Raw genomic sequence first — 55794 nt, 5'->3', positions numbered from 1 at the left:
AGACGCCAATGTCCACGGTCAGAAGTCGCCCCCGGGGTAGACGCCATCGGGAAGGGTGAAACATGGGGACCATGAATCGATGACGATGGTTCCCTGCTCGCCCTCGCCAAAGATGTACCCTTCGGCGGTCGTTCGCGAGAGCAGTTGCACCCGGTACTTTTGGGTGATATTCACCCAGCTTTCGACGTCAAAAGCATCTTCGGTGCGGAAGTGCTCTTCCAGATGCTTGGTGACTTCCGTGGCATCCGTTCCTGGAGCCAAGACGACGGTGCTGATCCCGGTCCACAAGTGCTGCTCTGCATTGCAACGGAAGAGCCCGCCTTTGGGATTCTGTACGATCTCCACCACGTCCTGCGGCGGAATCAGGCCAGCGATCTCCAGTTCCTTTGCTTGCGCATAGGCTTTCGCTTGTTCCCACGTCAGTGGAGTCACGTTCTCCTCCGGGACTCTTTGCTCGCTGAACGAGCATCCCGTGACGCTCAGGATCACGGCGATGGTAGTGACGAAGACACACGTCGCTTTTCTCATCTGGCCACCAGATCTCTCATCGCATCCAGCGCCTTCCTGTTTGCCGCGTCGTCGGAGGCGATGAGCAGGTGGTTCTCGCTGAGGACATCCCAAGGAAGATAAGCCGAGGGGTACTGACCGGGCGTGACCGGGGGGTTGAGTACCTCGTCGTCGGGGCCTGTGTAGTAGTCGCCGTGCTCGAAGGCGGGGTGCGAGCGAGGGTTGTTGCCACCCCAGACGACGCCGAGATTTTGGGCGACCTGCAGCGCGTCGTAATAGGAGAGGTCGGTGTACGTCGTGTCGGGGGCTGGCGCCCATTCGGAAGGCATGCCAGCGCCGGACAGAGAGATGACCTTGTCGTACTCGGCGCCGGCGACTTCGGAACTGGTGACGTTCGCCAGTCCCCAGCTGTATCCGAAGGCATCCTGCTCGGCTGCGGCGAAGAGAGGGTCGACGCGCATGCCGGTTTCGAAGCGAGCGAGCTGGCGGCCGGCCTCGATCGCTCGGTCGTGATCGTTGGCTTCGCCGATCCGCAGCAGGTCCGCACCACCGGCCTCGGGATTCTCCCCCGGGAACAAGCCGTCCTTGTAGACGAACGTGAGGGTTCCCGGAACCGCGCGCCCCATCCTGCTGGCGATCTTTTGCACCTCGCCGCCGTAGAAATCGCCGAGGCTGGTGAAGGTGCCGGGCACGTACGTGATCACCCGAGCTCGGCCTGCGCCTGCCTGATCCACTCAGCGGCGTTGAGCTGGTTCGCCCGCACCCGCACGCTTGCGGGGATGCCGTCGAGCCCGCCGAGGATCTCGGGGTGTACGCCGAGCAGTTCCTCGTGCAGCTCCGGATGCGTCGACCACAGAGCGAGCACCTCGGCGGGAGTATCCGCCGACAGGAGGTGATCGATCAACGCGCTCGACTCCCGCGTCATCCCCGGGGTTTCCTCGCCGTGCACCAGTGCCCGCACGGCGGTGTCGTACGCCTCATCCCATGCGGCGAAGTGGAACTCGTATCTCCGCCACAGATCGTCCAAGTCCTCCTCTGCTCGTTTGCGGGCCGCGATCGCCTCTGCGGCAGCATCCTCCGCCTCCTGCAGAGCGACACGGTCGTCGCCGCGCGAGGCTGCGAGCGCCGCCCGGCCTTCCACGTCGGCCGCGCTGTTCAACTGCGTCCACAACGTGTGAGCCGCCTCGATCTCCTCGACCAGAGCGTTCGCCTTCGTCGCGTGCTCGTCGTGTGCCTTGGCATAGGTCGCGAGCACCGACGACAAGCTCTGTGCGAGGGCGACGTGACCCCCGGCGCGCGACAGCACGCTCATGGCATCCGTGCGTACCGCTGTGATCGCACTGCCCATTCCGGGAAGACCCGTCGCTCGCGCTGAGGCGCCGCGGAGGACGCCGAGATCCTCGGCCACCAGATCGAACTGGTCCACCCACCGCGACATCGTGCCCACATCGCCCGCGATCCGCTCCAAGGGGAATCCTCGATTCGGCGAGCTCAGCGTCACGGGGTCCCCGTTCCCGCGAGCTCATCGTCCAACGCGGAATACGCCGAGGCGATGGCTGACACCGAGTCGGCGATGGCCGACGCCGACGTCCATCCGTCGATCGCAGCGTCCTTCAGCTTTCCGATGCCGCGATCCATGCATGACATGAGGTGATATCGCCCCAGGGGAGCCGCTACGCCGGGGTCGCCGCCCACGAGGTTCGCAGCATCGAAGTGCAGTGAGGTGAATGCGGTCGTGAAGTCGCGGTCGGCTTGTTGCAGATCCTCGTAGAACAGCGCGACATCGCTCATGGTCAGCCCCCAGAATGCAGTCCAGCCAAGGTCCGGAAGTCACGTGTGATGACAGATAGACCTCATATGTGGGCATCAGCATAGAAGCGACCTTCGGGCCCGTGAGGCCCGAGGCGGGAGCGAGTTCCGGAATTCTGCTCTATCGCGCCGGTGAGCGAGCCAGGAGTGCCGACACTGAGCCGATCACCGCGTTCGATGCTCGCGGGCGGTTCGGTCCCGTGAACGCGCGCTCAATCGCGCGCTGTCTGCAGCAGTGTCCACACTTCGGCGCGAGCGGGAAACGATGACAGGTCGACGCCCAGCACCGCGCCGGCCTGCGCGATGCGCGACCGCAGCGTATGCCGGTGCACTCCGAGAGCGGCGGCGGCCGGTTCCGCACGCGCATCGTGCTCCAGCCACGTGCGCAGTGACAGCTCCAGCGCGCCGCCGGTCGCGGCGTCATGATCCCGCAGCGGCGCGAGGCGCGACTCCGCCACGAGCCGGGCCTCGTCGGTTGCGAGAGCGCCGAGGATGCTCGTGCCGACGGCATCCGCATAGCGCAGCACCCCCTGGCCGGTCTGGCGTCGCAGTGCGGCCAGGGCCTGGGCGTGGGCGCGCGAGAAGGCGGCGTACGACTCGGGTGCCGAGGCGCCGATCCGGATGCCGAAACGGAGGGCCGCCTCATCGATGAGCGCTTCGTCGCCGGACGAGACGCACATGACGAGGCCATCGGCGGACTCCGCCACGAAGGACGCGACGCCGTCGTCGGCGCGTCGCCGCTCCCACCAGTCGGCGAGGGGTCCGGCCGGTGCGTCAGCCGCGATCGCGACCACCACAGGCGCCGGTGGGATGGCGCCGAGCACGCGCCGTGCCAGAGCCGGGTCATCGGTCTGCAGCGACGCGAGCAGCTGCGTGTGGAGGCGCCGCCGACTCCGCGTCAGCTGCTCGCTCTGCTCCAGCGCGAGGCCTGCCATCGCGATCACCGACGTGACCACGCTGCGAGCCTCAGGGTCGAGCGCGTCGATCGCGAGCGCGATGACACCTCGCAGATGACCGCCCCGTCCGACCGTGAACAGCATGAACGACGCGTCGTCGATGGTGAGCGACTGGCCTGCCTCGAGGCCGCGGGTGAGAACCTCGGTCACGTGCTCGGCGAGGCTCTCGAGGGTCGGGCGGGCGACGGCATCCGCGGGGTGTGAGATCTGCGGCGCCCCGGTCGCGTCGAACATGCCGGCCCACGTGCCGAACCTGCGCGCGAGTTCGGCGATGGTCGCGTCGAGCCCGCGTGGCCGGAGCGCGGCGAGGGCGAGCGCACGCTGCGCGTCGAGGGCCCAGGAGCGGCGCGCGTAGGCCTGCGCGGCGATCGCCTCGGCGTGCGCGCGTGCCACGGCGATGAACGGCGTGCGGTACGGCACGACGAAGAGAGGCATGCCGCGGGCCGCGCACGCCTCGGCGAGCTCCTCCGGGATGCCGGTGCGGTGCACCTCGGTGCCGAAACCGAGTCCCAGCACGCCACGAGCTGCAAGCCGCCCGACGTACGCGTCGTACCCCTCGATGCCGTCGACGTCGTCGAACTGGGTGCCGGTGGTGAGCAGTGCGAGGTCTTCGGAGAGGAAGGGAGTCGGATCGGCCAGGTCGGAGCTGTGCACCCAGCGCAGCGCCCGGTCGAGCGCGCCCTCCGGCAGGGCGTCGTCGGGGGAGACGAGCGCGAGGCCGAGGTCGTTGCGCGCCAGGAGCGACCGCAGCGTGGGGTGCTCGGCGGGTGACACGGCTCCTCCTCTGGGATCAACGGCGGACGGGTGGGATGCGTCTTCGGCGCCTTATACGCACTGTCGATTCGTCCTGCAAGTTTATACATCTCGGCGAGTGCACCGGCATCCGTCGCGGTCGTACGCTCGCGGACATGGCACTCCTCGACACCGCAGCTGTTGCAGTCCCCCTCGGCGGTCCCGACCTCCCGCAGGAGCGTCGCCTCGTCACCGAACTTCCCGGCCCTCGATCGGCCGAGATCCTCGCCCGCAAGGCGGATGCCGTCGCCGCCGGCGTCGGACACACCGTTCCTGTCGCCGCGGTCGCCGCGGGCGGAGGAGTCGTCGTCGACGCCGACGGCAACTCGCTCATCGACCTCGGCAGCGGCATCGCCGTCACCACGGTCGGCAACGCGCATCCCAAGGTCGCCGCCGCCGTCGCCGCGCAGGCCGCGCAGTTCACGCACACCTGCTTCATGATCTCGCCCTACGAGTCGTACGTGGGCGTCGCCGAGGCGCTCAACCGCATCACGCCCGGCGACTTCGCCAAGAAGAGCGCGCTGTTCAACTCCGGCGCCGAGGCGGTCGAGAACGCGATCAAGATCGCCCGCAAGCACACCGGCCGCCAGGCCGTCGTGGCCTTCGACCACGGCTACCACGGCCGCACGAACCTGACCATGGCGCTGACCGCCAAGTCGATGCCCTACAAGAGCGGCTTCGGACCGTTCGCCCCCGAGGTGTACCGCGCCACCGCGTCGTACCCCTTCCGCGACGGGCTCAGCGGCGCGGAGGCTGCGGCCCGCGCGATCCTCCAGCTCGAGAAGCAGATCGGCGCCGACAACCTCGCCGCCGTCATCATCGAGCCGATCCAGGGCGAGGGCGGCTTCATCGTCCCCGCCGACGGCTTCCTCCCCGCGATCGTCGACTGGTGCCGTGACAACGGCGTCGTCTTCATCGCCGACGAGGTGCAGACCGGATTCGCCCGCACCGGTGCGATGTTCGCCAGCGAGATCTTCGGCATCGAGCCCGACCTCATCACCACGGCGAAGGGCATCGCCGGCGGCCTGCCGCTCGCCGCGGTCACCGGCCGCGCCGAGATCATGGATGCGTCGCACACGGGTGGCCTCGGCGGCACCTACGGCGGCAACCCCATCGCGTGCGCCGCCGCTCTCGCGACGATCGACGTGTTCGAGAACGACGGCATGCTCGACCGTGCGCGGGAGATCGGCGAGATCCTGCTCGGCCGGCTCACCGCGATGCAGCAGGACGACCCGCGCATCGGTGACGTCCGAGGCCACGGCGCGATGGTCGCCGCCGAGTTCGTCGACCCGGAGACCAAGGCCCCCGACGCCGCGCTCACCGCGGCCGTCGCAAAGGCCTGCATCGCGCAGGGCGTCATCGTGCTCACCTGCGGAACCTACGGCAACGTCATCCGCTTCCTCCCGCCGCTGTCGATCAGCGACGACCTGCTGAACGAGGGCCTCGACATCGTGTCGGCCGCCCTCGCCGCGGCCTGAGCCGCCGCGGCGCACAGACGTCCGGCCGCGACTCGTATCGGGGGATTTCGAGTCGCGGCCGGCACACCATCCCGACGAAGGAGTTGCACATTGGCTGAGATCACCCGTGACGTGCTGATCATCGGAGCGGGGGCCGCCGGCCTCACCGCCGCCAACGACCTGCGCAAGGCCGGCCTCTCTGTGGCCGTGCTCGAGGCGCGTGACCGCGTCGGCGGCCGCCTCTGGACCGACATCATCGACGGCGCCATGCTCGAGCTCGGCGGACAGTGGGTGTCGCCCGACCAGGACGCGCTCAAGGAGACGATCGAGGAACTCGGTCTCGAGACGTACAGCCGCTATCGCGAGGGCGACAACGTGTACATCGGACCCGACGGCCAGGTGCACCGCTTCACGGGCGAGATGTTCCCCGTGGCCCCCGAGACCGAGAAGGTCATCGCCGAGGTCACGGAGCTGCTCGACCGCATGGTCGCCGAGATCGACCCCGACCGTCCGTGGGAGCATCCGAACGCCGCGGAGTGGGACTCGATCACCTGGGACGCATGGCTGCGACAGCAGACCGATGACGACGAGGCGGTGCGCAACCTCGCCTTCGCCACCGGCTCCGCCATGCTCACCAAGCCGACGCACGCCTTCTCGCTGCTCCAGTCGCTGCTCATGGCGGCATCCGCGGGCTCGTACTCGAACCTCGTCGACGCCGACTTCATCCTCGACAAGCGGGTCGTCGGCGGCCTGCAGCAGGTGCCGCTGCGGCTGGCGGAGCGCCTGGGCGACGACGTCTTCCTCAACCAGCCCGTTCGCACGCTCGAGTGGGGCGAGACCGGCGTCACCGCCACCACCGACGGGATGACCGTGAGGGCGCGCTACGCGGTGCTCGCGCACGCACCCGTGCTGTACAACCGCATCAGCTTCGTGCCGGCGCTGCCCCGCCGGCAGCACCAGCTGCACCAGCACCTCTCGATGGGCTTCGTCATCAAGGTGCACGCGGTCTACGACCGTCCGTTCTGGCGCGAGCAGGGCCTCAGCGGCACCGCGTTCAGCCCCTACGAGCTGTCGCACGAGGCGTACGACAACACCAACCACGGCGACGAGCGCGGCACGCTCGTCGGTTTCGTGAGCGATCGCAACGCGGATGACCTGTTCGCGCTGTCGGATGAGGAGCGCAAGGAGCGCATCCTCGAGTCGCTCTCGCACTACTACGGCCCGGAGGCGAAGAACCCGATCGTCTACTACGAGAGCGACTGGGGCAGCGAGGAGTGGACGAGGGGCGCGTACGCCGCGAGCTTCGACATGGGCGGCCTGCACCGCTACGGCGCCGATCTGCGCACGCCCGTCGGGCCCATCCACTTCGCTTCGAGCGACATGGCCGGCGCCGGCTACCAGCACGTCGACGGCGCCATCCGCATGGGGCATCTCGTCGCGTCGAACATCGTCGCCGCGAGCAGGGACGCCGGCTGATGAGCGGGGCGATCGTCGTCGGGTACACCGCGACGGATGCCGGCGCTGACGCCGCCGCCCTCGGAGCGCGGCTCGGACGCAGCCTGGATGCGACCGTCCACCTCGTCATGGTGCTCCCCTCCGAGGGGACGCGCAGCGCGATCGTGCCGCCGGAGCGCGCCTATGAGGACCACCTGCGCGCCCAGGCGCGGCAGTGGCTCTCGGATGCCGTCGCCGCCCTGCCGCCCGCGCTCACGCGCTCGGCGCACGTGCGTTTCGCGGAGTCCTTCGCGGAGGGTCTGATCGCCGCGGGGGAGGAGTTCGGGGCACGCGTCATCGTCGTCGGCACCGCGGGCGGCGGACTCTTCGGCAGGCATCGCCTCGGCAGTGTGGCCACCGAGCTGCTGCACTCGTCGACGATCCCGGTCGCGCTGGCGCCGGCGGGACTCGCCCGCGAAGACGACCACGTCGTGCCGCGCGTCACCGTGGCCGTCGGCACGCGCCCCGGAGCGGAGACCCTGCTCGACGAGGCCGCGTCGTTCGCCGCCGACTCGTCGACCGATCTGCGCCTGGTGTCGCTCGTCCCGTTCGACGTGCCGCCGGGGCTCGACACCGGGGCTATCCGCCTCGCCACCGGCTCGCATGCGCACGATGTGCTCGCGCGCGCCGTCGAGGTGCTGCCCGACGGGCTCGGAGCCGTCGTCGAGGAGGCGCCGGGCGAGACCGTCGAAGACGCCGTCGCGAACCTCACCTGGCTGCCCGGCGAGGTCGTGCTGGTCGGCTCGTCGCGGCTCGCCCAGCCCCGGCGCCTGTTCCTCGGCTCGACCGCGGCGAAGATGCTGCACGAGCTGCCCGTTCCCATGATCGTCGTCCCGCGCACTCGCGCCGAAGCCGGAGCCCGATGATGAGCACCACCGATTCCGCCGTCACCACCGGCGTCTCCCAGAAGGGCCTCAGCGCCGGTGCCGTCGGCGTGATCGGGGCCGTGGTGATCGGCATCTCGACGATCGCACCCGCCTATACACTCACGGCATCCCTCGGCCCGACCGTCGCCGAGGTCGGCACCCAGGTGCCGGCCATCATCCTGGTCGGCTTCATCCCGATGCTGCTCACGGCCTTCGGATACCGTGAGCTCAACCGCGAGATCCCCGACTCCGGCACCTCGTTCACATGGGGTGTGCGCGCCTTCGGGCCGTGGATCGGCTGGATGACCGGCTGGGGCCTCATCGCCGCCACCGTCATCGTGCTGTCGAACCTCGCAGGCATCGCCGTGGAGTTCCTGTTCCTGCTCATCTCGCAGGTCACGGGCAACCCCGACATCGCCGATCTCGCGTTCAACCCGTTCATCAACGTGGCTGTGTGCCTGCTGTTCATGCTCGGGGCCACGCTCGTGTCGTACCGCGACATGCAGACCACGCAGAAGTTCCAGTACATCCTCGTGGGCTTCCAGGTGCTCGTGCTCGTCGTGTTCGCCGTCGCGGCGATCGTCAAGGCCGTGCAGGGCGACGCGCCGGACCCGACGGCGTTCTCGTGGTCGTGGTTCAACCCGTTCGAGGTGTCGTCGTTCAGTGCCTTCGCCGCCGGCCTCTCGCTGTCGATCTTCATCTTCTGGGGCTGGGACGTCGTGCTCACAATGAACGAGGAGACGAAGGACCCCGCGAAGACGCCGGGCCGTGCGGCCATGGTCACGGTGGTCGTCGTCGTCAGCCTCTACCTGCTGCTCTCGATCGGACTCATCATGTTCGCCGGAGTCGGCACCGGGGCCCTGGGTCTCGCGAACGAGGACATCTCGGCCAACGTCTTCTTCGCGCTGTCCGACCCCGTGCTCGGACCTCTCGCGTTCCTCGTGTCGCTCGCGGTGCTGTCGAGCTCGGCCGCCTCGCTGCAGTCGACAGCGGTCGGCCCCGCCCGCACGCTCCTCGCCATGGGGTACTACGGCGCGCTGCCGAAGAAGTTCGCGCAGGTGAGCCCGCGGTTCTTCACGCCCGGATACGCCACGATCGTGTCGGCCGTCGTCGCCTCGGTGTTCTACGCCGTCATGCGGCTGGTCAGCGAGAACGTGCTCACCGACACGATCCTGTCGCTGGGCATGATGATCTGCTTCTACTACGGACTCACCGCCTTTGCGTGCGTGTGGTACTTCCGCAAGCAGTGGTTCGACTCGGCGCGGAGCTTCTTCTTCACGTTCCTGTTCCCGCTGATCGGCGGCGGCATCCTCGCCGTGCTCTTCGTGACGACGCTCGTCGACTCGATGGACCCGGCCTACGGCAGCGGTTCGAGCATCGGCGGCATCGGCCTCGTGTTCGTGCTCGGCGTCACCATCATCGGCGTCGGCGTCGTGATCATGATCTGGCAGGCCATCCGTCGCCCGGCCTTCTTCCGCGGCGAGACGCTCGCGATGGACGCACCGCCGAGCATCCGTCGTCGTCGCTGACCCCGACACATCCCCCAGAGAAAAGAGAACCCCATGAGCACCCAGACCGAGCAGGCGCTGCTCGACAGCGTCCCCACAGGACTCTTCATCGGCGGCGAATGGATCGACGGCGAGACCGGAGCCACGTTCGACGTGCACGACCCGTCGACCAACGCCGTCATCCGAACGATCGCCGACGCGACGCCGGCCGACGGCATCCGTGCGCTCGACGCGGCCGTCGCGGCCCAGGAATCGTGGGCGGCCACCGCGCCGCGCACGCGCAGCGACATCCTGCGCCGCGCGTTCGACCTCGTGCAGGAGCACAAGGAGGACCTGGCGCTGCTGATGACCCTCGAGATGGGCAAGCCGCTCGCCGAGGCGCGCGGCGAGGTGGTGTACGGCGGAGAGTTCCTGCGCTGGTTCAGCGAGGAGGCGGTGCGCATCAACGGCCGCTACGGGCTGAACCCCGAGGGCACCGGCCACATGGTCGTGTCGCAGCGTCCGGTCGGCCCCTCGTTCTTCGTGACCCCGTGGAACTTCCCGTTCGCGATGGCCACCCGCAAGATCGCCCCCGCGCTCGCCGCGGGCTGCACGGTCGTCATCAAGCCGCCGGCACTGACTCCGCTCACCACGATCTTCTTCGCCACGCTGCTCGAGAAGGCCGGCCTTCCCGCCGGCGTCGTCAACGTCGTGCAGACCTCGCGCTCCGGCGCCCTGTCGGGCCCGATCATCGCCGACCCGCGTCTGCGCAAGCTCTCGTTCACCGGCTCCACCGAGGTCGGGCGCAAGCTCATCGCGCAGGCGGCCGAGGGCGTGCTCCGGGTGTCGATGGAGCTCGGCGGGAACGCGCCGTTCGTCGTCTTCGAGGATGCCGACCTCGACAAGGCCGTGGAGGGCGCGCTCGCCGCGAAGTTCCGCAACATCGGCCAGGCCTGCACCGCCGCCAACCGCTTCATCGTGCACAAGGACGTCGCCGACGAGTTCGGCCGTCGCGTCACCGAGCGCGTCCAGGCGATGAAGATCGGCCGCGGCACCGAGGAGGGCGTGACCATCGGCCCGCTCATCGACGCGGACGCGGTCGCCAAGGCCGAAGAGCTCGTCGGTGACGCCGTCGAGCGCGGTGCGAAGCTGCTCGCCGGCGGGAAGGCGCTCGAGGGCACAGGCACCTTCTACGAGCCGACGGTCCTCACCGATGTGGTGCCCGGCTCCGCGATCCTCCGCGAGGAGATCTTCGGCCCTGTTCTCGCGATCGCGACGTTCGAGACCGAGGACGAGGCCGTGCGTCTCGCCAACGACACCGAGTACGGCCTGGTCTCGTACGTGTTCACCGAGAACCTGCAGCGCGGCCAGCGGATGATCGATCGGCTCGAGACGGGCATGATGGGACTCAACGTGGGCGTGGTGTCGAACGCCGCGGCTCCCTTCGGCGGCGTCAAGCAGTCGGGCGTCGGCCGCGAGGGCGGGTTCGAGGGCATCCACGAGTATCTGTCCACCAAGTACACGCTGATCCCGGTCGCCTGACCGGCAGCCCGAGAGGACGACACGCATGACCGATTACGCCGTCATCAACCCCGCCACCGGCGAGACGCTGGCGACCTACGACACCTTCACGGATGCGCAGATCGACGATGCCGTCGCGAGGGCGCACGCCGCGGCATCCGTGTGGGGTCGCACCCCGGTGGCCGAGCGCGCCGCCGTGATCCGCCGCATCGCCGAGGGGCACCGCGCCCGTCGCGACGAGTTCGCGGAGATCATCGTGCGCGAGATGGGCAAGCCGCTCGCGGCCGCCGCCGGTGAGGTCGACTTCGCCGCCGACATCATCGAGTTCTATGCCGACAACATCGACGCGATCACTGCCGACCAGCCGCTCGACATCGCCGGCGACGGCACCGCGGTGATCCGTCGGGCCCCGCTGGGCGCACTGTTCGGCATCATGCCGTGGAACTTCCCGGCGTACCAGGTCGCTCGCTTCGCGGCCCCCAACCTCGCGGTCGGCAACACGATCATCCTCAAGCACGCTCCGCAGTGTCCCGAGTCGGCGGCTCTGCTGGAGGAGATCTATCGCGACGCGGGGCTCCCCGACGGCGGGTACGTGAACGTGTACGCCACGAACGAGCAGTCGGCCGACATCATCGCCGACCCGCGCGTGCAGGGCGTGTCGGTCACAGGGTCGGAGCGTGCGGGCGCCGCTGTCGCCGAGGTCGCGGGGCGCAACCTCAAGAAGGTGGCGCTCGAGCTCGGCGGATCCGACCCGTTCATCCTGCTCTCGACCGACGACCTCGACGCCACGGTGCAGGCGGCGGTCGACGCGCGCCTCGACAACAACGGCCAGTCGTGCAACGGCGCCAAGCGGTTCATCATCGTCGACGGCCTCTACGACGCCTTCGTCGAGAAGTTCGTCGCGGCTCTGGCGGCCGTGCAGGCCACCGATCCGATGCAGGACGACACCGTGCTCGGGCCGCTCTCGTCGCTTGCCGCGGCGGAGCGCCTGCAGCAGCAGATCGACACCGCCGTGGCGCAGGGCGCGACCCTGCTCACGGGAGGCACGCGTGACGGTGCGTTCTTCGCGCCCACCGTGCTGGCCGACGTCACGAGCGACATGGACGTGTACCGCGAGGAGCTCTTCGGCCCCGCCGCGGTCGTGTACCGCGTCGCCGACGAACAGGCCGCGGTCGAGCTTGCGAACGACACCTCGTTCGGCCTCGGCTCGTACGTGTTCACCACCGATGCCGAGCAGGCGGAACGGGTCGCGAACGGCATCGAGGCAGGCATGGTCTACGTCAACGTCGTGCTCGCCGACAGCCCGGAGCTGCCCTTCGGCGGCGTGAAGCGCAGCGGCACCTCGCGCGAGCTGGGTCTGCTGGCCGCGGACGAGTTCGTCAACAAGAAGCTCATCCGCGTCGCCTGACCTGGCACGAAGAAGGGCGGATGCTGCGGCATCCGCCCTTTCTCGTGCCCGCGCGCGGGCGGGGCTGCCGTCGCGGGCCGGCGCCCCGGGCCGGCGTCGTTTTGTCGGGAGTCCGGGCGGATATCGTCCGAAAACCAGTGATTTCTCCCGACAAACCGCAATCCTCCCGACAAACTGAGCGGGATGCGCGTGAGCGGGATGCGCGTGGTGAGCGGGATGCGCCTGGCGAGCGGGATGCGCGTGGTGAGCGGGATCCGCGTGGTCGGCGGGATGCGGGCCGCGAGGGCGCAGACGGGCGCACACGGATGCCGGCCCCACGGCGCTGCCACGGGCGTAGGGTCGAAGACATGGCCACCGTCGCAGAGAACATCGTCAGGACTCTCCACGCCAACGGGATCGACCGCGTCTACGGCATTCCCGGTGACTCGCTCAACGGCTTCACAGACGCGCTGCGCAAGGACGGGCGCATCCGATGGGTGCACGTGCGCCACGAGGAATCCGCGGCCTTCGCCGCCGCGGCGGATGCCGGCCTGACGGGCGAGCTCGCCGTCGTCGCCGGCTCGTGCGGCCCGGGCAACCTCCACCTCATCAACGGCCTCTACGACGCCAACCGCTCGCGTGTCCCGGTCCTCGCGATCGCCGCGCACATCCCGACGCTCGAGATCGGCACGGAGTACTTCCAGGAGACCCACCCGCAGGAGCTCTTCCGCGAGTGCAGCGTGTACGTCGAGTACGTGGCAGACCCGCGTCAGATGCCCCGCCTCATGGAGGTCGCGATGCGCGCCGCCGTCGAACAGCGCGGTGTCGCGGTGCTGGTGATCCCCGGTGACGTCGCGCTCGCCGAGATCGACGACGACCGTGCCGTGGTCGTTCGCCGCACGCGTCCGGTCGTGGTGCCGTCGGGGGAGGAGCTCGAGCGCGCCGCGACCATGCTGAACGCCGCGAAGAAGGTGACGATCCTCGCCGGAGCGGGTGTCGAAGGGGCCCACGACGAGGTGATCGCGCTCGCGGACCGGCTGGGCGCTCCCATCGTCCACGCGCTGCGCGGCAAGGAGTTCATCGAGTACGACAACCCGTTCGACGTGGGCATGACGGGTCTGCTCGGCTTCGCCTCGGGGTACCGTGCGATGGAGGCCGCCGACACCCTGCTCGTGCTCGGCAGCGACTTCCCGTACGAGCAGTTCTACCCCGACCACGCCGTCACCATCCAGGTCGACATCCGCGGCTCGCAGCTCGGCAAGCGGCATCCGCTCGATCTCGGCCTCGTCGGCGACGTGCGCGCCACCGCCGAGGCCCTGCTGCCGCGGCTGGCCGAGAAGGCCGACCGCGGCCACCTCGACGACGCAACGGCGCACTACCGCAAGACGCGCGCCAAGCTCGACGAGCTGGCCGTGCCGTCGAAGGGATCCCGGCCGATCCACCCCCAGTACCTCGCTCGCCTGCTCGACGAGCGCGCAGACGACGACGCCGTCTTCACAGCCGACGTCGGGTCGCCGACCGTGTGGGCCGCGCGCTACCTCAGCATGACCGAGCGTCGTCGCCTCATCGGGTCGTTCAACCACGGATCGATGGCGAACGCGCTCATGCACGGGATCGGCGCCCAGGTGGCCCACCCCGACCGCCAGGTGGTCGCGCTCGCCGGAGACGGCGGTCTCGCGATGATGCTCGGCGAGCTGCTGACCCTCACGCAGAACGGCCTGCCAGTGAAGACCGTGGTGGTGAACAACTCGTCGCTGAACTTCGTCGAGCTGGAGATGAAGGCGGCGGGCTTCGTGACCTACGGCACGGGGCTGGAGAACCCGAGCTTCGCCGCGATCGCCGAAGCCATGGGGATCTTCGCCCGACGTGTCGAGCGCAGCGACGAGCTGCCCGCAGCCCTCGACGAGGTGCTCGCACACGACGGCCCCGCCCTGCTCGACGTCGTGACCGAGCGCCAGGAGCTGTCGATGCCCCCGGCGATCGAGGCCGCGCAGGTGAAGGGCTTCGCGCTGTATGCCATCCGCACCGTCATGTCGGGGCGCGGCGACGAGCTGCTCGACCTGGCGAGGGCGAACTGGCGCCAGTTGTTCTGACTCGCGCTCAGACGCCCGGCGCCCGTCGGCTCAGCTCTCGATGAGCGCGCGGACCTCCGCGGCCTCGCCGTGGCGCCCGAGCGCCTCGAAGACGTCGCCGAGCTCGAGCGCGGCCACCTGACGCAGGGGCGGAACCGCCGCGCCGTGCTCGATCGCGGCCCGATAGAGCGGCACCGCGTCGGCACCCCGCTCGGACGACGCGAGCACGCGCGCGGCGAACAGCTCGGATCCTCCCGCAGCACCGGCGTCGCCGAGCTCGGCGAACGCGTCGGCCGCGGTCAGCGCGGCGGCCACGGCCTCGTCGACGCGGCCGAACGCGGCCAGGGCGCGCGCCCTCGAGTCGGTGACGTCTGCGAGCAGCCAGCCGGCCTCATGCTGCCGCGCGAGCTCGGCGACCTCGTCGAACAGCGCGAACGCCCGCTCGTCTTCTCGCGCGCCGTAGGCCTGGCCCAGGTTGTGCAGCACGTCGGCGAGCGTGCCGACAGCCTCCGGGTCGCGACGGACGATCTCGGCCGCGGACTCCAGCAGCTCGATGGCCTCGTCGTGCTCGTCGAACCGGGCCAGGATCTTGGCTCGTTCCGTGAGCGCCATGGCCTGGTCGGCGTGCTGCTCCGCCTCCCCGAAGAGCTCGGCCGCGTAACCGTAGGCGCCCGCCGACTGCCCCCACTCGCCCGCGCCGCTCAGCGCGCGCCCCAGCATCGACGCCGTCATCGCGCGGGAGCCCGCAGGCACATCGGACTGCTCCTCCCGCTCCAGCACGGTGCCGAACAGCTCGGCCGATTCCTCGGCGTCTCCGACCGCGAGCATGGCGCGAGCGAGCCGGAAGTCGGCGGGCGCGGCGTCCTCACCGCGCTGCGCCAGCAGCCGTGACGCGAGGCGGTACCGGCTGAGGGCCTTGTCGGCGTCGCCCGCGTCTTCCCAGAGCGCGCCGGCGAGCAGATGCGCGGAGGCGAGGGCGGATGTCGCGCCAAGCAGCGTGAGGAGGCGGCACGCCTCATCGGCATCCGCCGCGCCCTCGACGTAGTCTCCGGCGCCACCGCGCACGCGCGCCCTCGTCTGCAGGGCCCGCGCGCGATGCCCGTCGCTGACGTCGTCCTGCGCGAGCAGACGGTCGAGAAGGGCACCGGCCGCCTCGAGGTCGCCGCGGTTGAGCATCGCGGAGATCGCCAGAAGGGTCGTGGTGTTCGACAGGCGCGCGTCTCCGGCCTCGGCGAACGCGCGCGCGGCCTGCTCGGCGAGCTCGAGCGCGGCATCCGTCTCGTCGCCGTTGTCGCCTCGCAGGTGCTGGAACGCGCGGCTGAGGGCGAGATCGCCGCGTGACCACGCAGGGAGCGCGCCGGCGGCGGCGAGTTCTCGGTCGAGGCCGGCGACCGCCTCGGGAGACGAGTCTCCGAAGGTGGCGAGGCCGAGACGCGACTCGAGATCGGCCTGGGCGTCGAGTCCAGCCTCACGGAGCGCCGAGAGACGCTCGGGCAGGATCTCTCGTGCCTCGTCCTCGCGGTCGAGCGCGATGAGCACGCCGATCCGCATCGAGAGCAGCTGCGCGCGCTTGGCGGGGTCGGCGACCTCGAGAGCGCGGGGGAGGCCATGCAGGGTCTCCTCTTCGGCGCCGTACTGCGCGAGGTTCATGACGCGGTCGAACCAGCCCTCGGCATCCGCAGGTTCCGTCGCCGCGGGCGTCGGGACGAAGGCGTCCGACCGGATGGGGACGTCGTAGCTCTCCTCCCGGAGCGCGCGCATGCGCTCGAGGCTCCTGGCGTGCCCGTCTGTCCCGTCGCGCTCGTCGAAGGCGGCGCCGATGCGCGCGGCGGCCTCCCACGACGCCGCGGCCAGCTCCTCGGCGCTCCACGCCCCCTCGTGGTCGCCCAGGAGCGGACGCAGCGCAGGGGCGTCGGCTCCGCGCACAGGGGTCGAGCCGTGGCCCGCCGCCGTGACGCGGTCGAGTGCGAGGGCGAATGCGGCCAGGGCGGCGAAGTGGGCGTCGACGTTGAGCCCGTCGTGCGCGAGCCAGCCGATGTGGCGTTCGACGAGCGCCAGGGCGCGCGCCTCATTGCCCGTGACGGCCGTGAAGACGATGTTGTTGGCGACGATGCGCAGGTTGTCGGGGTTGTCCTTCGCGAGCCGGTAGCTGCGCAGGTGGGCGGTCTTCGCGTCGTCGAACCTGCCGGCGCGCAGATACGGCAGGAGCACACGCGACAGGGCGTGCTCCGGCTCCTCGCCGCACGAGAACCCGCCTTCGATCATCTCCTCGACGAGCCGGATGGCGTCGGCGTCGCGATCGGTCTCGGCGAAGAAGCCGGCGAACTGGCTCCGGCCGCAGGCGTCGCAGTGGCTGTGATCATCGCGCGGCGTGGCCTCCAGCTGCACCCGCAGCGCCTCGGCGTCGTCGAGACGGCCGGCGTCCCAGGCATCCTCGAAGCGCGCCGTCAGCACGCCGCTCAGGCCGAGGCCCGCAGCCCGGTAATGCGCCTCCATGTCGTCGAGCACCGCCGTGATCTGCTCGCCGGAGAAAGCGGGAGACGAGCGCAGCGCCGAGGCCATCCACTTGAACTGCCACATGAGGTCGGCGCCGCCGTAGCCGAGGTCGGCGGGGAAGCGCTGCGGGTCGGCGTCGTGATGGGCGAGGCACCACGCGAACGAGTTGAGCATGACGTCGGTCGCGCCGTTCATGTTCGCGGATGCCGTCTGCCGCATGCGCGCCTCGTACTCCAGGCGCTCGTCACCCAGCTCGACCGCCAGCGCGACGGCCTCCGACACGAGGGCCTGCTCCGCCGGTCCCCACGGCGTGCGGTCGATCTCCTCCAGCAGCTGCTGCAGGCGCTTGGCGGGTCGAGCCATGGTGTTCCTTTCAGTGGTTCTCGAAGGAGAGCGGATCCCCCTCGATGCCGGCGGAGAGTGCGACGAGATCCGCGAGGGCCGTGGTCATGACCGCGCGATCGGCATCGGAGAGCGGATGGTGCCCGGCGAGCAGGGCCTGGATGTAGAGCAGCTGCATCGTGCGCGCGAACACGGCTTCGTCGTCGACGCGGACGAGCGCGCGCACCACGCGGTTCGACCAGTTCAGGCACAGCCGTGCGCTGAGGTCATCGTCGCGCGCGGACGAGGTCGCACCGTCGATGCGGTCGAGCACCCCTCCCCACAGGGCGCCCGTGACGCGCTTGGTGCGGGTGCGGTCGATGGCGCGCAGCACATCGGGGTCGGCGACATAGAGCGCCGTGAGATCGGCCCTGTCGATCGCCCGCACGATGACGGAGCATCCGGATGCCGCGAGCACGCCGCCGGCGCGCTCCTCCAGCGCCACGGCCGCGTCGCGGTCGTCGAGAGGCGGCGGGTCGAGGCGGTCGAGCTCTCCGACCACGTCGACCTGCTCCACGGTGACACCCGGGTGAAGCTCGGGCAGCAGGCGCACGAGGTCGGCGTCGAAGAGGTAGCACCCGTTGACCAGCACCTCGTCGGACGGCGAGATGCCGGCGACCTGGCGGAATTCGTCGACGGTGCGCGCGTAGCGCACGTGCGGGAAGCGCTCGACGAGGTCGCCAACGCGCATCGTGCCGTGCGTCGTCTCGAGCGTGAGCCAGCGCGTGATGAACCGCGCGAGCTCCTCGTCGTGCCGCACGAGCGACTTGAGCCCCACCTCGTGGATCGCGACGAACTGCGCGAGTCGATGCGGCTCGCGCAGGCCGAGCTCGAGCACCCAGCGACGGATGGCGGAGCCCAGCTGCTCGCGCACGTGCTCGAGCGCTGCGTCGTCGACGAGCGACTCGCGGCTCGCGGTCGGCGCGAGCCCGGTGGAGTCGATGACGGCGCGGACGAAGAACGCCCAGTCCGGCAGCACGTCGTCGACGCGCTCCGACAGCAGCATCCGACCCAGGTACATGCGCGTCGCCTGCCGCGCCCCCGGCGGCGGGGCGAACGGCAGCACATAGGCGAGGCCTCGCGTCCCGGTAGCGGGCTCGGCGAGCTCGATGACGTCGAGCGGCGTCGCGCCGAGCAGGTCGCGCCCGTACTGCACGGCCGCATCCGGGTCGGCTTCGAGGAACGGAGCGGGGCGCGTGACGTCGATGTCGCCGCCCGGCGCGTCGACGGTCACGCGCACGGGGAGGAACTCTCCGAACGCGGTCGCCAGCTCGTGCACGGCGGCCGGGCGCAGCAGTTCGTCGGCGTCGAACCGGGGCACGAGGTGCACGCTGGTGCCGATCGGGAGGTCGTCGGCGATCTCGACGACCCGGAAGGTGCCGTCGGCGCTGCCGGTCCACTCCACCGCGGAGCCGCCGCGTGCGCTGCGGGAGCGGATGACAATCGTGTCGGCGACCATGAAGCAGCTGAGCAGCCCGATGCCGAACTGTCCGAGGTAGTCGCTGCGCGGCAGGTCGAAGATGTCGCGCTTGGAGCTGCGTCCGACCGTCGCGAGGAGGTCGGCGACCTCGCGTGCGGTGAGGCCGATGCCGTCGTCGCTCAGCACGAACTCGCCGGTGTCGGCGGTGAGCGGGGTGATGCGGATGCTCCCGCCGCCGCCGTCGTGCTCGCGTCGGGCCGTGATGGCGTCTCTCGCGTTCTGCAGGAGCTCGCGCAGGTACACGCGAGGGCTGGAATAGATGTGCCGGCTGAGCAGGTCGACCACACCGCGCAGATCCACCTGGAACTGCTGCACGTCAGCGCTCACCCTGGGTTCCCTCCGTCTTGCCCGACTGCCGAGCCTAACAACAACCGCGAAGCGCCCCCGGTTCGGATGCGGGCCGGGAATGCCGTATGCTGGACGAGCAGTTGTTGTCTGCAATCTTTCGCCGTGCCCCGGACACACCGGAAACCGTGCGGAGAGGGGGAGCGGGCAGCACCAGAGACCGCGAGGTCTCTAGGGCGGTAGCTCAATTGGCAGAGCAGCGGTCTCCAAAACCGCAGGTTGCAGGTTCGATTCCTGTCCGCCCTGCGCGTCAGCGCACGCTGACCCACGAAAGGTAATTCAGGATGGATCAGGACGAACCGCGCGGCGAGGTCGTCACGGCCGGTGCCACCCGTGAGAAGAAGCCCGGCTTCTTCGGCAGGTTCTTCGGCGGCATCGCCCTGTTCTTCCGCCAGGTCATCGCTGAGCTTCGCAAAGTCGTCACGCCGACGCGCAAGGAGCTGATCAAGTTCACCGCGGTGGTGCTCGTCTTCGTTCTGATCGTCTTGGGCATCGTCTACGGACTCGACACCTTGTTCGCGTGGCTGACGCACGTGGTGTTCGGGGTTCCCGGCACCTGATGCACGCGGCCGCTGCCGCATCTATGGAGAAGAAAGAACGTGTCTGAACGCTATTCCGACGACGCCGACTGGGCGACCGCTGCAGAGCAGTCCAGCGAGGAGGACGAGGCCCAGGAGGGCAACGTCCTCGCCGCGCAGGAGCGCTCGGCCACGTCGGCCGAGCACGTCGCCGTCCACATCGAGGACGTCGACGGCGAAGAGGACGGCGCAGACGATGACATCGACATCGACATCGAAGACCCGGAGGCCGACGCGATCGTGAACGACGCACTCAACCTGGACGAGGCGGCTGAATCCGAGGCCGCCGCTGAGGTCCTCAACGACTCCGTCGCCGAGGAGGCCGCCGAGCGCGAGGCCGCCGCAGCCGACGAGGTCACCCCCTACGACGGCCCCGATGTGAACGGCGAGGAGGACGAGCCGGTGCTCGACCCCGCCGAGGTCGCCGAGATCGCCGAGGCCGAAGAGGTCGTCGACGAGGCCGAGGAAGACCCCTACGAGGCGTTCCGTGCAGACCTGCGGATGCTCCCGGGCAAGTGGTACGTCATCCACTCGTACGCGGGCTTCGAGCGCAAGGTCAAGGCGAACATCGAGCAGCGCAAGTCGACGCTCGAGGTCGAGGACGAGATCTACCAGGTCGAGGTCCCCATGGAGGACGTCGTCGAGATCAAGAACGGCCAGCGCAAGATGGTCACGCGCGTGCGCATCCCCGGCTACGTGCTGGTGCGCATGGAGCTCAACGAGGACACCTGGTCGGTCGTCCGCCACACGCCGGGCGTCACGGGCTTCGTGGGCAACGCGCACAACCCGACCCCGCTGCGCTTCGAAGAGGCCTTCAACATGCTGAAGTCGCTCGTCGAGGTCAAGGACGTCTCCACGGCCAAGAACATCGCGGCGAAGGGCGGCGTCGCCGTCGCCCGTCCGCTCCCGGCCGAGGTCGACTTCGAGGTCGGCGAGACCATCACGATCAAGGAGGGCTCGTTCGCGGGTCTTCCGGGTTCGATCAGCGAGATCAAGCCCGAGAGCGGCAAGCTCACGGTTCTCGTCTCGCTCTTCGAGCGCGAGACCCCGGTCGAGCTGTCGTTCGACCAGGTCACCAAGATGATCTGACATCCGTTTCCGAGAACGGCCGTCCCTGCGGGGGCGGCCGTTCTCGTTTTCCGGATGCGGCCGATGATGGGCTAGACTCTTATGGTTTGTGTGCGCCTTCGGCGTGCGCGGACGACCGCAGTCCGGAGAAGCCGGATTCGCGGGAGAGCGATGCTCGTCCCGAGCGAGGCGCGAAGCGCCGAGTCGACGGACATCCGGCATCCGTTCGATGAAAGGAAGAGGACATGGCACCCAAGAAGAAGGTGACCGGCCTGATCAAGCTCCAGATCAACGCCGGTGCAGCCAACCCGGCGCCGCCGATCGGCCCCGCGCTGGGTCAGCACGGCGTCAACATCATGGAGTTCTGCAAGGCGTACAACGCGGCGACCGAGTCGCAGCGCGGCAACGTCATCCCGGTCGAGATCACCGTCTACGAAGACCGCAGCTTCACGTTCGTCCTGAAGACGCCGCCGGCCGCCGAGCTGATCAAGAAGGCCGCGGGCGTGCAGAAGGGCTCCGCGACCCCGCACACCGTCAAGGTCGCGAAGATCACGCAGGAGCAGATCCGCCAGATCGCCGAGACGAAGCAGGCCGACCTGAACGCGAACGACATCGAGGCCGCCTCGAAGATCATCGCAGGCACCGCTCGCTCCATGGGCATCACGGTCGAGGGCTGAGGAGAATAATCATGGCTACCAAGTCCAAGGCTTACCGCGCTGCCGCCGAGAAGATCGAGGCAGACCGCTTCTACACCCCGTCCGAGGCTGTCGCCCTCGCGAAGGAGACCGGTTCGGCGAAGTTCGACTCGACCGTCGAGGTCGCGCTGAAGCTCTCGGTCGACCCCCGCAAGGCCGACCAGATGGTGCGTGGCACCGTCATGCTCCCGCACGGCACCGGCAAGACCGCCCGCGTCATCGTGTTCGCCACCGGCCCCGCGGCCGAGGCTGCGATCGCCGCGGGTGCTGACGAGGTCGGCGGCGCCGAGCTCATCGAGAAGGTCGCCGGCGGCTGGACCGACTTCGACGCGGCCGTCTCCACCCCGGAGCTCATGGGCCAGGTGGGTCGTCTCGGCAAGGTGCTCGGCCCCCGCGGTCTGATGCCGAACCCGAAGACCGGCACCGTCACCCCGAACCCCGGCAAGGCTGTCGAGGAGATCAAGGGCGGCAAGATCGAGTTCCGTGTCGACAAGCACGCCAACGTGCACTTCGTCGTCGGCAAGGCTTCGTTCTCGGCCGAGCAGCTCGACGAGAACCTGAAGGCCGCGCTCGAGGAGATCATCCGCCTCAAGCCGTCCAGCTCGAAGGGCCGTTACATCCAGAAGGGCGCCGTGTCGACCACGTTCGGCCCCGGCATCCCGCTGGACGTCAACGCTCTCTGAGTCGCAACGCGCTCTGAGCCGTAACGCTCGTGAAGGGTCCTCGCCGTCATGGCGGGGGCCCTTCTGCGTGCCGGCGCCTCCTGACACGGAGCGTCATGCGCAGCGACATCTCAGCGCGCGGCGCATAGGGTGTTACTCTCCCGATCACCGCGCACACAGCATCCGCGCACCGCACACCCCAGGAGGGTTCCGCATGTCCCGTCGTCTGCTCGCCGTCACAGCTCTCGTCCTCGCAGCATCCGCCCTCACCGCCTGCAGTGGATCGGGTGCGCCGGCCGGCGGCTCGTCCGCACCGGCCTCGGACGGCGAGGGGACGGACCTCGGCCTCGTGAAGGACGGCACGCTCACGGTGGCGACCGAGGGCACGTATCGCCCCTTCAGCTTCCACGCCGACGGCGGCACGGGCGACCTCACCGGGTACGACGTGGAGATCATCCAGGCCGTCGGTGACAAGCTCGGCCTGAAGGTGGAGTTCCAGGAGACGCAGTGGGACGCGATCTTCGCGGGGCTCGACGGCGGTCGGTTCGACGTCATCGCCAACCAGGTCACCATCAACGACGAGCGCGAGAAAAAGTACCTCTTCAGCGAGCCCTACACGGTGTCGCCCGGTGTGATCGTGGTGAACGAGGACGACGACTCGATCAGTTCGTTCGCCGACCTCGACGGCAAGACGACGGCGCAGTCGCTCACGAGCAACTGGTATGAGCTGGCGACCGAGTCGGGGGCGAAGGTGGAGTCCGTCGAGGGCTGGGCGCAGGCTGTCGCGCTGCTGCGTCAGGGACGGGTCGACGCCACGGTCAACGACAAGCTCACGTTCCTCGACTACGAGAAGACCGACGGGCCTACGGGGCTCAAGATCGCAGCCGAGACCGAGGATGCGGGGAAGCAGGCGTTCGCGTTCGCGAAGGGCCACGATGACCTCGTCGCGGCTGTCGACGGTGCCCTCGAGGAGCTCCGCGCCGACGGCACCCTCGCCGAGATCAGCGAGAAGTACTTCGGCGAAGACGTCACCGAGTAAGCGGATATGGACGTCTGGCAGCTCTTCGTCTCGTCGCTCGGCCCGATCGCGCTGGCGGGGCTGCTGGGCACCATCCCGCTGGCTCTGATCTCGTTCGCGCTCGGCTTGCTCATCGCCGTGGTCGTCGCGCTCATGCGGATCTCGGTGCACCCCGTGGTCTCTTCGGTGGCGCGGTTCTACATCTCGGTGATCCGCGGCACCCCGCTGCTCGTGCAGCTGTTCGTGATCTTCTACGGGATGCCGGCGATCGGCGTCACGATCGATCCCTGGCCGAGCGCGATCATCGCGCTGTCGCTCAACGTGGGCGGATACGGCGCCGAGGTGGTGCGCGCGGCAATCCTCTCGGTTCCGCAGGGCCAGTGGGAGGCCGCGTACACCGTCGGCATGAACCGCACGCGCACGCTGACCCGGATCATCCTGCCGCAGGCGGCGCGGGTGTCTGTGCCTCCGCTGTCGAACACGTTCATCTCGCTGGTGAAGGACACGTCGCTGACCTCGACGATCCTCGTCACCGAGCTCTTCCGCGTGACGCAGCAGATCGCGGCGTCGTCGTATCAGGTGATGGTGGTCTACCTCGCCGCCGCGCTCGTGTACTGGGTGTTCTGCCTCGTGCTCTCCTTCGGGCAGAGCGCGCTCGAGAGGAGGCTCGATCGTCGTGTCGCGCACTAGTGGATCCGTGCCGCTGCTGACCGCACGAGGGCTTCGCAAACGGTTCGGCGACAACGAGGTGCTGCGCGGGGTGGACCTCACGCTGCATCGCGGCGAGGTCGTGGTGCTGATCGGCCCGAGCGGTTCGGGCAAGACCACCGTGCTTCGTTCGCTGAACGGGCTCGAGACGCCGGATGCCGGCGTCGTGGTGGTCGACGGCGGCCCGGAGATCGACTTCTCGCGCCGAGTGGCGCCGCGCGACCGGATCTCCCTGCGTGACCGGTCGGCGATGGTGTTCCAGCACCACAATCTCTTCCCGCACTTCACGGTGCTCGAGAACGTGATCGAAGGGCCGTGGCGGGTGCAGGGCCGCCCTAAGGACGAGGTCGTCGCCGAGGCGAGGGCGCTGCTCGACCGCGTCGGACTGGGCGGACGCGAGAACGCGCGTCCTCACCAGCTGTCCGGTGGACAGCAGCAGCGCGTCGGCATCGTCAGGGCGCTCGCCCTCAAGCCCGACCTGCTGCTCTTCGACGAGCCCACGAGCGCCCTCGATCCCGAGCTCGTGGGGGAGGTGCTGCTCGTCATCAAAGAGCTCGCCGACGAGGGGTGGAGCATGGTCGTCGTCACGCACGAGCTGAGCTTCGCACGCGAGGCCGCCAACCACGTGCTGTTCCTCGACGGGGGAGTCGTCGTCGAAGAAGGCGCGCCTGCCGAGGTCTTCGGGGCCCCGCGCGAGGAGCGGACTCGGCGATTCCTCACGCGCATCCTGCGGCCTCTCGACGGCGCCTGAGCGGATGCCGGCCCGGCGGCCCCGGGTCGCGTGCGGTGTCAGCCGAGCACGGGGAGGACGAGTGAGACGGCGAGGCTGATCATCACGATCGCGATGAGCGCGTCGAGGATGCGCCAGGAGCGCTCGGTGCGCAGCCAGCGGCCGAGGAAGCGCGCCCCGAAGCCGAGGGCCGTGAACCACAGGACACTCGCGGAGATGGCCCCGGCCGCGAAGAGCCACCGATGATCGCCGTGGGTGGCGGCGATGGAGCCCAGCATGAGCACGGTGTCGAGGTACACGTGCGGATTCAGCCAGGTGAGCGCGAGCGTCGTGAGCACGACCGGAGCCAGCCGCGTGGTCGTCCGCGAGAGCGTGCCCGTCGCCGGCGCGAGCGTAGCGGTTCCGCCGGAGGAGCCCGGGGCGGTTGCGCCGGAGGTCGGCGCGGCGTCCGCGGCCTCGACCCGCAGCTGCTCGCCGCCGTGCCAGGCCCGGCGTGCGGCGAGGACGCCGTAGCCGAGGAGGAACAGCGCTCCCGCCCAGCGTGCGACCACCACGAGCCACGGTGCCGCCGAGATCACGAACCCGAGTCCGGCCACGCCCGCGATGATCAGCACCGCGTCGGACGCCGCGCAGATGACGACGACGGGCAGCACGTGCTCGCGGCGCATGCCCTGGCGCAACACGAAGACGTTCTGCGCGCCGATGGCGACGATGAGCGAGAGGCCGAGTCCGAGCCCGGAGAGAACGGTGAGCATGTCTCCACGCTAGGCACGACGCAGATGCAGATCCAGCGAAGATTTCTTTCGTGGTATTAGCCTGGCTTATGTGAATATCGACCTGGAGCTCGCGGCCACCGTCGCCGCGGTGGCGGACGAGGGCACTCTCGACGCGGCGTCGCGGCGGCTGCGTATCACGCCGTCCGCGGTCAGTCAGCGCCTCAAGACGCTGGAGCAGCAGCTCGGTCGCGTGCTCGTCGTGCGCTCCAAGCCGGCGCGGTTGACCGAGGCGGGCGAGGCCGTCGTACGGCTCGCGCGGCAGGTCGCGCTGCTCGAGCACGACGCCATGGCCGGGCTCGGGCTCGACGGCGGAGGGGCGCGCATCAGCATCCCCCTCGCCGTCAACGCGGACTCGATGGCGACATGGTTCCTGCCACCCCTGGCCCGTCTCTCCGCCGCACACGACATCGACGTCGACCTCCACCGCGACGACCAGAACTTCACGGCGCGGCTGCTCGAGTCGGGCACCGTGATGGCCGCGGTCACCAGCGAGGCCGACCCCGTCGCCGGATGCACCGTGTCGTCCCTCGGCGTGCTGGAGTACCGGGCGATGGCAGAACCCGCGTACGCCGAGCGATGGTTCGCCGGTGGCGTGACGACCGACGCGCTCGCCGAGGCGCCGTTCGTCGACTTCGACCGGCGCGACACGCTGCAGCACGAGTGGCTCCGCGCGATGGGAGTGGCCCCGCACGGGGTGCCGCGGCACTACGTCCCCGCGTCGTACGACTACGCGCTGGCCGTGCACCTCGGACTCGGGTGGGGCATGGTTCCGGTGCTGCAGGAGTCCGGGTCTCTCGTGCCGTTGGGCGGGCCGACGCTGCGGGTCCGGCTGTACTGGCAGCAGTGGAACCTGCGCTCGCGGCTGCTCGACACCATCGCGCGCGAGATCGCGGACGAGGCTTCGCGGGTGCTCGGCTAATGACTGGGCGTGGCGCCTGACGCGAGCGCATGCAGCAGCCGCGTGAGGCTGTCGATGTCGGCGATGCTCCAGTCGGCGAGCGTCTTCATGAGCAGGCCCTCCTGGGGAAGGCGGGCCTCGGCGAGGCGCTCCTTGCCCAGAGGAGTGAGCCGAAGGATGAAGGACCGGCCGTCTGCCGGGTCGGTCGAACGCTCGATGAGCCCCAGGCCCTCCAACTCGCGGACCATCCGGCTGACCTGACCCTTGTCGGTCAGCATCCGCTCCGCCAGCGCCGACACCGTCACCTGCTCGCACCGCGCGATCGTCGTGAGCGTCTTGTAGGCGCCCGGCAGCATGCCGGGGCTGACGCGGTTGGCGTTCTCCATGATGAGCCGGCGGAAGTGCGTGAGAAGTTCACTGAACTCCGCCTCGAGGGCGCGGACCGATTCGGCCCGCGCGTCGGGGGTCTCAGAGGTCGCCATCGGATGCTGTTTCGCGAGTGCGGTGTGACACGACCTGTACTGTACCGGTCGGCGCCCCCGCGAGGGCTTCGGCGTCGGCGATCGCGACCTCGGCGGCGTCCTCCGCCGGTCGGTGCTCGGCGGGAGCCGACTGCGCGGCCTTCGCCCGCTCGCTCGTCGTCATGCGCGTGAGCGGAGCGTTCGGGATGAACAGGATCGCGACGAGGCTGAGCACAGCGAGCGGGACACCGATGAGGAAGGAGTGCGAGATCGCCTGTGCGTAGAAGTCCTCGACCAGTGAGCGCACGGGCTCGGGGAGCAGGCGCACCTCGGGGAGCGTGCCGCTGGAGAGCTGCGCCGCGACCTCCTGGGCCTTGTCGCCGGTCTTGGCGATCGCGGCCATCAGGTCGTCCTTGCCGGTCGTGAACAGGTCGGTGATCTTGTTCGCGAGCAGGGCGCCCATGACCGAGACGCCGATCGTGCCGCCCAGGCTGCGGAAGAAGGTCACGCCGGAGCTCGCGACGCCCATCTCGGCCGGCTTGGCGACGTTCTGCACGATGAGCACGAGGTTCTGCATCGTCATGCCGACGCCGGCGCCGGTGAGGAACATGTACACCGAGACGAGCGCGAAGTTCGTGTCGTAGTGCAGGGTCGACAGCAGCGCCGAGCCGGCGATGAGCAGCACGGAGCCGAGGATCAGGTAGGGCTTCCACTTCCCGAAGCGGGTGACGAGCTGTCCGACCACCATCGACGCGATGAGCAGGCCGGCCATCATCGGCAGCGTCATGAGGCCGGCATCCGTCGGCGACGCGCCGCGCGAGAGCTGCATGTACTGGGCGAGGTAGACCGAGGTGCCGAACATCGCGACGCCGATCGAGATCGAGGCGAGCACCGAGAGGGTGAACGTGCGACCGCGGAACAGCGTGAGCGGGATGAGCGGCTCGCGGACGCGGAGCTCGACGACGATGAACACGATTGTCGCGACCAGTGCGCCGCCGACCATGAGGACGGTCTCTGTGCTCCACCAGTCGAAGTTCGTGCCCGCGTTGGTCACCCAGATCAGCAGCAGCGAGACGGCGGCCGACAGCAGCACGATGCCGACGTAGTCGATCGACACCTTGCGCCTGCGCTCGGTCGAGACGTGCAGGGTCTTCTGCAGGATGATGAGCGCGGCGACCGCGAACGGGAGCGCGACGAAGAAGTTCCAGCGCCAATTGATCGTGTCGGTGATCCAGCCGCCGAGCAGCGGTCCGCCGACCGTGGCGACGGCCATGACGGCGCCGAACAGGCCCATGTACCGACCGCGCTCGCGGGGGCTGATGATGTCGGCCATGATGACCTGGCTGAGCGCTGCGAGACCGCCGGCGCCGAGTCCCTGCACCGCGCGGAACGCGATGAGCATCGTGGTGTCCTGCGCGAATCCCGCGGCGGCGGTCGCGAGCACGAAGAGGATCAGCGCGATCTGGATGAGAAGCTTGCGGTTGAACAGATCGGCGAGCTTGCCCCAGATCGGCGTGGAGATCGCCGTCGTGAGCAGGGTCGAGGTGATGACCCAGGTGTACGCGGCCTGGTCGCCGCCGAGGTCGTGCACGATGACGGGCATCGAGGTCGACACGACGGTGCCGGCGATCATCGAGACGAACATGCCGAGGAGCAGGCCTGTGAGGGCTTCGAGCACCTGGCGATGCGTCATCCGGGCAGGGGAGTCCGTGGTCATGGAGACGCCTTTCGGAAGTCGGAGGACGGATGCTGCGACAGCACTGGCGCGCACAAGATAGTTGAACTTCGTCAACTATACGCCGATGGTTGAGTTTCGTCAACTATCGGGGGCGGGGCCGTGGAATCGTCCGGGTTTCAGGCGCGAGGCCACACGCGTTTCGTTCCCGTGCTTGTGGGGGGTCGGTCCGGCACGTGATGATGTGGGGACGCGGATGGATTTCGACCCGGGTCAGTGTCGGCATCCATCTGGAATATCGGTATTCCTGAGGGGGAATGGCAATGGCGACACAGGCAAGACGGCGGAAGGTGCTCGCGGTGCTCGCGGGGGGGCTCGTGCTCGGAGTCGGGACCGCGGTGACGCTCGCGGCGTGGAACGATTCGGAGTTCGCGAACGGCATCTTCACTGCGGGGGAGTTCTCGTTCACGGGGTCGAGCAACGGCATCGACTTCACCGATCACGCGACCTCGGACTCGGCGGCGTCGCTGAGCTTCGAGCTCGCTCCGACCAACCTCAGTCCCGGCGACGAGGTGTTCGCGCCCTATGCGCTGCGGCTCGGGGGCACGTACGACGCGGCGCTCGCGTCGGTCGCCCCGGTGGGGAGCGGATCCTTCGCCACGCCAGGCAAGCTCACATATGCGGTCGTCTCCACGGGTGCGACGTTCGGATGCGACGCCGCGGCGTTCGCCGCCGGGACGGCTGTTCCCACCACCATGACACCGGGGACCGATGTCAATCTCTGCATCCGGGTCACGGCGGCGAGCGGGCCGACCGGCATCCAGCAGGGCGATACGGGGACCGTGACGTGGCAGTGGAACGCGACCTCGGTGCAGCCGTAGTCTCCTCTCGCCGGACCCTGCGTCCGCCGAGGCGGCGTGCCCGCTCCCTCCGACGCGCGCGTGCGCTCCGGCGCCTGCGCGCGCTCCTCGCAGGGGGACTCGTGCTGGGGGTCGGTGCGGCCGCCACCATCGCGGCGTGGACCGATCAGGAGCTGGCGACCTCGACGGTCACGGCTGGGTCGTTCTCGATCGTGTCCCGTGTCGGCGGCACGGCGGCGTTCACCGCTTCGGGGCCGTCGGCGAACACCCTCGTGGTCCCGCTCGACGCCGGTGCGATGTACCCGGGGCAGGTGCGTGCCGCTGCGATTCAGGTGAAGGCCGGAGGGACCCTCGGCGGCACCGTGAACCTCACGGCGGTCTCGGTGAAGAACGCCGCAGACGCGACGGTCACTGCTGCCGCCGACGTCGCCCTGCAGGGAGCGCTGACGCTGGGGGTGAAGGTCACCACCTCGACCGTCGCCGGCGCTCAGGCCGCGGCCTCAGCCTGCACGACCGGCACCGCGCCCGATGTGAGCGTGAACGGCATCCAGAACCTGCCAGCACTCACGCCTGCGACGCTCACCGTCGACGCGCAGACGGGCGTCGCGACCAACGTCGTGACGTACTGCATGGTGCTCACCCTCCCCGGCGACACGACGGGGACGGCGCAGGGCGGGTCCCTCAAGCCGACCTGGACGTTCACGGGATCGACGAGCTGAGGACGCATGAACACCGTCGCACGCAGCATCCGGATCGCCGGGCGCGGCGCGAGAGAGCTTCTGCTCACCCTCGCCGCGCTCGCCGGAGCCGTCTGCATCGCGCTCGTCGTGATGGCGTACGCGGGCGGATACTCGCTGATCATGTTCAAGACCGGGTCCATGTCGCCCACCATTCCGGCCGGATCCGTCGCTCTCGTGCAGCGCATCCCCGCATCGGAGGTGGCGGTCGGCGACGTCGTCACCGTGGCCAGGCCGGATGCGCTTCCCATCACGCACAGGGTGACGTCGGTCGCGGCGGGCCCCGTCGACGGTGCCAGGGTCATCACCATGAAAGGCGACGCGAACGACGTGGCCGATCCTGCCCCGTACACCGTGAGCGAGGTCCGCATCGTCCGGGCGTCGGCTCCCGGGCTCGCGCACGTGATCGTGTGGTTCGGGGAACCGTGGGTGCTCGGCGCTCTCACGGTGGGCGCGTCGCTGCTCGTGGTGTGGGCGTTCTGGCCGCGCGAGGAGGAGCGGCGGCGCGCGGATGCCGCGGGTGGGGCGGAGGGAGCGCATCCCGCGCTCGTCACGGCGGGACCGCTGCGAAGGGACCGGCGCCGATGAGGGCGAGGGTCCTCGCGGGGCTCATCGCGGCGCTGGCGCTGGCCGGCATCGCTGCCCCGGCATGGGCTGCGCCGACCACGCAGGTGGTGCACGGACGCGTGATCCGGCTCGTCTCCGTGGCCGACTGGGATGCGGCATCGTCGCTGTCGTCGGGCCGCGCCGTCCGGTGGGACGTCACGGTGAGCGCCGACGCCCCGGACCCCGGCCGCATCGTGCTCGGCGTCAGCGCCACGGGAGACGCGCGGCTCGAGGTGGACGTCGCACTGTGCGCACAGGAGTGGGAAGACGACGGGTGCCCGCGCGGCGAGAAGGCGCTGCGGACAGCGTGGGAGGTGCCGCGCGACGGTCTGCAGACCGAGCTCACGAGCATGGCTGACACGGATGTCGCGTACGTGCGCATGAGCGTGGCTCTCGCCGCAGGGGAGCACAGCGGTTCCACCAGCATCCGGTTCCATGCGCGGGGGGAGGGGGACAGCGCTTCCGTCGGGCCGAGGGGAGGGCTCGCGACGACCGGTATGTCGCCTGTGGTGCCGTGGATCCTTGCCGGCGGGGCGATCCTCGTCGTGGCCGGCGCGGCGCTTGCGGTCGGCCGCGCGCGAGGGCGCCGGGAGCGCAGCGGCGACCGAGGCGGTGAGGGGCCGTGACGGCATCGTGGCTGCGCTCCGGCAGAGCGGGAAGGGGCCGCGGGGCGCGGGGAGCACGGCGGAGACCGGCCGCTGTCCTCGGTGCCGCTGTGATCCTCGCCGTCGCCACCGTACCGCCACCGCAGCAGACTGAGGCGGCCTGGGTCGACCAGGAGCTGGCGACGGCGGCCGTCACAGCGCTGAACGTGCCGGAACCGGTGACGTGGAACACCCCGGGATGCGTGGCCAGCGGCGGGGCGCTCGGGCTCAACCCCACGGTGACCATCTACTGGCGCGTCCCGGCGGGAGTCTCGGGGTACTCGGCCTCCAGTGCGGAGTATGCCCAGATCACCGGAGGGCTGCTTCCGTCGCTCCTCGATCCGCTGCTCGGAGGCACCTCGACGACCGGCAGCGAGAGCGCCTACACGACCGTTATCAGCGGTGCGCTGCTCAGCGGGCTCCTCGGGGGCTCGAAGAGCTTCGGCATCCGGTTCGTGTACCCCGGTCCCGTGACGCCCGCACCGTCTCCCGACAACCGGTGGCGCTCGGACTGGCTGGTCGCGACCGCCTCGATCGGCCTCGCCGGCTCCAACCCGCAGTGCACGCTCTCCACGCTGCGGAGCTATTGATCGGATATCAGAAGCGTTCGATGCGCGCGGCGGTGTTCCGGTCGACGGTCAGTCGGCGAGGGCCAGCGCGCGGAAGGCGTCGCGCTCGCGGAGCTGCTCGCGGCGGCTGGCCACGGCATCCGTCACCCGACCGGGCACGGGCTTGCCGGTCGTGCGGCGGTACAGCTCGTCGATGAGGTCGGTGGCCAGAGACACCAGCTTGGCGATCTCGCGCTCGTCGCGGTCGATCCACACGCACCGGGGCTCGTCGTGCACGGGAGCGAAGTCGACGTGCTCCTCCCAGACGAACAGGGTGCGTTCGGCGCCGAGCACGTGCTGCTGCCACCACACCTGCCGCAGGTACGGGCGGGGGATGCCGCGGAACGGCTTGTTCGTCGTCTTGATCTCGGCGAGGCTGATGCGTCCGCCGGCGTCGACCGCGATGCCGTCGGGGGTGGCGAGATGACGGTGCTCGACCTCGGCCCGGAACAGCGCGGACGACGGCATGATCCCGTGAGTTGCGGCGACCCAGGCGGCGATCTCCGGTTCGCGCCGGCGCCCGTGCTCGGTGTACGCGTTCCCGCCGAACCGCGGTCCGCCGCCGAGCTTGGCGTCTGCCGCGCGAGCGATCGACGCAGCGCTGGTGAGTCCGGCGACGTCGGTGGCGGTGATCCCGCGCGAGCGCGCCCGCATCCACGCGACCCTATCGCGGGAGTCCGCGACGATTCGCGCTTGCAGTTCCGGGGTCACCTCACGAGGCTACCCCTGACCTCGGGCATCCGCCTCCGCACACGCCGCCGGTGCGCTCAGGATCGGCGGAACCAATCGCGGATACGCACCCAGAGCGGATCCTGCTCGGCCACGCCGGAGACCAGATGCATGACGCCGCCCATCTGCCCGGCCGCAGTGAGCAGGCAGGCCGCGCCCCAGAGCACGATCGCGGTGCAGAGCGAAGGCGCTTGGGCGAATCCCGGGAACGCGATGATGCCGAGCCCGATGAGGCCGGTGACGCCCAGGAGCGAGGAGGTGATGATGCGGGTGAGGACGGGAGGCTCGAAGTTCACCGTGCGCGCGTTCACCCAGCCGGCGGCGATGCGTAGCAGCGCGCCGGTGCGGTAAGGGTCTCGGAGGCGGCGCGAGAGCACGACGAGGATCTGGCGGCCGCTTCTGTGCAACTGGATCAGGATCCACAGGCCGGTGATCAGCGAGGCCGCCCCGATCACGGCCATGACGATGTCGAACGGTGTCAGCTGATGGCCCGTGAACGGTACGCCGGCTGCCGCGATCAGTCCGAACGGGACGAGTACGAGGATGGCGAGGGCCCCCATCCCGACGCGCGACACGCGGTCGTAGTCGCGGCGCAGTTGGCGGATCGGGTCTCCGGGAGGGTGTGGATCTCCCTCGGCCGCCTCCGCGAGGAAGGGGGCACCACCGCGAGAAGCAGGCCCACGATCACGGCGAAACCGAGCACCACCGGCGGCTGTCCGGACGAGATGGCGTCGACGATCATTCCGGGGCCGGATGCGCCGATGAGGGCGCCGAAGAAGCCCAGCATTCCCATTCCGAGACGCGACCAGCGCAGGTAGTCCGGTCCCAGAGCATCGGCCGCGCGCTGCGCCGCATCCACCGACTGCATGTCGCCCTCTTGCCCAGGGCTGAGGTACGGGCGCGACCCTGGGAGCAGCGGACGGAAAATCATCGGTCCCGGAAGGCATCGCGCGTGCGCGCCCAGATCGGGTCGGCCTCGGATGCTCCGGCGCCGATCCGTGCGACGCCGCCGAGTTGGCCGCAGAAGCAGGCGGCACTGATCGCCGACAGAGTTGCCAGAGCGATCGTCACCGACGGCTCCTGCTCCATGACGACCAGGCCGCGGACGAACCCTGCGACACCGAGAATGAGCAGCAGGAGCGCGCATCCCATCGTCAACGAGCGTGCGAGCAGCGCCGGCTCGAGGTAGATGGTGCGCGCCAGGACATATCCGCGGACGGGGCGCGGACGCGCGCCGGTGCGATAAGGAAGTCGCATCCACCAGGCAGCAGCACCGGCGAGCCGTCGACCCGAGCGATGCAACCGCCAGAGCACGAAGATCCCGGCTGCCGCGACCAACGGCGCGATGATCGCCGTCGCGATCGTCGCGGTGTCGCGCAGCCACGGACCGAAGAGGAAGGCCCACGCCGCGGAGCCGACGAAGAGCGCGGCCGCGGTGACGGTGAAGGCGAGGATGCCGCCGCCCAGTCGGCTCCAGCGCTCGTAGTCGCGGCGCAGTGCAGTCACTGCTCGGTCGGCATCGGAGACGAGGGCATCCGCCGAGCCTGCGCTGTCCAGCCAGACTCGGGATGCCGGCTTGATCAGTCGGAATGCCATCAGGCGGCCGACGCCGGGAACATCGGGATCTCGTCGGGAGACTCGCCGTCCGCGAGGTACTGCGTCGTGATCAGTGCGAAAGCCACGGACATCGACAGCGCCAGTGATTGTTCCGGGTCGGAGCCGATCCCGGTCACGAGAACGGTGCCCTGGCCGTCAGGCAGCGGAATCTCACCGATGCGAGCAGCCAGGAACGTCCCTCGACGTCCAGCGTGCCGCGCGTGACGGTGCCGACGCGAGAATCCGGAGAGGTGAAGGCCTCTGCGGTGCTCTCGCTGCCGAATCAGGTGACGGGGAACAGTCGGTGGAACGAGGAGGAGGCGCCATCGCCTGTCTCCGGAACGACCTGCGTCCCCAGGAAGGCGATGCTCGGATGCTCACCCAGAACGATCGAGAGAAGGCGAGGGAGGAATCGGCGAATGCAGTCACTCCCGCCCGGAAACCGTCGGTGATGGAGGCCCGCCCCTCATCAGACATCCACCCTTCACTGCTGGACAGGTACCATTCCAGCCATTCATCGGGGGAGCGCTCGCCATGGGCGGTGAACTCGATCCATCCCTGCGGCAGACGTTGCCATACGCGGTGCGTCCCTGTGGTCATGAGTTCAACTCTTCGTCTGTGCGCGGACCGTTGCCATCAACAGTATTCCCGACGCGCTCTGCAAGGTTCTGCCAAGGCCCGGCGAGGCTGTCGACGAAGCTGGTGCCGTTCTCATATCCGTCCTTGATCGTGTTCGTCATCCAATACGAGTTCGACACCATGTTGCGGAAATTGAGCTGTAGGGCCACTGCCAGCGACCCTGCCGTCGTGCCGCCTCCGGCCAGCGCCGGCGTCATCCGCTGAATCGAGGGGATCACGACGGAGCCACCAGGACCCAGAACCGACTTGGCGAGGCCGCCGAGGGCCCCGCCGAGCGCCATCCCCAACGCACCCATTGCGAAATCCTCGAACGAGCCGCGTCCGGTGGCTCACTGCAGTGCGTCGATACCGACCAGCACGCCGGCAATGATCGTGGTGTGTATTCGACCTCTCGACGATATGTGCTGAACCTGTTCCCCGGCGATGGGCAGAACTCCCCACCCCGGCGGGCCGGCTCGATTTGGGTGGCGGCCCGGGATGCCTTAGAGTGGGAGCAACCGAAGACCGCTGGTCATCGTCGTGTGCTCCGGCGCAGGATGATCGAAGCTCTGCAGTGCAGGGGCCCGCGCAGGTGACACGAACTTCTCCGAGCTCCGTGCGCTTGCGCCGGAGCTTTCTTCATGTCAGGGGCAGGGGTCGAGGCCGGTGCTCCACCGTCGTGGGGCATCCCGTACACACCAAGGAGTGACCATGGCGCAGAAGGATGCATCGGTCGCCGAGCTCACGAAGTCATTCGAGAACTCGTCCGCCGTTCTGCTGACCGAGTACCGCGGTCTGACGGTTGCCCAGCTCAAGGAGCTGCGCAACAGCATCCGTCAGGACGCTGAGTACGCCGTGGTGAAGAACACGCTGACCAAGATCGCCGCCAACAAGGCAGGCATCACCGCGCTGGACGACGAGCTCAAGGGTCCGTCGGCCGTCGCGTTCGTGCACGGTGACTTCGTCGCCACCGCCAAGGCTCTGCGTGACTTCGCCAAGGCCAACCCGCTTCTCGTGATCAAGGCCGGCATCTTCGAGGGCAATGCGCTCTCGGCCGACGAGGTCAACAAGTACGCCTCCCTCGAGAGCCGCGAGGTTCTGCTGGCGAAGGCGGCGGGCATGATGAAGGCGACGATGGGCAAGGCTGCCGCGACCATCGACGCGCTTCGCGAAAAGCTGGAGACCGCAGAGGCCGCGTGAGCGACCGGCGTTCTCGATCCACAAACCCCATCTATTAGGAGAAACATCATGGCGAAGCTCACCACCGAGGAGCTGCTCGAGCAGTTCGCTGGCCTGACCCTCATCGAGCTCAACGACTTCGTGAAGGCGTTCGAGGAGAAGTTCGAGGTCACCGCTGCTGCCCCCGTCGCCGTCGCAGGTGCCGCCGGCGGCGCCGGCGAGGCCGCTGCCGAGGAGGAGAAGGACTCGTTCGACGTCATCCTCGAGGCTGCCGGCGACAAGAAGATCCAGGTCATCAAGGCTGTCCGCGAGCTCACCTCGCTCGGCCTCGGCGAGGCGAAGGCCGTCGTCGACGGTGCTCCCAAGGCCGTGCTCGAGGGCGCGAACAAGGAGACCGCCGAGAAGGCCAAGGCCGCTCTCGAAGAGGCAGGCGCCACGGTTACCCTCAAGTAATCACCGCGTCTCACGCTGCGAAGGCCTCGGGTGCATCCCGGGGCCTTCGTGCGTTCCCGGGTGCCCTCGCAGGCGCGCGACCGCACGCGCGCCCCACCCCGGCAGGACGTCACACCGCGCGCGGGGGCGCTGTCGAGTTGCGCACGACGAGGGCGGATGCCGCCACCACGCGCTCGATCGGCGCATCCGGATGCTCGATCCGCTGCCGCAGGAGCCGCACGGCCTCGTGACCCTGCTCATGCGGCGACTGGCGGATGGTCGTCAGGGAGAACATCGACGCGTGCTGATGGTCGTCGATTCCGACGATGCTGAGCTCTGTCGGCACGGCGATGCCCAGTCTGCGTGCGGCGATCGTCGCCCCGATCGCCGCTTCGTCGCACACGCCGACGATCGCGGTCGGGCGGTTGCGCCGGTCGCCGAGGAGCTCGACCGCGGCATCGTAGCCGCCCGGCATCGTCGGCGAGGCGTCGGCGATGCGCGGAGTCCCCGGCGGGTGCGCGGCTCGGAGCGCCTCCAGGTACCCGTCGACCCGCCGCGCGTCTCCGAATCTCAGCTCGCCGGTGTCCCCCGACCCGCCGATGAAGGCGATATCGGTGTGCCCCAGCTCGATGAGGTGCTCTGTCGCGATGCGCGCCGCCGCGGCGTCGTCGATCGACACGGCGCTCGAGCCCTCGCTGTAGGGCCCGATGCTGACCAGCGGGCGCTCCGAGCGGTGCAGCCGCTCGAGTTCGCGTGCGCTCGGCTGGATGCCGACCGCGATGATGCCGTCGAACCGCCGCTGGGGGAGCACCGCTTCGAAGAGGCGTTCGCGCGTCGCGGTGCCCTCGCGGATGCCGTACAGCGCCAGCTCGTAGTCGAGGGCGAACAGGGCCTCCTGGATCCCCGCGAGCAGCTCCGAGAAGAACCACCGGTCGACCGGGGGCATGATGACACCGACGGTGCGCGTGCGTCCGGTCGCGAGGCTCGTGGCGGACGGGTGCGCGACGTAGGCGAGCTCTGCCGCGGCATCCGCGACCTTGCGCCGGGTCTCGTCCGAGACGTAGCCCCGCCCGCTCAGGGCTCGGCTGGCCGTCGCCTTGGACACGCCGGCGCGTGCTGCGACGTCGGCGATCGTGCTCATGAGTCCTCCTCGACCGCGTGCCGTGCGCCCCGCCGCTGCCGCATGCCGCATGATGCATGCCGCGTGGCGCGTCGCTCAGCGTAGTCGTTCGGATGCGGGAAAGGAACCGGTTCCACACTGTCGTCGAGGGAGCGCTCCCATGAGAAGTCGGATTTCGTGGGCAAAGGTTGTGAGCTTGTGACCGTTCCCCATTGTGCGGGGCGGATCAGCGCAGGTAGGTTGGCCTGGAATCGGTTCCCGATCACGTCGCTGAGGGGCGTTGTTCGAGATCGGGAGCGTTACTCGAAGAGGAGAAACCACATGGGTCTGTCACAGCGTTCCCGGCGACTCGTCCCGCTCGCCCTGCTGGGGGTCGCGGGCGTTGCCCTCGCAGGTTGCGGGGCTCCAGGCGCACCGAGCGGAGGTGGTGGCGGCGGCTCCAGCGATGACAACACCGTGACCATCTACGGCACGATCGTCGACGACGAGGCGAAGCTCCTGCAGGAGTCCTGGGCCGACTGGGCCGAGGAGAACGACATCACCATCAAGTACGAGGGCAGCCAGGACTTCGAGACGCAGCTCGGCACCCGCGCACAGGGCGGCAACCCGCCCGACATCGCGATCTTCCCGCAGCCCGGCCTGCTCGCCGACTTCGCGTCGCGCGACTTCCTCAAGCCCGCTCCGGAAGCGGTGGAGAAGAACGCGAACGAGTACTGGACCGAGGACTGGGTGAAGTACGGCACCGTCGACGGCACGTTCTACGGCGCTCCGCTGATGGCGAGCGTCAAGGGCTGGATCTGGTACTCGCCGGCGAAGTTCGCCGAGTGGGGCGTCGAGGTCCCGCAGACGCTCGACGAGCTCACGGCGCTCACCGCCACCATCCAGTCCAAGACCGGCACCGCGCCGTGGTGCGCCGGCTTCGAGTCGGGCACCGCCACCGGATGGCCCGGCACCGACTGGATCGAGGACTACGTGCTGCGTCAGTCGGGCACCGACGTCTACGACAACTGGGTCGCCGGCGACGTGAAGTTCACCGACCCCGAGATCAAGCAGGCGTTCGACTCCGTGGGGGAGCTGCTGCTGAACCCGAGCTACGTCAACGCCGGCTTCGGTGACGTGCGGTCGATCAACTCCACCGCCTTCGGCGACGTCGCGCCCAAGGTCGCCTCCGGCGAGTGCGCACTGACGCACCAGGCCTCGTTCCTCTCCGGCTTCTTCCCCGAGGGTACGAAGATCGCCGAGGACGGCGACGTGTGGGCGTTCATGCTCCCCGGTGAGACCGCCGGCGAGACCACCGTCACCGGCGGTGGCGAGATCGTCGGCGCGTTCAGCGACGACGAGGCGACGCAGAAGGTGCTCGAGTACCTGTCCAGCCCCGAGTGGGCCAACAGCCGCGTCAGCCTCGGCGGCGTGACGAGCGCCAACAACGGCCTCGACCCCGAGAACGCGAAGGACCCGATCCTTCAGGAGACCATCAAGATCCTGCAGGACCCGGACACCACGTTCCGGTTCGACGGCAGCGACCTGATGCCCGGCGCGGTCGGTGCCGGCACCTTCTGGAAGGGCATGGTCGCCTGGGTGAACGGCACCTCGACCGACGAGGTGCTCTCGCAGATCGAGACCGGCTGGCCCTCGAGCTGATCGATCCGGGAGGGCCGCCCGCGGGGCGGCCCTCCCTCTCCCTGGTTCGCGCATCGTCGCGTGAACCTCCGATCCGCTCTGCGTCATGAAGGGGATTCCGTGACCGCGACAAACTTCTTCCGATGGATCGGCATGCTCCCGCCGGTCCTGCAGGCCGTCGCCGTCGTCATCGCATTCGCGGTGGTGGTGGCCGTCATCCTGCTCCTCGTGGACATCGCTCCACGCAAGGGGACGCCGTACACGTTCATCCGGCTCGCGATGTGCCTGCTCATCCCGCTCGCCGTGATGTGGTTCTTCAACTCCTACTACTGGGCGATGGGAGTGGCCGTCCTCGTGGGCGCGCTGTTCTTCTTCCTCGACTACCGCTCCCGCGACGGCGCCGGCTACCTCATCCAGCTGGTCGCGTTCATGGCACCGGCCATGCTGCTGCTGCTCGTCGGACTCGTCCTGCCGTCGGTCCAGACCATGTACTCGTCGTTCTGGAACTCCTCCGGCAAGGAGTTCGTGGGGCTGGCGAACTACACGTGGATCTTCACCCAGTCTGACGGCATCACCTCGGTGATCAACTCGATCATCTGGGTGCTCATCGTGCCGACTGTGTCCACGCTCGTCGGCCTCGCCTACGCCGTGTTCATCGACCGCACCCGCGGCGAGAAGATCTACAAGGTCCTCGTGTTCATGCCGATGGCGATCTCGTTCGTCGGCGCCGGCATCATCTGGCGGTTCATGTACGAGTACCGCGGCCCGGAGTTCAAGCAGATCGGTCTGCTCAACCAGATCCTCGTCTGGTTCGGCGGGACGCCGCAGCAGTGGCTCCTCAACGGGCCGTGGAACAACCTGTTCCTCATCGTCGTGCTCATCTGGGTGCAGACCGGTTTCGCGATGGTGGTGCTCTCGGCATCCATCAAGGGCGTGCCGGCCGAGCTGCTGGAGGCCGCCGAGCTCGACGGCGCCAACGCGTGGGAGCGCTTCTGGTCGGTGACGGTGCCGTCGATCCGGCCCGCGCTGATCGTCGTGCTCACGACCATCTCCATCGCCTCGCTGAAGGTCTTCGACATCGTTCGCACGATGACGGCCGGAAACTACGGCACGTCGGTGCTGGCGAACGAGATGTACACGCAGTTCTCGAAGTTCGAGGCCGGGCGCAGCGCTGCGCTGTCGGTCATCCTGTTCATCCTGGTGCTGCCGATCGTGATCTACAACGCGCGCCAGATCAAGAAGCAGCGGGAGGTGCGATGAGCACGTCGACCAGTGCGGCGGCGACGCCGGCGACCGACCAGAGCACGCGGGCCATCACGACCGGCGGACGCTTCGAAGCGTCGGCAGGGCGTGCGCGCAAGAAGCTGACCCGCCCGTGGGCGACCATCGCCTCGGTGGTGATCGCCTTCCTGTGGACCATCCCGACGTTGGGGCTGTTCATCTCGTCGTTCCGGCCGCGCGACCAGATCTCCTCGAGCGGATGGTGGGAGTTCTTCACCAACCCGCAGGTCACGTTCGACAACTACGTGCAGGTGCTGCAGTCGGGCACGACCCAGCTCACGATCGTCGAGTCGTTCGTGAACTCGATCGCCATCACGATCCCCGCGACCCTGGTGCCGCTCATGATCGCCTCGATGGCCGCCTACGCGTTCGCATGGATCGACTTCAAGGGACGCAACGCCCTGTTCATCTTCGTGTTCGCGCTGCAGATCGTGCCCATCCAGATGGCGCTCGTGCCGCTGCTGAGCTCGTTCTCACGCGGGATCAACCTGTTCGGACTCCAGGTGACGACACCGCTCGGCGCCTCGCAGGGGTACGCGCAGGTGTGGATCGCGCACACGATGTTCGCGCTGCCGCTGGCGATCTACCTGCTGCACAACTTCATGTCGGAGATCCCCGGCGAGATCATCGAGGCTGCGCGGGTCGACGGCGCGTCACGCGGGCAGATCTTCTTCCGCGTCGTGCTGCCGCTGACCATGCCGGCGATCGCTTCGGTGGCGATCTTCCAGTTCCTGTGGGTCTGGAACGACCTGCTCGTCGCGCTCGTGTTCGCCGACGGGCCGGCCGCTCCGATCACGAAGCTGTTGGCAGAGATCACCGGAACGAGGGGCAACGACTGGTACCTGCTCACCGCTGGTGCCTTCGTGTCGATCATCATCCCGCTGATCGTCTTCTTCTCGCTGCAGCGCTACTTCGTCCGCGGCCTGCTGGCCGGCTCGACGAAGGGCTGACACCCGCGCCCCGTGTGCCGCGCCGCGACCTCCGCGGTGCGGTACACGGGGCGTAACCGTTGGGCTCGACGGGTCGGCGCGGACGTAGTCTGAAAGACATGTCCGATCACGCCTTCGCCACCCGAGCCATCCACGCCGGTCAGGACCCCGACCCGATGACGGGCTCGATCATCCCGCCGATCCACCAGTCGTCGACGCACGTGCAGGACGGCGTCGGGGGGCTCCGCGGAGGCTACGAGTACAACCGCTCGGGCAATCCCACGCGTTCCGCCCTCGAGGTGCAGCTCGCGGCGCTGGAGGGAGGAGCGAAGGCCCTCTCGTTCGCGTCGGGTCTCGCCGCTGAGGACGCGCTGCTGCGGAGCATCCTGAAGCCCGGCGACCACGTGCTCATGGGCAACGACGTCTACGGCGGCACCTACCGGCTGCTGACGCGCGTGCTCGCGCCCTGGGGCATCGAGACGACCACCGTCGAGCTGTCGGACCTCGAGGCCGTGCGAGGAGCGCTGCGCCCGGAGACCCGGATCGTCTGGGTCGAGACGCCGAGCAATCCGCTGCTGAAGATCGTCGACATCACGGTTCTCGCCGAGGTCGCGCACGAGGCCGGAGCCGTGCTCGTCGTCGACAACACCTTCGCATCGCCCGCGCTGCAGCAGCCGCTCTCGCTGGGCGCCGACCTCGTGGTGCACTCGACCACCAAATATCTGGGCGGCCACTCCGACGTCCTCGGCGGTGCGGTCGTGTTCGCCGACGACCGCTTCGCGGAGCAGGTGGCCTTTCAGCAGTTCGCCGTCGGTGCCGTGTCGGCTCCGCTGGACGCGTGGCTGACCACTCGCGGCATCAAGACCCTGGCGGTGCGGATGCGGCAGCATTCCGAGAACGCGCAGGCGATCGCCGAGTGGGCCGCGGCGCGGTCCGAGTTCGAGAGCGTGTTCTACCCCGGGCTCGCCACGCACCCCGGTCACGAGATCGCCGCACGGCAGATGCGCGGATTCGGCGGGATGCTGTCGCTCGCGCTCGCCGCAGGGCCGGATGCCGCGCGACGGTTCGCGGAGTCGACCTCCCTCTTCCTGCTGGCGGAGTCGCTCGGGGGAGTGGAGTCGCTCATCGGATACCCGTCCGAGATGACGCACGCCTCGGTGCGCGGGACGGCGCTGGCCGTGCCGGAGAACGTCGTGCGGCTGTCGGTGGGCATCGAGGATGCCGCTGACCTCATCGCCGATCTCGACGAGGCTCTCGCCCGCGCCACGGCCTGATCCCGCGCCACGTCCTGATCCCGCGCCACGTCCTGATCGCGCGACGGCGACGGGGTCGGTGCAGGAGTAGCATGGATGGGCTCGGTCGAATCGTTTCGAGCATCCTTCGCCCCCGCCCTGGAAGGACCTCGTGCCCGACGCGCCCCGCACCGACACCATCCCGACCACCCCGCAGCCGGAACGCACCGCGACAGGCAGCATCCGCGTGCCCTCCGCCACCGGTGCCATCCGCACGCTGGGATCGAACCCGGCGACCGCGCCGATCGTGCTGCATCCGGGGGACTCGCTGTCGAACGCCCGGCGGATCCTCTACATCGTGCTGCTCGGCGCGCTCACCGCGCTCGGACCGTTCACGATCGACCTGTACCTCCCCGCGTTCCCCGTGCTCGAGCAGGACTTCGAGACCACGGCCGCGGCCATCCAGCTGACGCTCACGGGCACGATGATCGGGTTCGCCCTCGGCCAGCTCGTCGTCGGTCCGCTCAGCGACAAGGTCGGGCGTCGACTGCCCCTGATCGCGGTCACGGCCCTGCACGTGCTGGCGAGCGCGGCTGCGGCATTCGCGCCCAACCTGCCGCTGCTCGGCGGAGCGCGCGTGTTCATGGGCATCGGCGCGGCTGCCGGCGGCGTCGTCGCGATGGCCATCGTGCGCGACCTGTTCGGCGGCAAGCGTCTCGTCGTGATGCTCTCACGCCTCGCGCTCGTGTCGGGGGTCGCTCCGGTGGCCGCGCCGCTCATCGGCTCGTGGCTGCTCACCCTCATGCCGTGGCGCGGCATCTTCGTGGTGCTGGCGGTCTACGGCGTCGTCATGCTCGTGTCGACCGTCGCGTTCGTCCCGGAGACGCTGCCCGTGGCGCGACGACAGGAGAAGGGCGGTTCGACGGCCCTGCAGCGGTACCGTTCCGTGTTCAGCGACCGCGTCTTCATCGGTGTCCTCATCATCGGCGGCATGACCTTCTCCGGCCTGTTCTCCTATCTGTCGGCCTCGCCGTTCCTGTTCCAGCAGACCCACGGGCTGGACGCGCAGCAGTACGGACTGCTCTTCGCCGTGAACTCGCTCGGCGTGGTCGCCGGGGTGCAGACCGCGTCCCGCCTGGCGGCGCGCTTCGGCCCGCAGTGGGTGATGGCCTGGTCGACCGCCGTGCTCCTGCTGTCCGGAACGGCGATCATCGTCACGGATCAGCTGGGTCTCGGGCTGTGGGGAACCATGATCCCCCTGTTCGTGTTCATGACCGCGTGCGGCTTCACGTTCCCGAACGTGCAGGTGCTGGCGCTCGACCGACACGGCAAGGCGGCAGGCACCGCGGCATCTGTCATCGGCGCGACGAACTTCGGCGTCGCCGGCGTCATCTCGCCCATCGTCGGCTGGCTCTCGAAGAGCGCCGGCACCACGGCGACCACGATGGCCTCGGTGATGGTGGGGTGCGCAGTGGTGGCGGTCCTCTCGCTCTGGCTCATCGTGCGTCCGCGCACCGTGGGCATGCTCGCGCCGTGAGCCGGCCCGCCCCGGCGCGCGACGGTTCCTCGCCGTTCTCCCGGTTCTCCCCGGGGCTCTCCGGTTCTCCCCGGGGACGATCGTGCAGAATGATGCGATGACACGACGGATGCTGCTCGCATGGGGCGGCGGACTGATGGCGGCTACCGTGCTCCTCGGCGCCGCCGTCGTCTTCGGATTCCGCGAGCCGCCGGCCTTCGACCGGTGGTGGAACGACCTGGTGGCGCAGCACCGCATCGATCCGATGATCGACGCGGCTCTCGTGTTCAACGCCGTCGGCGGCGGATGGATCGCAGTGTTCGCCGTGCCGCTCGTGGTCATCCTGGCGTTCCTGATCGCTCGACGGTGGCGATCCGCCGTCTTCGCCGCGGTCTGTTTCGCCGCCAGCGCCGGCGCCGTGCAGGTGCTGAAGAACCTTCTCGGGCGCGCGCGTCCCGACGACATGATCGTGGCGAGCGACTTCGGATCGTTCCCATCCGGGCACACCGCCAACGCTGCAACGATCGCCGTGGTGGTGTGGGTGCTGTTCCCGCGCGTGTGGACGGCGGTTGCAGGCGTGCTGTGGGTCGTGGCGATGGCTCTGTCGCGGACGGTCCTGTCGGTGCACTGGGCCACCGACACCCTCGGCGGAGCGCTCGCCGGGGCTGCCGTGGTGTTCCTCCTCGCCGGGTGGCTGCTGCCGTGGGTCACGGCGCGCTCCGCCGTCGCGGCGGCCGCCCCGGAGGCGCGGATAGGCTGAAGGCGTTCCGCCAGAGCAGCCGACCCGAGGAGCGTCCGTGTCCGTCATCCGTCCGTACCGCCCGAGCGATCGACCAGCGATGTACGAGATCTGCCTTCGCACGGCTGATGCCGGCAAAGACGCCACGGGCATCCTCCCGGACGACACGCTGTGGGGAGATCTCTTCGCGGTGCCCTACGTCGAGCGGCATCCGGACCTGGCGTGGGTCGTCGAATCGGAGGACGGGAGGACGATCGGCTACATCGTCGCCACGGATGACACCGACGCGTTCTACGCGTGGTTCCGCGACGCGTGGTGGCCGGCGTTCCACGAGCGGTATCCGCGGCCCTCGGAGCTCGTCACGCGCGAGGACCGGATGCTCGACTACGCCTACACGCGGGCGCCGGGTGTCGAGCCGAACGCCGCGGACTATCCCGCGCACCTGCACATCGATCTGCTCCCGGAGACGCAAGGGCAGGGGCTCGGGCGCAGGCTCATCGAGACGCTGTTCGCCGAACTCACCCGCCGGGGCGTGCGCGGTCTGCATCTCGGTATGGATCCGAACAACGCGGGTGCGGCGGCGTTCTACGAGCGGCTAGGCATGACACGTCTCCCATCGGCGCCCGGCGGCATGAGCTACGGTGTGACGTTCGGCTGACACGTCATCGCCCGGTTCCGTTCGGCCCCATGAACCCGGTGGTGGAGTGGTGGCCGGCACGGCGTCGTTCACGGCCGGTCTCGATCCAGGCGTCGAGGTCGAGCGGCAGACGCCGCAGCGCGGCGGTGAGATCGCGGGTGTGCTCGCTCTCGTGGAAGCCGATCCACACGCCCACCTCCTCCGCGAGGATGTCGAGGCGTTCGCCCGCGATGCGGTACAGCTCGTCGACCACGGCTTCCGGATGCTTCGTGTACGCGTGCCGCGCCATGATGGCGCTGAGCCGTACGCCGAGGTGGGTGTCGGGGTCGAGCGGTCGTGAGGGCATGTCTGGTACTCGCTTCCTCCGGCCGAGGAGTCGAGTGTACGTCCGACGGCGGACATCCGCATCCGTGGGACGCGGATGTCCGCCGCGGGATCACACGCGGCGGTACTGGGCCGCCATCGGGCAGTCGAACGGATCCCTGGCTGCGAGTCCTACGCGGTTCAGGTAGTCGATGACGATCGCGTAGGAGCGGCCGAGGCTGGTCTCGGTGTACGGCACACCGTGCGAGTCGCAGTAGTCGCGCACGACTCCGCGCGCGGCGGCGAGATGGAAGCGCGACATGCTGGGGAAGAGGTGGTGCTCGACCTGGTGGTTCAAGCCTCCCATGAGTGCAGTCGCCCACCAGCCGCCGCGGATGTTGCGCGACGTGCGGACCTGCTTCGAGAAGAAGTCGAGCCGGGCGTCGGGCGCGATGATGGCCATGCCCTTGTGATTGGGCGCGAACGACGCCCCCATGTACACGCCGAACACCGCGAGCTGCACGCCGAGGAACGCGAACGCCATGCCCAGCGGCAGCAGCAGGAACACAGGGAGGATGACGAGCGCGAGGCGGGCGGTGATGATGCTCAGCTCGATCCACCGGCCGGTGATCTTCCGCCGCGAGAGCAGATGCCGGTATCCCAGCACGTGCAGGTTCACGCCCTCGAGCGTCAGCAGGGGGAAGAACAGCCAGCCCTGGCGGCGGGTGAGCAGCCGCACGAGCCCGCGAGACGCCGCAGCATCCTTCTCGAGGAACGAGATCGTGTCGACCTCGATGTCGGGATCCTTCCCGACCTGGTTCGGGTTCCCGTGGTGGCGGGTGTGCTTGGAGTCCCACCAGTGATAGCTCATGCCGACGATCCCGCCGAGGATGCGGGCGAGGCGGAAGTTCGCCGGTCCCGATGACAGCACCTGGCGGTGCGCCGCCTCGTGCGCGAGAAACGCGACCTGGGTGAAGACGATGCCGAGTGCGGCCGCGATGAGCAGCTGGAACCAGCTGTCACCGAGGAGCACGAAGCCGGCGACGCAACCTGCGAATGCCAGCACGAGGGTCGCGCCCACCAGCCCGTAGAACACGGGAGTGCGCTGCAAAAGCCCCATCTCGCGCACCACCTGGAGCACGTCGCGATAGGCGGTCGCCATCGGCGGGAACTGCTCGGTGCCGGCGTACGTCTGCCGCACGGGGCCGAGGGACGGAGCGGTCGGAGCGACCTGGGTAGCGGAGATGATGCTCTCCTTCGTTCGGAGCCCTTGAGCTGCGGATGCCAAGGGCGGATGCCGATCGCTGGACTCAGGCTAACCCGGGGCGTATACGCCGCCGGGCATACGTGCGGGCGGGAACGGTGGGACTCCGCTCTTCGCTGCGCCCAGGGCTCCCCGGATCCCGTGGCGCTCAGGAAAGGCAAGAGAGGTCCCGCGTCGCGAGACCCCTCTTACTTGTGGCGGTGACGGCGGGATTCGAACCCGCGGTTGCTTGCACAACACACGCTTTCCAAGCGTGCTCCTTCGGCCGCTCGGACACGTCACCAGGAACAACCTGAACAGTCTAGCCGATCGGCCGGGCCGCCCGTGACCGTCGCTCGGGCGGCGAGCTCGTGGCCGCTGGAGTCGGTGTGATACTGCCCGCCTCGTGACGCCGAGATGGCCTACGTCTCGCAGACGACCGTCCGTGCGGATTGAATATTGCTTCTCGAGTGTGTCCTTCCTAGCCTCAAATGAGGACGCTAAGGCGTCGAATGGACGAGATCTGAGTTCATGGGGGGAACCATGGGGTCACAAGGCACGACGTCGGAAATGCGTGCAAGGCCGCCGGCCGGACCGGACGTCCTTGGAGCGCGAGCGCTTCGTGACTGGATCACCGGGGAGCGTGGAGAACGCTCGCGCGTGATCTTCGTCGAACCTGATGCGGATGCGGGCGCCGTCGGAGAGGTGACCGGCCCCGGGGACCTGCTTCTCCTGGAAGAGGGAAGCCCGCACGAAGGGCCGGCCCCGGCAATCCATTACAGCGGCGCGTTCTCTGAGGTCGGAGATGAGCTCTTCCTCGGGGAACGGAGCGTCGAGTTGCAGGACTATGTCGCTGCGGCCTTCATCCAGCTGGTTGGACCGACGGCGGTGCGCTTCTTCGACGAGGTGAGCTGGCAGGCCTTTCTCGACGACGCCGACCTCGCTCGGACGACGGGTGTCTTCCCTGCACCGTTGATCGATCCGCGGGTGCTGCTGGCCGATCGCCACGCGGTGGCTGCCCCTGCGGAGATCGACACACCGAGCGCGCTCCGGATCCGTCCGGACGGGCGTATCGGTGTGGGCGTGCAGGGCGCACCGATCGGGAGTCTGGACGGCCTACCGGCGCTGCTCGTCAATCCGCTGCCTCGAGCTGCGGCGCTGGGAGACATCGCACCCGGGCGCGACATCACGGCAGACCTGCTCGATCGCAGGTGGATCGCGCGATACCTCGATGCCGCCGACCTGATGAAGATGCTTCACCTCGCGAACGGTGATGCCAAGATCTCGGGATTCGGCTGGTGCCTGCTCGACGACCACCTCTCCGACGCCGAACCGCCGACGACAGATCCCTTCTTGCTCGAGACAGCCGAGGGCTTCGTGCTCGCCGACATCAGGAGCCTGCGCAGACAGCTTCTGTCGCCGTTGACCGCGCGAGTCGTCGCGGCGACGCAAACGTCGAGCACCCTCAGCCTCGCGGCTGAACGGGTGGCGCGCGAGAGTGCGACGCCTGTCCGTCACGCGCGGGAACTCTGCCGTGAAGCGGTCGAGGCACTCGGCGTCCACTTCGGCGAACCCGTCGACGGCCTCCGGGCGGAAGAAGTCTCCCGGTGACCGCGTCGCACCCGCTGTGGACGTCGATGGCTCCCGCAGATGCGATCTTCTCGCCGGACCGCGTCGCTGTCGCCGCCGCGGGACATCGCATCGAGTTCGCGGACGGATCCAGCCGCCTCTGCGTGACGAGCGGCCTCTGGAACGTTCCGCTCGGCTTCGGCAACCCGGCGATCGCCGAGGCTGTCGCCAAGGCAACGCGAGACGCGTCGTATCTGTCATTGTTCCGAGCCCCGCACCGGTTCGCGGAGGAAGCAGCTGAAGCTCTCATCGAGCTCGCGAATCCGGCGAGATACAGCCGCGTCATCTTCTCGACATCGGGCGGCGCCGCAAACGACGCGGCGATGAAACTCGCCAGGCAGTACTGGTCGCAGAGTGGCAACCGCTCCCGTGCGCTCGTGGTGGGGCTGAAGGGGAGCTACCACGGCACGATGTATGGCAGCCAGGCACTGAGCGGAGACGACCTGCTGCAATCCGTGTACTCCGTCGACCGGCGATGGGTACGGCACGTGTCGTTCAGCGACGAGGGGCACGAACTCGAATCGCTGTTGGAGCGCGAAGGTGCCAGAGTCGCATCGGTCGTCGTGGAGCCCGTCTTGGGGAGCGGTGCATACCCGTTGTCCGATGAATTCGTCCGTCGACTCCTCGTCCTACGCGAGCAATACGGGTTTCTGCTCGTCGCCGATGAAGTCGCGACGGGGTTCGGTCGCACGGGAACGATGCTGGCCACGGACAGGTGGGAGGCCGCGCCCGACATCCTCATCCTGTCCAAGGCGCTGACGAACGGAGCAACAGCTGCTGCCGCGCTGCTCGTCGGCCCTCGTATCGCCTCCCAGTTCGCTCGCGCAGGATGGACCTTCGTCCACGGAGAGACCCAAGCAGGAACGCCGGCGTGTGCGGCGGCCATACTCGCGATGATCGACGAACTGCATCGCATAGCAGTGGAGTCGACCACCCGGGCCCTCGCGAACGACCTGCTGCAGATGGCGACGCAGTGGAAAGCGGATGGCGTGGTGGCCGATATCACCGGACGGGGATGCTTCCTCGGAATGGAGCTCCGGAACGACGATGCCACTTCTCTCTCCACAGCCGAGGTCCTTCGTGTCGTCTTCGCCATCGCCGACAACGGAGTGCTCGTCCAGCCCGGTCCCAGCTCGATCGAACTGATTCCACCATTTGGATTCAGCGCCGATGAGCTTCGTGAGACCGATGCGGCGGTGCGCGCCGGTGTCGCGCAGGCGTTCCAGGAAGCAGCAGCATGACGTCTGCCGCAACACGGGTCACGCCGACGCTCTGGCACGGGCGAGGGGTAGCGGGCCACACGATTGCGCACCTCATTGAGGGGCGAAAGGCTCTCGTGATCGTGGATTCGGCGATCTCTCCTTCCATCCCCGCGGCAGACCCGGAGAGGACTATGGCGGTCGACGCTCGCTCCATGGATGCGACCGCTGTCCTGGCCATCGCGCGGGAGATGGTACGTCGGCGGCCCGACGTGGTCGTGGCGGTCGGCGGGGGCACGGTTCTCGATGCGAGCAAGATTGCGGCGCTGGCTCTCGGTTCAGGTCACGTGTTCGAGTACGCCATCGGGCACGCATCGGCCTCTGCCTTGACGCTCTTGCCGGACGCTCCACCGCCCGTCGACGTCATCGCCGTGCCGACCACTCTCGGCACGTCCTCAGAGACGAACAGCGTCGGGGTCCTCAAGAACGAGAGCGGCTACCGGCTCATCATCGGTCGCGCGCTGAGACCGCGCCATGCCATCATCGATCCTCGCAACCTCGCCACTCTCACACCGGGCGCCGTCAAGGAAGGTGCGATGGAGGCGTTGCTGCGTCTGGCCGGTGCATCGACAAGCCCGAAGCGGAGCGCCAGAGCCGTGCGAGATGCCCTGGCGCTCGGGCGCGCGCTGCTGGAGACGGCCGACCGCGACGCGAAGTCGGCTGCCGGGCGGCTGCGCCTCGCACGTCTGAGCGCCGCCACGCAGCGCTGCGCCGCCCTGCGGGCTGTGGATCCCTACAGCGCGCGCCACTGGTATGTGGCCAACGAAGTGGCCTTCCGGCTCGGCATCCGCAAGATGATCGCCACGGCCGCTGTCGTCGCCGCTGTCTGGCGCCGTATCTGCGCAGGAGAGCGTCGGTGGGGAGATCGACAGAGCCTCGCGGGGTTCTGGGCAGGTGTCGCCGAGGCGGCAGCTCTGCCGTCCGACCCTGCGTCCGGCATCTCCGCTCTCATAGATCGCTGGCAGGTGCCGTGTCCGCCTCGACCCGCCGAGGCTGAGCTCGACCGCATCTCCGTCGCGATCGAGAAGTCGTGGGGGAATCACCGGCCCATGCTTCACGGCCTCAGAGAACAGGACTTCCGGGATGTGCTCCGCGACTCGAGGTGGGGCGCTCGGGCGGTCGACGATGCACGCCGACCGGCGACAGCGATGGGAAGGAGGTGAAGTGAATGAACGAAAGTGCGATGAGCCGCATCCAATTCCAGGAACTGGATGCGATGGAAGCCCCCAGCTGGGAGAGCTTCTACCAGGGAGTGATCGGTGCGCTGGTCTTGATCGGGATCGGCGCGGCCGCGGCCACGTGACCCTCTCCGACAAACCCACCGAATGAGGGAAGGAGGTAGACATGCAAACCGCAACGCCGAGGCTCGAGTTCACGGAGCTCGAAGCCATGGAAGCGCTGAACGACACCGATGACTTCGTCCGTGGCTTCGCCGTGGGCGTGATTCTCGGAATTCTCGCTCTGACCTAGGGGCCCGTTCCCCATCTGAACCACGGAGGTCCACGTTGCAGACGAATTCGCTGGAGTTCTCGGAACTCGAACAGATGGACGCACCGCTCGAGTGGTGGGAGCACGCGAGCTACATCATCGCCATCATCGGCGGCGTGGCAGCGATCGCCACCTGACCGAGGGGTGCGGGCGGGCTCGTACCGTCCGCACCCACATGCTCTCCACGGGAAGGTGGCTTCTGAAATGACCGATTCGATCACCCGCACGGTGTCCGCGCGGCTCGCCGGCGTCGGAGCAGTCCCCCGCGCCCAAGATCTGTACACGGGGTGGGGAACGGACTTCTACGATCGACTGGTTGGTCCGGACCGCTCTGAGATCCGCGAGATGCTGGCTTTGGCGCGTCGCACCGTCGGCCCAATCCTCGACGTCGCAGCGGGGAGCGGCCGTTTGACGATCCCGTTGGTGAAGTCGGGTAATCGGGTCACCGCGATCGACATCTCCGACGACATGCTCACCCATCTCCGCAACGCGCTGCCCGGCCACGCGGGGCTGGAGTGCATCGCAGCGGACATGCGCCATTTCTCGCTCGAACGCCGCTTCGGGCTCGCGATTCTCGGTGCGACATCCATCACCCTGCTCGATCGCGAGGGCAGATCGCATCTCTACGAATGCGTGCGGGGGCATCTCGCCGAGGGCGCGCTCTTCGCGCTGACCGTCGCGGGCGGTGCAGCTGCAGAGGGGCTGAGAGCGGCGGTCGATCGCGAGATCTGCGTCCCGGGCCCGGCAGGCGACGAGACCTACCTCTATTCTCAGCAGATCGAGAGGGGCGGTGAGGTGCGGCTGGTCAACTGGGTCCGCGTCGCCGACATCGCCGTCGGACACACGGTGCCGGTGCTCACCAGTCGGTTGCAGGTGCTCAGCGCCGAGAAGATCGCGCGAGAACTCGTGGACGCGGGCTTCTCCGAGCCGACGGTGTCTCCCGTGCGAACGCAGAGCGGCATGGAGATCCTGCTTCTCACAGCGTCCTCGGAAGGGCCCCGGAAGGAGGCGGTCGGTGTCGGCCTCTAGCTTCGCGCGCCGGAAGTCTCCGAGGCGCGCCCCTCTCACCACCGATGCCTGCCCGCTGCTCTCACCGGACGTCGTGTTCGACGAGACGCCGGACGCCGCAGTGTGGATCGCTTCCGTTGACGGCGTACCGTTGTCGAGGTTCTCCCGGCCTGTCGTCGACCTGTTGACGGCCATGGACGGCAAGACCACGGTTCACGAGCTGCACAGGCGGTTCGCGCCGTCGGAGCCGACAGAGAGCTTCCTCGACCTGATAGGGCGATTCCGCGACAACGGGCTTCTTCACGGGATGACGAAGCGCCCGCCGGGTCGACTGGCTTTTCGCCCGCCGTTCACCGTACAGATCGCGACGCTTCGCGCGCCTGCGATCTTCGACCGCCTGGATCGTCTGGTTCTCCCGCTTTCGGGCCGAGCGCTGTGGTGGACCGTCGCAGCCCTCCTCTGCGCCGGATTGGTCGCGGCACTGATTCAGGCGAGTGAACTGCGTAACGTCCTCACCGAGCCGGTTCCCGTCCTCGGCATGATCCTCGTCCTTGTGCTGCCCCTGGTGACTCTGGCCCATGAGAGCGCTCACGGGATCGCGCTCACGAGGTTCGGCGGACGGCCTCGTCGAGCCGGTTTCATGCTGTTCTACCTGACTCCGGCCTTCTTCGTCGACGTGACCGATGGCTGGCGACTGTCAGCCGGCCGACAGCGGGTGGCGGTCGCCCTCGCCGGGCCTGCCGTGCATGCCGTGGTGGCGGCGATCGCGTGCACGGCTGCGCTCTTCATGCCACAACCGGCGGTCCGAGGCACGCTGCTGCTGCTCGCCGTCTCCTGCGCCGCGGTCGTGTTCGTCAATCTCATCCCGCTTGTGCGGTTCGACGGATACATCGCGTTGATGAGCGCGTTGGACGAACCGAATCTCCGATCGAGGGCGATCGGTGACGGCGCGAACTTCCTGACCCGTCTCCTGTTCGGAGGGCAGCGGGCACCCAAGAGCCTGGACGCATGGTGGTCGGTGCCGTTCGGTCTGGCGAGCCTGCTCGCGCCGATCGTGCTCGTCTCCTGGGCCGTCGTCCGGACGGCCCAGGTACTCGCGGATGGCGGACCCATCCTCGCGCTGTTCGTCCTCGCGCTGGAAGCGGTCGTGGTCTTCGTCGGAGGCACCATCCTCGTTCGGGCCTTGCGCCGAGTCGTCCGGTCGGGCGTCTCCCGTCTCCGATTCTTCGTCGTGGTCGCTGCGCTCGCCGCAGCCTCGGTGGCGGCCGGCATGGTCATCTCGGTGCCTGTGACGGTGTCGCTCGGCTTCGTCTCCGATGGTGAGCGTGTGACGCTGGTGCAGCCGTCCGGCGAAGCCCAGGCCGCCATCATCGACGGTGCTCCTGTGGCCCTGACGACTCGCGGCATCCTGGCCAACGAGCACCTCGCCGAGGGAACGACCAGAGTGCGACGACCGGCGCCGACGATTGTGCCCGTCGATGCCCTCATTCCTCTTCGGGCAGACGGAGTCTCCCTCCCGGCGATGGCAGTCGCCCGAGTGGACGTCTCCCACGGCAGCGGAAGCCTGCCGCCGACGGGACAGGCACGCGTGGACCTCGGCACAAGCACCCTTTGGCAGGCGCTCTGGAGGCTCGCTGTCGTATCGCCGCTCTCGTCCTTCCTGGACGAGAAAGAGAAAGGATGAAAATGGACGACGACGCAATCGAAGTCCGAGGACTCACCAAGAGGTTCGGCCATCGAGTCGCGGTCGAAGACCTGTCGTTCGTGGTGCCGCGTGGCTCGATCGTCGGCCTCCTGGGCCCGAACGGCGCCGGAAAGTCGACGACGTTGCGCGCCATCGTCGGCTTGCTCGCTCCGACCAGCGGTGAATGCCTCATCGACGGCACCGCCCTCTCCGCGCTCGACAACCCCGCAGCGCACGTGGGAGTCCACATGGACGGGTTCGGCTTCGAGGCAGGCATCTCCGCACGGCGGCATCTGGAGATATCCCGGCTCGCGGCGGGCGCGCCGCGAGCCCGTGTCGACGAGGTGCTGGAGGAGGTGGGGCTGACCGCCGATGCCCGCAGACGGGTGAAGACCTTCTCGACGGGGATGGTGCAGCGACTGGGACTGGCTGCCGCGTTGGTCGGATCACCGCACACGCTCATTCTCGATGAGCCCGCGAACGGCCTGGACCCTGACGGCATCCGCTGGCTCCGTCGATTCCTCGGTGGTTTCGCCGAACGCGGCGGCACGGTGCTCGTCTCCAGCCATCAGCTCGCCGAACTCGAACAGGTCGTGGACGAGGTCGTCATCATCAAGCAGCGTGCGCTGTTCGCCGGGCGCCTCGGTGACCTCGTCACGAGCGACGTCGATTCGCTGGAAAGCCGCTATTTCGACCTCGTGGAAGGAGCGTCAGCATGAGGGGCGTCATCAGGAGCGAGATGCTGCGCTCCATCAGCGGGCCCTCGGTCCTCGCCGTGTACCTCGTCGCGGTCCTGGTGCCCGCATTCGTGCTCCTCTCTGACGGGTCGCGCTTCGATCTGACCGGAGTCGACCCCGCTACGGCGACGGCACGCTTGCTGCAGCCCCTCGCATGGACGGCGATCTCCGCGGCGTTCGTCGGCTCGTACTCGGTGACGCGGGAGTACTACTACGGCTCGATGGACAGATCCCTCACCGGACTCGGGTTACGCCGCGCGTTCGTGGGCAAGCTGATCGCCGGCGTGCTCACCGCACTCGCCTTGTCGGCCTGCATCTTCGTGATCTGGACGGCGGGGGTCTCTTTCTTTCTGACACGGGACGGACTGGCTCTCGTGCTCACGGGCGAGACCTGGCGTTCCTACGCGGGCGCCCTCGCGGGCTCGGTGCTCGGCGCGCTCATGGGAAGCGCGATCGGCTGGGCCACGCGGAACTACTACACGACCGCGATCATCGTGCTCGTCTTCCCGCTGGCCGTGGAGTTCGCTCTCCTGCGCAACACGCCGGAGGTGGCGCGCTTCTCGCCCGGACTGGCCCTCGTCGCCATGAGCGTCCCCCAGTATCAGGGCCGACTGCTCGCGTTCGCGCCGGCCCTCGGCGTCGGACTCGCATGGACGCTGGGCCTCATGGCGGTCGCGTGGTTCTGGCGACGCAGGAGCGTCGCGTGATCGGCCGAGCACTGCGAGCCCAGGCACGCAGCTTCTCCGGCGACGTCGTCCTGCTCGGCGTGGCAGCGGCCGCGTTCGTGCTGTCGCTCTCGTTGGCGGCGAGCATCCCTCCGGAGCTCGCGGAGGCGCCGACCGACGCTCGAGAGGCGCTCACCGCCCCGCTCAGCACCGTGCTGGCGACCTACGCGGCGGTTCTCTCGGCGGTCTACGGCTCGTTCCGCTACACCATCGACCGCCGTGACGGCGTGATCGCACAGCGATTGACCTTGCAGCCACGATGGACCATGTTGCTTGCGAGGATGCCGGGTTCGGCGGCAGGCGGCGCGATCGTCGC

Annotated in this window: 59 protein-coding genes and 2 tRNA genes (1 of these 61 cut by a window edge); 41 read left to right on the top strand and 20 right to left on the bottom strand. The window is 68.8% G+C overall.

The features are described 5' to 3' along the window. Window positions 1–18: 18 nt before the first annotated feature. From AB663_RS00565 to AB663_RS00545, 5 genes are all read right to left on the bottom strand, one after another. Window positions 19–432 (bottom strand): hypothetical protein, encoded by a 414-nt coding sequence (locus AB663_RS00565; RefSeq protein WP_232304591.1) that lies wholly within the window; start codon window positions 430–432, stop codon window positions 19–21. Between the two features lie 92 nt (window positions 433–524). Then, on the bottom strand, window positions 525–1211 hold the full coding sequence (locus AB663_RS00560; RefSeq protein ID WP_067194433.1) for a hypothetical protein: 687 nt from the start codon (window positions 1209–1211) through the stop codon (window positions 525–527). Further along, the gene (locus AB663_RS00555; protein ID WP_067194431.1) at window positions 1208–1975 is read right to left on the bottom strand and encodes a hypothetical protein; all 768 of its coding nucleotides are present in this window, start codon (window positions 1973–1975) and stop codon (window positions 1208–1210) included. Before AB663_RS00555 ends, AB663_RS00560 begins: the two co-directional genes overlap by 4 nt. Window positions 1976–2004: 29 nt before the next feature. After that, window positions 2005–2298 (bottom strand): hypothetical protein, encoded by a 294-nt coding sequence (locus AB663_RS00550; RefSeq protein ID WP_067194428.1) that lies wholly within the window; start codon window positions 2296–2298, stop codon window positions 2005–2007. 230 nt (window positions 2299–2528) lie between these two features. Beyond that, window positions 2529–4046 carry a PucR family transcriptional regulator gene (locus tag AB663_RS00545; RefSeq protein WP_067194425.1) on the bottom strand — a complete coding sequence of 506 codons (1518 nt, stop codon included), beginning with the start codon at window positions 4044–4046 and terminating at the stop codon, window positions 2529–2531. Between the two features lie 134 nt (window positions 4047–4180). On the opposite strand from AB663_RS00545, the gene gabT reads away from it, so the two are divergent. The 7 genes from gabT to poxB all read left to right on the top strand — a co-directional run bounded on the left by gabT (window position 4181) and on the right by poxB (window position 14369). After that, window positions 4181–5542 (top strand): 4-aminobutyrate--2-oxoglutarate transaminase, encoded by a 1362-nt coding sequence (gene gabT, locus AB663_RS00540; RefSeq protein ID WP_067194423.1) that lies wholly within the window; start codon window positions 4181–4183, stop codon window positions 5540–5542. 90 nt (window positions 5543–5632) lie between these two features. Then, a complete protein-coding gene (locus AB663_RS00535) occupies window positions 5633–6997 on the top strand; it encodes a flavin monoamine oxidase family protein (RefSeq protein WP_067194413.1) in 1365 nt (454 codons plus the stop codon). After that, window positions 6997–7881, top strand: coding sequence for a universal stress protein (locus AB663_RS00530; protein ID WP_067194409.1), 885 nt, complete (start codon window positions 6997–6999; stop codon window positions 7879–7881). Before AB663_RS00535 ends, AB663_RS00530 begins: the two co-directional genes overlap by 1 nt. After that, window positions 7881–9410, top strand: coding sequence for an APC family permease (locus tag AB663_RS00525; protein ID WP_067194407.1), 1530 nt, complete (start codon window positions 7881–7883; stop codon window positions 9408–9410). Before AB663_RS00530 ends, AB663_RS00525 begins: the two co-directional genes overlap by 1 nt. A 33-nt stretch (window positions 9411–9443) precedes the next feature. Further along, window positions 9444–10910 (top strand): NAD-dependent succinate-semialdehyde dehydrogenase, encoded by a 1467-nt coding sequence (locus tag AB663_RS00520; RefSeq protein WP_067194406.1) that lies wholly within the window; start codon window positions 9444–9446, stop codon window positions 10908–10910. A 25-nt stretch (window positions 10911–10935) separates the two neighbouring features. Continuing rightward, window positions 10936–12297 (top strand): NAD-dependent succinate-semialdehyde dehydrogenase, encoded by a 1362-nt coding sequence (locus tag AB663_RS00515; protein WP_067194404.1) that lies wholly within the window; start codon window positions 10936–10938, stop codon window positions 12295–12297. Window positions 12298–12644: 347 nt separating this feature from the next. Further along, complete coding sequence (gene poxB, locus AB663_RS00510) at window positions 12645–14369, top strand: ubiquinone-dependent pyruvate dehydrogenase (protein WP_067194402.1); 1725 nt, start codon at window positions 12645–12647, stop codon at window positions 14367–14369. 30 nt (window positions 14370–14399) lie between these two features. Here the strand turns inward: poxB and AB663_RS00505 are convergent, their stop codons facing one another. Then, the gene (locus AB663_RS00505) at window positions 14400–17207 is read right to left on the bottom strand and encodes a tetratricopeptide repeat protein (RefSeq protein ID WP_067194399.1); all 2808 of its coding nucleotides are present in this window, start codon (window positions 17205–17207) and stop codon (window positions 14400–14402) included. A gap of 10 nt (window positions 17208–17217) precedes the next feature. After that, on the bottom strand, window positions 17218–19032 hold the full coding sequence (locus AB663_RS00500; RefSeq protein WP_067194396.1) for an HSP90 family protein: 1815 nt from the start codon (window positions 19030–19032) through the stop codon (window positions 17218–17220). 191 nt (window positions 19033–19223) lie between these two features. Here AB663_RS00500 and AB663_RS00495 point away from each other — a divergent pair. The 8 genes from AB663_RS00495 to AB663_RS00460 all read left to right on the top strand — a co-directional run bounded on the left by AB663_RS00495 (window position 19224) and on the right by AB663_RS00460 (window position 24530). Continuing rightward, window positions 19224–19296: transfer RNA gene (locus AB663_RS00495), tRNA-Trp, on the top strand. A 38-nt stretch (window positions 19297–19334) separates the two neighbouring features. After that, window positions 19335–19610, top strand: coding sequence for a preprotein translocase subunit SecE (gene secE / locus AB663_RS00490; RefSeq protein WP_067194393.1), 276 nt, complete (start codon window positions 19335–19337; stop codon window positions 19608–19610). 39 nt (window positions 19611–19649) lie between these two features. Further along, window positions 19650–20717 (top strand): transcription termination/antitermination protein NusG, encoded by a 1068-nt coding sequence (gene nusG / locus AB663_RS00485; protein ID WP_067194390.1) that lies wholly within the window; start codon window positions 19650–19652, stop codon window positions 20715–20717. A gap of 224 nt (window positions 20718–20941) precedes the next feature. Continuing rightward, window positions 20942–21373: a 50S ribosomal protein L11 gene (gene rplK, locus AB663_RS00480; RefSeq protein ID WP_067194387.1), complete on the top strand. Its 432-nt coding sequence runs from the start codon at window positions 20942–20944 to the stop codon at window positions 21371–21373. A gap of 11 nt (window positions 21374–21384) precedes the next feature. After that, window positions 21385–22074 carry a 50S ribosomal protein L1 gene (gene rplA / locus AB663_RS00475; RefSeq protein ID WP_067194384.1) on the top strand — a complete coding sequence of 230 codons (690 nt, stop codon included), beginning with the start codon at window positions 21385–21387 and terminating at the stop codon, window positions 22072–22074. Between the two features lie 193 nt (window positions 22075–22267). After that, window positions 22268–23092: an amino acid ABC transporter substrate-binding protein gene (locus AB663_RS00470; RefSeq protein ID WP_067194380.1), complete on the top strand. Its 825-nt coding sequence runs from the start codon at window positions 22268–22270 to the stop codon at window positions 23090–23092. A 6-nt stretch (window positions 23093–23098) separates the two neighbouring features. Then, window positions 23099–23761, top strand: coding sequence for an amino acid ABC transporter permease (locus AB663_RS00465; RefSeq protein ID WP_067194377.1), 663 nt, complete (start codon window positions 23099–23101; stop codon window positions 23759–23761). Window positions 23762–23768: 7 nt separating this feature from the next. After that, on the top strand, window positions 23769–24530 hold the full coding sequence (locus AB663_RS00460) for an amino acid ABC transporter ATP-binding protein (protein ID WP_269465168.1): 762 nt from the start codon (window positions 23769–23771) through the stop codon (window positions 24528–24530). 38 nt (window positions 24531–24568) lie between these two features. Here the strand turns inward: AB663_RS00460 and AB663_RS00455 are convergent, their stop codons facing one another. Continuing rightward, window positions 24569–25264: a LysE/ArgO family amino acid transporter gene (locus AB663_RS00455; protein ID WP_067194372.1), complete on the bottom strand. Its 696-nt coding sequence runs from the start codon at window positions 25262–25264 to the stop codon at window positions 24569–24571. 70 nt (window positions 25265–25334) lie between these two features. Here AB663_RS00455 and AB663_RS00450 point away from each other — a divergent pair, with 70 nt between their 5' ends. Then, the gene (locus AB663_RS00450) at window positions 25335–26204 is read left to right on the top strand and encodes a LysR family transcriptional regulator ArgP (protein WP_067194369.1); all 870 of its coding nucleotides are present in this window, start codon (window positions 25335–25337) and stop codon (window positions 26202–26204) included. On the opposite strand, the gene AB663_RS00445 is transcribed toward AB663_RS00450, so the two are convergent. After that, a complete protein-coding gene (locus AB663_RS00445) occupies window positions 26201–26665 on the bottom strand; it encodes a MarR family winged helix-turn-helix transcriptional regulator (RefSeq protein WP_067194366.1) in 465 nt (154 codons plus the stop codon). The genes AB663_RS00450 and AB663_RS00445 overlap by 4 nt on opposite strands. Then, entirely contained in the window at window positions 26652–28361 is a 1710-nt protein-coding gene (locus tag AB663_RS00440; protein ID WP_232304590.1) for an MDR family MFS transporter, read from the bottom strand. The genes AB663_RS00445 and AB663_RS00440 overlap by 14 nt, the downstream gene beginning before the upstream one ends. Window positions 28362–28642: 281 nt before the next feature. Here AB663_RS00440 and AB663_RS00435 point away from each other — a divergent pair, with 281 nt between their 5' ends. The 5 genes from AB663_RS00435 to AB663_RS00415 all read left to right on the top strand — a co-directional run bounded on the left by AB663_RS00435 (window position 28643) and on the right by AB663_RS00415 (window position 31756). After that, window positions 28643–29200, top strand: coding sequence for a SipW-dependent-type signal peptide-containing protein (locus AB663_RS00435; protein ID WP_198147894.1), 558 nt, complete (start codon window positions 28643–28645; stop codon window positions 29198–29200). Then, on the top strand, window positions 29167–29898 hold the full coding sequence (locus AB663_RS17020; protein ID WP_157540773.1) for a SipW-dependent-type signal peptide-containing protein: 732 nt from the start codon (window positions 29167–29169) through the stop codon (window positions 29896–29898). The genes AB663_RS00435 and AB663_RS17020 overlap by 34 nt, the downstream gene beginning before the upstream one ends. A 6-nt stretch (window positions 29899–29904) precedes the next feature. Continuing rightward, window positions 29905–30504 (top strand): signal peptidase I, encoded by a 600-nt coding sequence (locus AB663_RS00425; protein ID WP_083511031.1) that lies wholly within the window; start codon window positions 29905–29907, stop codon window positions 30502–30504. Beyond that, on the top strand, window positions 30501–31148 hold the full coding sequence (locus AB663_RS00420; RefSeq protein ID WP_067194354.1) for a hypothetical protein: 648 nt from the start codon (window positions 30501–30503) through the stop codon (window positions 31146–31148). Before AB663_RS00425 ends, AB663_RS00420 begins: the two co-directional genes overlap by 4 nt. A gap of 89 nt (window positions 31149–31237) precedes the next feature. Beyond that, on the top strand, window positions 31238–31756 hold the full coding sequence (locus AB663_RS00415) for a hypothetical protein (protein ID WP_067194351.1): 519 nt from the start codon (window positions 31238–31240) through the stop codon (window positions 31754–31756). Window positions 31757–31804: 48 nt separating this feature from the next. Here AB663_RS00415 and AB663_RS00410 read toward each other — a convergent pair whose 3' ends face one another. The 6 genes from AB663_RS00410 to AB663_RS00390 form a co-directional block, all read right to left on the bottom strand. After that, window positions 31805–32485 carry a YqaJ viral recombinase family protein gene (locus AB663_RS00410; protein WP_067194348.1) on the bottom strand — a complete coding sequence of 227 codons (681 nt, stop codon included), beginning with the start codon at window positions 32483–32485 and terminating at the stop codon, window positions 31805–31807. Window positions 32486–32541: 56 nt separating this feature from the next. Beyond that, window positions 32542–33063 (bottom strand): hypothetical protein, encoded by a 522-nt coding sequence (locus AB663_RS00405; RefSeq protein WP_067194345.1) that lies wholly within the window; start codon window positions 33061–33063, stop codon window positions 32542–32544. Continuing rightward, window positions 33021–33371: a hypothetical protein gene (locus tag AB663_RS00400; protein ID WP_067194342.1), complete on the bottom strand. Its 351-nt coding sequence runs from the start codon at window positions 33369–33371 to the stop codon at window positions 33021–33023. The genes AB663_RS00405 and AB663_RS00400 overlap by 43 nt, the downstream gene beginning before the upstream one ends. Before the next feature lie 59 nt (window positions 33372–33430). Further along, entirely contained in the window at window positions 33431–34099 is a 669-nt protein-coding gene (locus AB663_RS00395) for a hypothetical protein (protein WP_067194338.1), read from the bottom strand. Next, entirely contained in the window at window positions 34099–34236 is a 138-nt protein-coding gene (locus tag AB663_RS17015; protein WP_157540771.1) for a hypothetical protein, read from the bottom strand. Before AB663_RS17015 ends, AB663_RS00395 begins: the two co-directional genes overlap by 1 nt. A 459-nt stretch (window positions 34237–34695) precedes the next feature. Next, window positions 34696–35034: a hypothetical protein gene (locus AB663_RS00390; RefSeq protein ID WP_067194335.1), complete on the bottom strand. Its 339-nt coding sequence runs from the start codon at window positions 35032–35034 to the stop codon at window positions 34696–34698. Window positions 35035–35428: 394 nt separating this feature from the next. Between AB663_RS00390 and rplJ the strand changes: the two genes are divergently transcribed. Both rplJ and rplL read left to right on the top strand, forming a co-directional pair. Further along, window positions 35429–35917, top strand: a complete 489-nt coding sequence (gene rplJ / locus AB663_RS00385) for a 50S ribosomal protein L10 (protein ID WP_067194332.1) — start codon at window positions 35429–35431, stop codon at window positions 35915–35917. A 48-nt stretch (window positions 35918–35965) separates the two neighbouring features. Further along, window positions 35966–36349: a 50S ribosomal protein L7/L12 gene (gene rplL / locus AB663_RS00380; RefSeq protein ID WP_067194328.1), complete on the top strand. Its 384-nt coding sequence runs from the start codon at window positions 35966–35968 to the stop codon at window positions 36347–36349. A gap of 109 nt (window positions 36350–36458) precedes the next feature. Here rplL and AB663_RS00375 read toward each other — a convergent pair whose 3' ends face one another. Continuing rightward, window positions 36459–37469, bottom strand: coding sequence for a LacI family DNA-binding transcriptional regulator (locus tag AB663_RS00375; protein ID WP_067194325.1), 1011 nt, complete (start codon window positions 37467–37469; stop codon window positions 36459–36461). 300 nt (window positions 37470–37769) lie between these two features. On the opposite strand from AB663_RS00375, the gene AB663_RS00370 reads away from it, so the two are divergent. The 7 genes from AB663_RS00370 to AB663_RS00340 all read left to right on the top strand — a co-directional run bounded on the left by AB663_RS00370 (window position 37770) and on the right by AB663_RS00340 (window position 45423). Continuing rightward, entirely contained in the window at window positions 37770–39089 is a 1320-nt protein-coding gene (locus AB663_RS00370; protein WP_067194322.1) for an ABC transporter substrate-binding protein, read from the top strand. A 99-nt stretch (window positions 39090–39188) separates the two neighbouring features. After that, window positions 39189–40328, top strand: coding sequence for a carbohydrate ABC transporter permease (locus AB663_RS00365; RefSeq protein ID WP_232304588.1), 1140 nt, complete (start codon window positions 39189–39191; stop codon window positions 40326–40328). Next, on the top strand, window positions 40325–41299 hold the full coding sequence (locus AB663_RS00360; RefSeq protein ID WP_067194316.1) for a carbohydrate ABC transporter permease: 975 nt from the start codon (window positions 40325–40327) through the stop codon (window positions 41297–41299). Before AB663_RS00365 ends, AB663_RS00360 begins: the two co-directional genes overlap by 4 nt. Window positions 41300–41397: 98 nt before the next feature. Beyond that, the gene (locus AB663_RS00355; RefSeq protein WP_067194313.1) at window positions 41398–42552 is read left to right on the top strand and encodes a cystathionine gamma-synthase; all 1155 of its coding nucleotides are present in this window, start codon (window positions 41398–41400) and stop codon (window positions 42550–42552) included. A 157-nt stretch (window positions 42553–42709) separates the two neighbouring features. After that, window positions 42710–44047 carry a multidrug effflux MFS transporter gene (locus AB663_RS00350; RefSeq protein WP_198147956.1) on the top strand — a complete coding sequence of 446 codons (1338 nt, stop codon included), beginning with the start codon at window positions 42710–42712 and terminating at the stop codon, window positions 44045–44047. 97 nt (window positions 44048–44144) lie between these two features. Beyond that, window positions 44145–44786: a phosphatase PAP2 family protein gene (locus AB663_RS00345; RefSeq protein ID WP_232304587.1), complete on the top strand. Its 642-nt coding sequence runs from the start codon at window positions 44145–44147 to the stop codon at window positions 44784–44786. Window positions 44787–44823: 37 nt separating this feature from the next. After that, window positions 44824–45423, top strand: a complete 600-nt coding sequence (locus AB663_RS00340) for a GNAT family N-acetyltransferase (RefSeq protein ID WP_198147893.1) — start codon at window positions 44824–44826, stop codon at window positions 45421–45423. Window positions 45424–45427: 4 nt separating this feature from the next. Here AB663_RS00340 and AB663_RS00335 read toward each other — a convergent pair whose 3' ends face one another. From AB663_RS00335 to AB663_RS00325, 3 genes are all read right to left on the bottom strand, one after another. Next, a complete protein-coding gene (locus AB663_RS00335) occupies window positions 45428–45748 on the bottom strand; it encodes a hypothetical protein (protein WP_067194308.1) in 321 nt (106 codons plus the stop codon). 90 nt (window positions 45749–45838) lie between these two features. After that, window positions 45839–46906 carry a fatty acid desaturase family protein gene (locus tag AB663_RS00330; RefSeq protein ID WP_442922654.1) on the bottom strand — a complete coding sequence of 356 codons (1068 nt, stop codon included), beginning with the start codon at window positions 46904–46906 and terminating at the stop codon, window positions 45839–45841. 258 nt (window positions 46907–47164) lie between these two features. Next, window positions 47165–47252: transfer RNA gene (locus AB663_RS00325), tRNA-Ser, on the bottom strand. 266 nt (window positions 47253–47518) lie between these two features. Here AB663_RS00325 and mpaB point away from each other — a divergent pair. The 11 genes from mpaB to AB663_RS00285 form a co-directional block, all read left to right on the top strand. Further along, on the top strand, window positions 47519–48559 hold the full coding sequence (gene mpaB / locus AB663_RS00320) for a daptide biosynthesis RiPP recognition protein (protein ID WP_067194304.1): 1041 nt from the start codon (window positions 47519–47521) through the stop codon (window positions 48557–48559). Further along, a complete protein-coding gene (mpaD, locus tag AB663_RS00315) occupies window positions 48556–49818 on the top strand; it encodes a daptide-type RiPP biosynthesis aminotransferase (protein WP_083511029.1) in 1263 nt (420 codons plus the stop codon). The genes mpaB and mpaD overlap by 4 nt, the downstream gene beginning before the upstream one ends. Further along, a complete protein-coding gene (gene mpaC, locus AB663_RS00310; RefSeq protein ID WP_067194301.1) occupies window positions 49815–50999 on the top strand; it encodes a daptide-type RiPP biosynthesis dehydogenase in 1185 nt (394 codons plus the stop codon). Before mpaD ends, mpaC begins: the two co-directional genes overlap by 4 nt. Before the next feature lie 5 nt (window positions 51000–51004). Beyond that, window positions 51005–51139 (top strand): MpaA1 family daptide-type RiPP, encoded by a 135-nt coding sequence (gene mpaA1 / locus AB663_RS17610; RefSeq protein WP_257720792.1) that lies wholly within the window; start codon window positions 51005–51007, stop codon window positions 51137–51139. Between the two features lie 41 nt (window positions 51140–51180). Next, window positions 51181–51306 carry an MpaA2 family daptide-type RiPP gene (gene mpaA2, locus AB663_RS17605; RefSeq protein WP_257720791.1) on the top strand — a complete coding sequence of 42 codons (126 nt, stop codon included), beginning with the start codon at window positions 51181–51183 and terminating at the stop codon, window positions 51304–51306. A 35-nt stretch (window positions 51307–51341) separates the two neighbouring features. After that, window positions 51342–51461: an MpaA3 family daptide-type RiPP gene (mpaA3, locus tag AB663_RS17685; protein WP_335338557.1), complete on the top strand. Its 120-nt coding sequence runs from the start codon at window positions 51342–51344 to the stop codon at window positions 51459–51461. Window positions 51462–51528: 67 nt separating this feature from the next. Beyond that, entirely contained in the window at window positions 51529–52353 is an 825-nt protein-coding gene (gene mpaM / locus AB663_RS00305; protein WP_067194298.1) for a daptide-type RiPP biosynthesis methyltransferase, read from the top strand. Beyond that, window positions 52340–54016 (top strand): daptide biosynthesis intramembrane metalloprotease, encoded by a 1677-nt coding sequence (gene mpaP, locus AB663_RS00300; protein WP_067194295.1) that lies wholly within the window; start codon window positions 52340–52342, stop codon window positions 54014–54016. The genes mpaM and mpaP overlap by 14 nt, the downstream gene beginning before the upstream one ends. A 2-nt stretch (window positions 54017–54018) precedes the next feature. Beyond that, window positions 54019–54735, top strand: coding sequence for an ATP-binding cassette domain-containing protein (locus tag AB663_RS00295; RefSeq protein WP_083511028.1), 717 nt, complete (start codon window positions 54019–54021; stop codon window positions 54733–54735). Next, window positions 54732–55460: an ABC transporter permease gene (locus tag AB663_RS00290; protein WP_067194289.1), complete on the top strand. Its 729-nt coding sequence runs from the start codon at window positions 54732–54734 to the stop codon at window positions 55458–55460. The genes AB663_RS00295 and AB663_RS00290 overlap by 4 nt, the downstream gene beginning before the upstream one ends. Further along, window positions 55457–55794, top strand: partial view of a hypothetical protein gene (locus tag AB663_RS00285; protein WP_067194286.1) — the beginning only. It continues 397 nt past the right edge of the window; the window shows 338 of its 735 coding nt (coding positions 1–338); it begins with the start codon at window positions 55457–55459; its stop codon lies off the right edge, out of view. The genes AB663_RS00290 and AB663_RS00285 overlap by 4 nt, the downstream gene beginning before the upstream one ends.

Origin of the sequence: Microbacterium sp. XT11 (genome assembly GCF_001513675.1) — a bacterium.
Lineage (GTDB): Bacteria > Actinomycetota > Actinomycetes > Actinomycetales > Microbacteriaceae > Microbacterium.
The sequence above is the reverse complement of the archived record's forward strand: the minus strand, read 5'-3'. Positions and strand labels throughout refer to the sequence as shown.

Coding starts and splice junctions, on each gene's coding strand:
- AB663_RS00550 (WP_067194428.1), bottom strand. CDS start 2,298: ATGAGCGATGTCGCGCTGTTCTACGAGGATCTGCAACAAGCCGACCGC.
- gabT (WP_067194423.1), top strand. CDS start 4,181: ATGGCACTCCTCGACACCGCAGCTGTTGCAGTCCCCCTCGGCGGTCCC.
- AB663_RS00530 (WP_067194409.1), top strand. CDS start 6,997: ATGAGCGGGGCGATCGTCGTCGGGTACACCGCGACGGATGCCGGCGCT.
- AB663_RS00525 (WP_067194407.1), top strand. CDS start 7,881: ATGAGCACCACCGATTCCGCCGTCACCACCGGCGTCTCCCAGAAGGGC.
- AB663_RS00520 (WP_067194406.1), top strand. CDS start 9,444: ATGAGCACCCAGACCGAGCAGGCGCTGCTCGACAGCGTCCCCACAGGA.
- AB663_RS00515 (WP_067194404.1), top strand. CDS start 10,936: ATGACCGATTACGCCGTCATCAACCCCGCCACCGGCGAGACGCTGGCG.
- poxB (WP_067194402.1), top strand. CDS start 12,645: ATGGCCACCGTCGCAGAGAACATCGTCAGGACTCTCCACGCCAACGGG.
- AB663_RS00505 (WP_067194399.1), bottom strand. CDS start 17,207: ATGGCTCGACCCGCCAAGCGCCTGCAGCAGCTGCTGGAGGAGATCGAC.
- secE (WP_067194393.1), top strand. CDS start 19,335: ATGGATCAGGACGAACCGCGCGGCGAGGTCGTCACGGCCGGTGCCACC.
- rplK (WP_067194387.1), top strand. CDS start 20,942: ATGGCACCCAAGAAGAAGGTGACCGGCCTGATCAAGCTCCAGATCAAC.
- rplA (WP_067194384.1), top strand. CDS start 21,385: ATGGCTACCAAGTCCAAGGCTTACCGCGCTGCCGCCGAGAAGATCGAG.
- AB663_RS00470 (WP_067194380.1), top strand. CDS start 22,268: ATGTCCCGTCGTCTGCTCGCCGTCACAGCTCTCGTCCTCGCAGCATCC.
- AB663_RS00465 (WP_067194377.1), top strand. CDS start 23,099: ATGGACGTCTGGCAGCTCTTCGTCTCGTCGCTCGGCCCGATCGCGCTG.
- AB663_RS00455 (WP_067194372.1), bottom strand. CDS start 25,264: ATGCTCACCGTTCTCTCCGGGCTCGGACTCGGCCTCTCGCTCATCGTC.
- AB663_RS00445 (WP_067194366.1), bottom strand. CDS start 26,665: ATGGCGACCTCTGAGACCCCCGACGCGCGGGCCGAATCGGTCCGCGCC.
- AB663_RS00440 (WP_232304590.1), bottom strand. CDS start 28,361: ATGACCACGGACTCCCCTGCCCGGATGACGCATCGCCAGGTGCTCGAA.
- AB663_RS00435 (WP_198147894.1), top strand. CDS start 28,643: ATGGCGACACAGGCAAGACGGCGGAAGGTGCTCGCGGTGCTCGCGGGG.
- AB663_RS00425 (WP_083511031.1), top strand. CDS start 29,905: ATGAACACCGTCGCACGCAGCATCCGGATCGCCGGGCGCGGCGCGAGA.
- AB663_RS00420 (WP_067194354.1), top strand. CDS start 30,501: ATGAGGGCGAGGGTCCTCGCGGGGCTCATCGCGGCGCTGGCGCTGGCC.
- AB663_RS00405 (WP_067194345.1), bottom strand. CDS start 33,063: ATGGGGGCCCTCGCCATCCTCGTACTCGTCCCGTTCGGACTGATCGCG.
- AB663_RS00400 (WP_067194342.1), bottom strand. CDS start 33,371: ATGCAGTCGGTGGATGCGGCGCAGCGCGCGGCCGATGCTCTGGGACCG.
- AB663_RS00395 (WP_067194338.1), bottom strand. CDS start 34,099: ATGGCATTCCGACTGATCAAGCCGGCATCCCGAGTCTGGCTGGACAGC.
- AB663_RS00390 (WP_067194335.1), bottom strand. CDS start 35,034: ATGGGTGCGTTGGGGATGGCGCTCGGCGGGGCCCTCGGCGGCCTCGCC.
- rplJ (WP_067194332.1), top strand. CDS start 35,429: ATGGCGCAGAAGGATGCATCGGTCGCCGAGCTCACGAAGTCATTCGAG.
- rplL (WP_067194328.1), top strand. CDS start 35,966: ATGGCGAAGCTCACCACCGAGGAGCTGCTCGAGCAGTTCGCTGGCCTG.
- AB663_RS00375 (WP_067194325.1), bottom strand. CDS start 37,469: ATGAGCACGATCGCCGACGTCGCAGCACGCGCCGGCGTGTCCAAGGCG.
- AB663_RS00370 (WP_067194322.1), top strand. CDS start 37,770: ATGGGTCTGTCACAGCGTTCCCGGCGACTCGTCCCGCTCGCCCTGCTG.
- AB663_RS00360 (WP_067194316.1), top strand. CDS start 40,325: ATGAGCACGTCGACCAGTGCGGCGGCGACGCCGGCGACCGACCAGAGC.
- AB663_RS00355 (WP_067194313.1), top strand. CDS start 41,398: ATGTCCGATCACGCCTTCGCCACCCGAGCCATCCACGCCGGTCAGGAC.
- AB663_RS00345 (WP_232304587.1), top strand. CDS start 44,145: ATGACACGACGGATGCTGCTCGCATGGGGCGGCGGACTGATGGCGGCT.
- AB663_RS00335 (WP_067194308.1), bottom strand. CDS start 45,748: ATGCCCTCACGACCGCTCGACCCCGACACCCACCTCGGCGTACGGCTC.
- mpaB (WP_067194304.1), top strand. CDS start 47,519: ATGCGTGCAAGGCCGCCGGCCGGACCGGACGTCCTTGGAGCGCGAGCG.
- mpaC (WP_067194301.1), top strand. CDS start 49,815: ATGACGTCTGCCGCAACACGGGTCACGCCGACGCTCTGGCACGGGCGA.
- mpaA1 (WP_257720792.1), top strand. CDS start 51,005: ATGAACGAAAGTGCGATGAGCCGCATCCAATTCCAGGAACTGGATGCG.
- mpaA2 (WP_257720791.1), top strand. CDS start 51,181: ATGCAAACCGCAACGCCGAGGCTCGAGTTCACGGAGCTCGAAGCCATG.
- mpaM (WP_067194298.1), top strand. CDS start 51,529: ATGACCGATTCGATCACCCGCACGGTGTCCGCGCGGCTCGCCGGCGTC.
- AB663_RS00295 (WP_083511028.1), top strand. CDS start 54,019: ATGGACGACGACGCAATCGAAGTCCGAGGACTCACCAAGAGGTTCGGC.
- AB663_RS00290 (WP_067194289.1), top strand. CDS start 54,732: ATGAGGGGCGTCATCAGGAGCGAGATGCTGCGCTCCATCAGCGGGCCC.